The following is a 56,258-nucleotide window of genomic DNA, read 5'->3' as shown; positions in this document are numbered from 1 at the left end:
CGCACCGTCTTGCTGATCATCTGACGGCGGTTGCTGATCTGGCTGCCCGTTTCGCGGAAACCTTTGGTGCCGACTCGGCAAGGCTGGCGGGCCAGTGGCACGACTTGGGCAAATACCGCCCCCGTTTCCAACGTTACATCCGTCAGGCCAGCGGCTTCGAAGCCGATGCCCACATCAAGGGCGAGGCGGGCAAGGCACCGCATTCGACGGCAGGCGCAGTGCTCGCGACGGATCGCTTCGGCCCGGCGGGGCGGGTGCTGGCCTATCTCATCGCCGGGCATCATGCCGGGCTGGCGGATTGGTTCGGTGGATTGGAAGTGCGTCTCGCAAGTGCCGACAGCCGTGCGGAGCTGTCGGAGTCTTTGGCTGCGAACCCGCCGGCCGAATTGCTCGACGCAGGCGACTTCAAGCCTGATTTGCGGACGATTCCCGGGGGCAAGAACGGCTTTGCGCTGTGGGTGCGCATGCTGTTCTCGGCGCTGGTCGATGCGGATTTCCTCGATACCGAGCGCTACATGGACCCGGACAAGTTCACGCGGCGCAACCAGTGGCCCGCGCTGTCCGAACTCACTCACCTGTTCGATGCCTACATGGCCAAGCTGGCCGCCGCCGTGCCGCCCACTCCCGTCAACGCCCTGCGCGCCGACATCCTGCGCCAGTGCTGGGAAAAGGCCGCTGCCGCCCCCGGGCTGTTTTCACTCACGGTACCCACCGGCGGCGGCAAGACGCTCTCGGGCATGGCCTTCGCGCTGGAGCACGCCCGCGCGCACGGCAAGCACCGGGTGATCCATGTCATCCCCTACACCAGCATCATCGAGCAGACCGCCGACATTTTTCGCAGCATTTTTGGTGAAGCGGTCATCGAGCACCACAGCAACGCCGAGTCTGACCCCGAGCGGGAAAACCACGCCTCGCGCCTGGCCTGCGAAAACTGGGACGCACCCATTGTCGTCACCACCAATGTGCAGTTCTTCGAGTCGCTGTTCGCCGCGCGCACCTCGCGCTGCCGCAAGCTGCACAACTTGGTGGACAGCGTCATCATCGTCGACGAAGCGCAATTGCTGCCGCCGGAATTCCTGCAGCCCATGCTCGACGTGCTCAATCTGCTGACGCAGCACTACGGCGTGAGCGTGGTGCTGGCCACCGCCACCCAACCCGCCTTGAGCACCCGCGAATACTTCGACGCCCGCCAGAACCTGCGCGGCCTGGACAACGTGCGCGAAATCATCAACGACCCCGATGCGATCTACCGCGCGCTGGAACGCGTGCACGTGCGCCTGCCAGTGGATTGGCAAGCGCCCACCGATTGGCCACAACTGGCGCAGGAACTCGCCCGGCACGACTCGGCACTCGCCATCGTCAACCGCCGCCAAGACGCGCGCGAACTCTGGGAGAAAATGCCCGAGGGCACGCTGCATCTTTCTGCGTTGATGTGCGGCGCGCATCGCTCGCAGATCATCGGGGACATCAAAGCGCGGCTGAAAGCCGGCGTGCCAACGCGCGTGGTCAGCACCCAACTGGTCGAAGCCGGCGTAGACGTCGATTTCCCTGTGGTGTTTCGAGCGCTCGCCGGGCTCGACTCCATCGCCCAGGCGGCAGGGCGCTGCAACCGCGAAGGCCGTCTGGCCGCCAAGGGCGAGGTCGTGGTCTTTGTTCCGCCAAAACCCGCACCGCCGGGGCTTCTGCGTCGCGGCGAGGACGCTTGTCGCGATGTCCTGTACGGCATCACCGAGCAGCCGCTCGCGCGCGAACGCTTCGCCAGCTATTTCGAACGCCTGTACCACGCCTGCGAACTCGACAAAAAGGGCATCTGCGACGACTTGTGCATGGCCGGCAACACCCTCGACGGTTTTGAGCTGGCCGTTAACTTCCGCACCGCAGCCGAGAATTTCAAGCTGATCGAGGACGAGGACAACTCGCCCATCATCGTGCTCTACCGGGGTGTGGACGGACGGGACGGCAGCATTGACGATTTACTGGGAATGCTGCGCAAGGATGGCCCGCAGCGCTGGCTGATGCGTAAGCTGCAGCGCTACACGGTCAACCTGCATAGCCGCGATGTGGCGAAGTTATTGGCTTATGGGGACATCGCGGAAATCATTCCCGGTCTTTTCGTCCAAGTCAGCGACTTTCTCTACCACCCTACACTCGGGCTCAATCCTGACGGACCGCCCCATGGGCCAACCAGTCTGATTGTGTGACGAGAGAACCATGAAACCCTATTGCCTGGAACTGTCCGGCCCCTGGGCCTGCTTCACACGCCCAGAAATGAAGGTCGAACGGGTGAGCTATGACGTGATGACTCCATCCGCCGCGCGTGCCTGCTTCGAGGCGATTCTTTGGAAGCCGGCGATCCGGTGGCATGTGCGCCGCATCGAGGTGCTCAAACCCATCCGCTGGATCAATCTGCGGCGCAATGAGGTGGCGAGCGTGATATCCACCCGCAACGTCGAAACCGCGATGAAGAATGGCCAAGGTGACCTCGCCCTCTACGTCGAGGACGACCGTCAGCAACGCGCTGGCCTGTTCCTGCGCGACGTGGCCTACCGCGTGCACGCCGATCTGGAATTCCTGCCCGCGCGCGATCCCGAAGCACGCGTGCCGAAGTATCACGAGATGTTCGAGCGCCGGGCATCCAAGGGCCAATGCGTCAATCAGCCCTACCTCGGCACACGCGAGTTCGCGGCGCATTTCCGGCTGATTGCCGACACTGCCACCGAGCCGCGGCCGATCGATGAAACCCGCGACCTGGGTTTCATGCTGCACGATCTGGACTTCTCCAATACAGCCGACCCGCAGCCGCGCTTTTTCCGTGCGCTCATGGAGCAAGGCGTGGTGCAGGTTCCCGCCTGGAATAGCGTGGAGGTGCGGGGATGATTCTGCAAGCGCTCGATGTCTACTACCGCCGCAAGCAGATCGACCCCGACCCCGCAAACCGCTTGCCGAGCTTTGGTTTGGAAGACAAGGAAATTCCCTTCGTGCTGGACATCGACGCTGCCGGGAGACTGCTCAATATCGCCGACACCCGCAGCGGCGATGGCAAGAAGAAAGCCGGCCAGCGCTTTCTGGTGCCGCAGGGCGTCAAGAAAACCTCGGGCGTGGCGGCGAATCTGCTGTGGGACAACGCCGAGTATGTGCTAGGCATGCCCGACGCCAAGAAGCGCGAGGAGAGCCGAAAGAAAGACAAGGAGGCGGATTACCTCGCTCGTCTAGCCGAAATGCACCAGGCATTTCGCGCCAGGCTCGAAGCCTTGCCCGAGTCAGCTCGCGAGGACGCTGGCATCCAAGCCGTACTGGCATTTCTCGACTCTCTCACTCCGGAGTCTCTCGCGAGCTTTTCCGCATTTGCGGATATCGAAGCAGCCAACCCCGTCCTGAGTTTTCGTCTACACGGGAACCTGGAACTGGTTTGCCAACGCCCCGCCGTGGTCGTGGCCACTGCCAACCAAACCGAAGAAACGCCCGATGGCGTGTGTCTGGTCAGTGGTGCGCCTGCCGCCATCGAACGCCTGCACCCTGCGATCAAGGGCGTGTGGGGTGCGCAGACTTCGGGCGCAAACATCGTGTCGTTCAATCTCGACGCATTCAATTCATACGGCAAGGCGCAGGGTGCGAACGCGCCACTGGGCAAGTCCGCAGTGTTCGCCTACACCACGGCCTTAAATCATCTGCTGGCGAGGGATTCGCGCCAGCGCATCCAGGTCGGTAATTCCTCCACCGTTTTCTGGGCCGAGGGCCCGCACACGCTGGAAACCGCCATGCTCGACCTGTTCGGCGAACCGCCCAAGGACAACCCGGACAGGAACACTGATGCGATCAAGGTGCTGTACGCGTCCGTAGCGTCGGGGCAGTTCAGCGTCGGCGGGCCCGACACGCGCTTCCATGTGTTGGGCCTGGCACCCAACGCAGCCCGCATCAGCATTCGCTTCTGGGAAACCGCTACAGCCGCCGAGTTGGCGCGGCGCATCAGGCAGCATTTCGAGGATGTGGCCGTCGTCCATGCCGCCTACGAACCGGAACACCTGTCACTGTTTCGCCTGCTCACCGGACTGGCCTTGCTGAACAAGGCCGACAACATCCCGCCCAACCTCGGCGGCGAAGTCATGCGCGCCATTCTCGAAGGACTGCCTTATCCGGCCACGCTGCTCAATTTGGCCGTGGCGCGCTGCCGCGCCGAGCAAAAACCCACCTATGCCCGCGCCGCTGTCATCAAGGCCTGCCTCAACCGCTGGATTCGTTCCCGCAACACCCCAGAGAAGGAGTTCACGCCCATGCTCGATCCGACCAACACCAACCCGGCTTATCGGCTGGGGCGGCTGTTCGCCACGCTGGAAAAAATCCAGGAGGACGCCAGCCCCGGCATCAACGCCACCATCCGCGACCGCTATTACGGTGCGGCATCGAGTACTCCGGCCGCGGTATTTCCGACCCTGCTGCGCCTGAGCAAGCACCACCTCGGCAAGATGACCGCGGGCCTCGCCATCACCCGCGAGAGGCTCATCGGTGAGATCATGGATGGCTTCGACGCCGCCACCTTCCCGCCGCGCATCCTGCCCTTGCCCGACCAGGCGCGGTTCGCTCTCGGCTACTACCAGCAACGCCGAGCTTTCTTCACCAAATCCACCACGGAGCAAATTCAATGAGCCTGACCAACCGCTACGACTTCGTGCTGCTGTTTGACGTGAAAGACGGCAATCCCAACGGCGACCCGGACGCCGGCAATCTGCCGCGCCTGGATGCCGAAACCGGGCATGGGCTGGTGACCGACGTGGCCTTGAAGCGCAAGGTGCGCAACTTCGTCGCGATGACCAAAGAGCAAGATGTACGCGACCCCCAGCCGGGTGAGAAGCGCTTCGAGATTTACGTGCGCGAGAAAGCCGTCCTCAACCAGCAGAACCAGCGCGCCTACTCCGCGCTCAAGCTGGATGCTGAAAGCCTCGAGTCCGCTCCAGACGAAGCCTCCGAGAAAAAAACCGCCAAGGAGAAAAAGCGCAAAGGCAGTGGCGATGACGTGAACAAGGCCCGCGACTGGATGTGCCAGAATTTCTTCGACGTGCGCACCTTCGGCGCGGTCATGTCCACCGGCATCAACTGTGGCCAGGTGCGCGGACCGGTGCAGTTCACCTTCGCGCGTTCGGTCGATCCCGTCATCGCACAGGAACACTCGATCACCCGCATGGCGGTGGCGACCGAGGCCGAAGCCGAAAAGCAGGGCGGTGACAATCGCACCATGGGCCGCAAGCACACCGTGCCTTACGGCCTCTACGCCGCGCATGGTTTCGTCTCGAGCTTCCTCGCCAGGCAGACTGGCTTTGGTGAAGACGATTTGGCACTGCTTTGGCAATCACTCGCGCAGATGTTCGAGCATGACCGCTCCGCAGCCCGGGGCGAAATGTCCACTCGCGGGCTGTATGTGTTCAGGCACGATTCGGAGCTGGGCAACGCTCCGGCGCATGCGCTGTTTGATCGGCTGAAAATCGCGCGCGCCGAAAGCGTGGACGTGCCGCGCACTTTCGACGATTACACGGTACTCTTCGACGGAAACCCCATCGGCGCGGGGAGCGAACAGTCGCTTGGCAACGGCGTCACGCTGCGGCGCCTGGCCTGACATTCAGCGGGAGTCCACATGTCCGAAATCCATTTCATCGTCGAACAAGCGCCTGAGGGCGGCTATATCGCGCGCGCCGTCGGCGTGGACATCTTGACCGAGGCCGACGACCTCGAATCCCTGCACGCGCAAGTGCGCGACGCAGTGCATTGCCATTTCGACGATGACAAGCGTCCCAGCATTATCCGTCTGCACATCACCCGCGAAGAGATGCTGGCAGTATGAGGCTGCCGCGTGATCTGTCCGGATCGGATCTGGTCAAGCGCCTGGACCGGCTTGGCTACCGCGTCACACGGCAGACCGGTAGCCACATGCGGCTGACCAGCACCGCGCGCGGAGAGCATCACATCACCGTGCCCCGGCATGATCCGCTGCGCATCGGCACGCTGGCCGCTGTGCTCGATGCCGTGGCAGTGCATCACGGCCTCAGTCGCGATGCCTTGCTCGAGCGCCTGTTCAACTGAATGCTCCGGGATGTGAACGCCACCGACGACCCTGTGCCCCTGTCCGCCCTGCAGCACTGGGTGTACTGTCCGCGGCAATGCGGGCTGATCCACCTGGAGCAAGCGTTCGAGGACAACATTCACACCGCGCGCGGACAGGCCGTGCATCGTCTCGTGGACGCGCCGGGCTACGAGATCAAGGCCGGCGTGAAAGTCGAGCGCAGCCTGCCCTTGTGGTCGGATCGTCTGGGACTGATCGGCAAGGCCGACCTCGTCGAGTTCCATGCCGATGGCACGGTGTTCCCCGTGGAGTTCAAGCATGGCCGCAAGCGCCAGAAAACCCATGACGACATCCAGCTCGCCGCCCAGGCCATGTGCCTGGAAGACATGCTGGGCCGCCCCGTGCCGCTTGGCGCCATCTACCACGCCAGCAGCCACCGCCGGCGCGAAGTCGCCATCACGCCCGCGTTGCGCGAACTGGTGATTGATACGGCCGAGGCCATCCGCGCCATGCTGAGGGCCGGGGTCCTGCCGCTCCCCGTGTTCGATGCGCGCTGCCGGGAATGTTCGCTCAAGGACATCTGCCAGCCCGAGGCGCTGACCGCCGTGCGCGTGCAGCGCGAACTACGTGCGCACCTGTTTGAGGTGGAGGACTGATGCAGACCCTGCAAAACACCCTGTATGTGATGACCCCGCAGGCCTATGTCCACATCGACAACGCCACCCTGCGCGTGGACGTGGAACGCGAGAAGAAACTCCAGGTGCCGTTGCACCATGTCGGTGGCTTGGTGTGCTTTGGCAACGTCATGGTGTCGCCAGCGCTGATGCACCGCCTGGCCGATGAGGGCAAGTCCCTCGTCCTGCTGGATGATTCCGGCCGCTTCAAGGCGCGGCTCGAAGGCCCGGTATCGGGCAATATCCTGCTTCGCCAGGCCCAGCACCATGCCGCGGACGATGCCACCATCACCTTCGGACTGGCGCGTGAGTGCATCGCCGGAAAGATCAAGAACAGCCGCAGCGTCGTGCAACGCGGGGCACGCGAAAGCGCCGATGCCGGCGAATCCGCCCATCTCGCCCGGTGTGCCGACAACCTTGCCGCATCGTTGCGCGCCGCCGCCGAGGCCCAGACCCTTGACGTCCTGCGCGGCGTCGAGGGTGAGGCTGCGCGCGGCTATTTCGAGGCCCTGAATCGCATCGTCAAGCCGTCCATGCGTGAAGACTTCCGCCTAGACGGCCGCACCCGCCGGCCTCCGCTCGACCGGTTCAACGCCCTGCTGTCTTTTCTCTACGCCATGCTGATGAACGATTGCCGCTCGGCGCTGGAAGCCGTCGGGCTCGATCCCCAGCTCGGTTTCCTGCACGCCGTGCGGCCCGGCCGCGCCGCACTTGCACTCGACCTGCAAGAGGAATTCCGCTCGGTACTCGCAGACCGGCTGGCGCTGACACTCATCAACCGCGGCCAGATCAGCGCTGACGACTTCGACCAGCACGAGGGCGGCGCCGTGCTGCTGTCCGACAAAGGCCGGCGCAAGGTCGTCGCCGCCTGGCAGGAGCGCAAGCAGGAAGAGGTCACCCACCCTCTGCTGGAGACCAAAATGCCGATCGGCCTGCTGCCTTTCGTCCAGGCTCGCCTGCTCGCGCGGACCATCCGCGGCGAGATGGACGGTTACCTGCCCTATCTGGCCCGGTAATCGACCACAAGACACCATGCTCATCATCGTGACCTATGACGTCTCGACCGAAACAGCTGCAGGCCGCAAACGTCTGCGGCGCGTAGCCAAGGCCTGTGAAAGGGTGGGACAACGCGTGCAGAAATCCGTGTTCGAATGTCAGGTCGATGCCATGGAATACGAAGCCCTTGAACGCGAACTGCTCGCCGAAATCAAGCTGGACGAAGATAATCTGCGCTTCTACCGCATCACCGAACCGACCGAACTGCGCGTCAAGCAATATGGCACCTTCCGTTCCATCGACTTCAACGGCCCGCTTGTCGTGTAGCCCGCGAACCCCGAGCAAAGCCGAAATCCCGGCCGGTTCGCGCATCACGCAAATCCTTGATCTTTCACAATTTGATGAATTTTCCTTGCCTGCGAATCCGGGTCTGCCTGAACGGAGAACCCAGTTCGCGGGAATGCAGAACAACTCCGTTGCGCAGCAACACGTTGCGCGAGTGGAGTCTCGCTCGGGTTAAAACCCGGGCGTGGATTGAAACACCCGTGGCGTGAACGGTTGGCACCCTCACATTCACGTCTCGCTCGGGTTAAAACCCGGGCGTGGATTGAAACCTTCCAAGCCTTGATTTTTCGGGGGTTCTATGTCAGTCTCGCTCGGGTTAAAACCCGGGCGTGGATTGAAACATGTCAAAGCACAAGCACGGCAAGCACGAAGAAAAGTCTCGCTCGGGTTAAAACCCGGGCGTGGATTGAAACGAGCAGAGGCGATTGAGTGTCCATGGCGGTGTTCTGTCTCGCTCGGGTTAAAACCCGGGCGTGGATTGAAACCTCATGCTGCCGGATACCCCGGATTCTCTGCAGGTCGTCTCGCTCGGGTTAAAACCCGGGCGTGGATTGAAACATCGCAGGAACCCAAAAGCGAAGCCGAGCAAAGCAAGTCTCGCTCGGGTTAAAACCCGGGCGTGGATTGAAACGGGAGGGTGATGCCCTTTGGCAGCCAGAGCAAGACGTCTCGCTCGGGTTAAAACCCGGGCGTGGATTGAAACCACCCATGCGTTGAGCGAGTTCGCTCCCGCTGACGTCGTCTCGCTCGGGTTAAAACCCGGGCGTGGATTGAAACATCGCTCTCCTCAATGGCGGCAATCAACGCCGATCGTCTCGCTCGGGTTAAAACCCGGGCGTGGATTGAAACTCGATGCCAGCGACGGCATCCCCTGCAACCCCCCGTCTCGCTCGGGTTAAAACCCGGGCGTGGATTGAAACGATCACGGAAGTGACGAATAGTACGACGAACACCAGGTCTCGCTCGGGTTAAAACCCGGGCGTGGATTGAAACTCAACAAAGACGCCCTGCGGGCGACTTGTTGTAAGTCTCGCTCGGGTTAAAACCCGGGCGTGGATTGAAACGATGCGATCGTGCATGGAGCATCACCCAGCGCAAAGTCTCGCTCGGGTTAAAACCCGGGCGTGGATTGAAACCATTTTTGGAAGCGCGAACGAGCCTGGAGCTCGGCGTCTCGCTCGGGTTAAAACCCGGGCGTGGATTGAAACCATTTTTGGAAGCGCGAACGAGCCTGGAGCCCGGCGTCTCGCTCGGGTTAAAACCCGGGCGTGGATTGAAACATGGGTTGAAGGGATCAAAACATGGGTGCAGCATGTCTCGCTCGGGTTAAAACCCGGGCGTGGATTGAAACGCGCTCATGCGTGTCGAAACCGACCGTAAGGCCGGTCTCGCTCGGGTTAAAACCCGGGCGTGGATTGAAACCCTTCGCGGTCGTGCCTGAGGGATACCGCATCGAAGTCTCGCTCGGGTTAAAACCCGGGCGTGGATTGAAACGTCAAGGGCAGCTTGCATGCGGTGGTGGTGTTCCGTCTCGCTCGGGTTAAAACCCGGGCGTGGATTGAAACTCTATAGACCCATCACATTCGCACTTTCACCCGCGTCTCGCTCGGGTTAAAACCCGGGCGTGGATTGAAACACGCCAGGCTGCATCACCCTCGCGCACATGCCCTGGTCTCGCTCGGGTTAAAACCCGGGCGTGGATTGAAACGTACTGTGACGCCTAGCTTGGTTTGCTTCGCGCCGTCTCGCTCGGGTTAAAACCCGGGCGTGGATTGAAACGTCAGCCTGTTTTGGCTCCTGCGGGACCTGTTATTGTCTCGCTCGGGTTAAAACCCGGGCGTGGATTGAAACACCAATGACGTGGTGAAGCTCTGCGATGCGCCGTGGTCTCGCTCGGGTTAAAACCCGGGCGTGGATTGAAACAACTCTGTGAACGACTTTCCCAAGGCCGTGGCGCGCGTCTCGCTCGGGTTAAAACCCGGGCGTGGATTGAAACCATATCAGGCTCGACGATGATCGTGTACCCATCCGGGTCTCGCTCGGGTTAAAACCCGGGCGTGGATTGAAACTCATCGCCGACGAGCTGCGCGCGCATGGCCTGGCGTCTCGCTCGGGTTAAAACCCGGGCGTGGATTGAAACTACGACTTCGTGAGCTGGCCTGGCGGCAGCAAAGCGTCTCGCTCGGGTTAAAACCCGGGCGTGGATTGAAACATTCAGGGCATGTGCGCCCGTGTCATGCAGCCTGGCGTCTCGCTCGGGTTAAAACCCGGGCGTGGATTGAAACATCGCTCTCCTCAATGGCGGCGATCAACGCCGATCGTCTCGCTCGGGTTAAAACCCGGGCGTGGATTGAAACCTCGTGGATACCATGCTGGCAGCGGCGAAGGATCGTCTCGCTCGGGTTAAAACCCGGGCGTGGATTGAAACCGATTGGTTGGACGAACGGTTGGAATCTGGGACTGAGTCTCGCTCGGGTTAAAACCCGGGCGTGGATTGAAACCTGGACAAGGCGGTGGCCAAGCTCGGAGCCCCCAAGCGTCTCGCTCGGGTTAAAACCCGGGCGTGGATTGAAACGGCATAGAGGCCCGGGGTCTGCGGGTTGTCGCCGAGTCTCGCTCGGGTTAAAACCCGGGCGTGGATTGAAACATGGTGACGCCGGCGATGTGCTGGCCGCCCTCGGCGTCTCGCTCGGGTTAAAACCCGGGCGTGGATTGAAACAACACCAGTCTGAGCGTCGAGCAGGCCACGGCGTTGTCTCGCTCGGGTTAAAACCCGGGCGTGGATTGAAACGCATTCGGCGCTGATCTTGCCGCCGATGCTCTGCTGTCTCGCTCGGGTTAAAACCCGGGCGTGGATTGAAACAACGTCACCGTGGCCGCAGGCTCAGGCAACTACAGTCTCGCTCGGGTTAAAACCCGGGCGTGGATTGAAACCCTTCGCGGTCGTGCCTGAGGGATACCGCATCGAACGTCTCGCTCGGGTTAAAACCCGGGCGTGGATTGAAACGTGACAGACGCGCGGCGTGGCCAGGTCGTGGATCGTCTCGCTCGGGTTAAAACCCGGGCGTGGATTGAAACGTGCTGCTCCACCACGACACACGCTGGCTGGTCGACGTCTCGCTCGGGTTAAAACCCGGGCGTGGATTGAAACACCGTTGGCACCGTGCTGGGCCATCGAGACCCGCGGTCTCGCTCGGGTTAAAACCCGGGCGTGGATTGAAACATAATGAAACTCGTTGAATCCCGTGGCTCTCTGGGTCTCGCTCGGGTTAAAACCCGGGCGTGGATTGAAACGAAATCTCCGGTTGTTTTGGCGCGTGCGACTTTTTGTCTCGCTCGGGTTAAAACCCGGGCGTGGATTGAAACCATTGATGGTGATGCCGCCACGCTTGACGATGTACGTCTCGCTCGGGTTAAAACCCGGGCGTGGATTGAAACTGCTCGAAGGGAACTTCAGGGCGTTCGCCCTTGCGTCTCGCTCGGGTTAAAACCCGGGCGTGGATTGAAACAATGAATGCGGCGTCCTAGCTGCTGTCTATACGTCGTCTCGCTCGGGTTAAAACCCGGGCGTGGATTGAAACTCGCTGAACTTGCGCAGGCCATCGGCCATGCGCTGGTCTCGCTCGGGTTAAAACCCGGGCGTGGATTGAAACTGAATGAAAAGCGGCATTGACAACGGAGGCTATGGGTCTCGCTCGGGTTAAAACCCGGGCGTGGATTGAAACATCGATGCCGATCTGCACCACGTTCGAGGTCTTTGGTCTCGCTCGGGTTAAAACCCGGGCGTGGATTGAAACGTTGTGGTTGCGTTCATGGTGCTCTCCTGTTGGTAGTCTCGCTCGGGTTAAAACCCGGGCGTGGATTGAAACTGAATGGAAAGCGGCATTGACAACGGAGGCTATGGGTCTCGCTCGGGTTAAAACCCGGGCGTGGATTGAAACAACTCACCGACGCAGGATTGATGAGCCGAGAAACGTCTCGCTCGGGTTAAAACCCGGGCGTGGATTGAAACCATCGTGCCGTCGGCCAGCGCGCACTGCATGGTGGTCTCGCTCGGGTTAAAACCCGGGCGTGGATTGAAACACCTGAAACCAGAGCGCCTGCTGCAATACGCGGAGTCTCGCTCGGGTTAAAACCCGGGCGTGGATTGAAACCAGGATTGTTGTTGCGTGTGCTGCGCGGCAGTGGGCGTCTCGCTCGGGTTAAAACCCGGGCGTGGATTGAAACCAGCAGTTCGAGACCTCATTGTCGGACCTCGATACGGTCTCGCTCGGGTTAAAACCCGGGCGTGGATTGAAACCAAAATCAAATGGCACTTGGCCGATCCAGAATGTGGTCTCGCTCGGGTTAAAACCCGGGCGTGGATTGAAACATCCAGCGCTGTGCGTTGCCGCAAGACATCACGGCGTCTCGCTCGGGTTAAAACCCGGGCGTGGATTGAAACTGCAAACCCACTTGCACCGCACCTGCAATATCAGGGTCTCGCTCGGGTTAAAACCCGGGCGTGGATTGAAACATGCCGATGAAGAACGGTGCAACCTCAGATGCAAGGTCTCGCTCGGGTTAAAACCCGGGCGTGGATTGAAACGCCATGAACCAGCCTGACACCGAGACCAGAAACGGTGGTCTCGCTCGGGTTAAAACCCGGGCGTGGATTGAAACGGATTAACCGAAGAACATCGCCTTGCCCCACTTGGTCTCGCTCGGGTTAAAACCCGGGCGTGGATTGAAACGCGTCGGTCGTGACCTCAACCCAGGTGGGATTTCCGTCTCGCTCGGGTTAAAACCCGGGCGTGGATTGAAACCGCGATCCAGCTACGCCGCGCCCATCCTGCCGCACGTCTCGCTCGGGTTAAAACCCGGGCGTGGATTGAAACAACCCATGCCCGATGGTTGCCGATCCGTCCACCGGTCTCGCTCGGGTTAAAACCCGGGCGTGGATTGAAACGAACTTGCGGCTTGAGCATCCGCTCGCTCATGCTGTCTCGCTCGGGTTAAAACCCGGGCGTGGATTGAAACAGCGTGTGCACGCATGCGCCAGCCGTCGTCGAAGTCTCGCTCGGGTTAAAACCCGGGCGTGGATTGAAACACACGTCGCCGGAATCTGGCGACAAGGTCACACGGTCTCGCTCGGGTTAAAACCCGGGCGTGGATTGAAACCCCTGGATCATGCGGCAGTACCTGGCGCTGGAAGGTCTCGCTCGGGTTAAAACCCGGGCGTGGATTGAAACGCCTCCGGGCGGTTTTTTTATTGACGAATCCAAAGTCTCGCTCGGGTTAAAACCCGGGCGTGGATTGAAACTCACTGAGCGTGCCGACGGATTGCGCCAGGATGCGTCTCGCTCGGGTTAAAACCCGGGCGTGGATTGAAACGAGTCAGCGCTGGAAGGCGCGTATTACGGCCAGTGTCTCGCTCGGGTTAAAACCCGGGCGTGGATTGAAACGAGTATTACGCCCAGGCACAGCAGCCGTGGGCACTGTCTCGCTCGGGTTAAAACCCGGGCGTGGATTGAAACACGGTGGTCAACGCCGTTACGCCAGCCCTGTCCAAGGTCTCGCTCGGGTTAAAACCCGGGCGTGGATTGAAACGACCCGCTCGGCTTGTAAAGCACTTCAGCGCCAAGGTCTCGCTCGGGTTAAAACCCGGGCGTGGATTGAAACCCGCAAGCTGATGCAAATATCTCAATTGCAAATTACCTAAATCCGTGAGCTCGGGCATGCGGAATTTTCATAAGTTGTTGATGCATAATGGTTTATTCGATAAAATGACCCCTTTGTCTTCTCACCCAGCGGGTGAACGTTCCGGGGTATGGCATGGGGTTTGGATTTCGCGTCAAGCAACTCGACTATGACCTGACGCCGGTGGCCGGTCTGGCCCTTGTCGGTCATCACCTCAAGCGCCTCGATCCTCTGTTCAAACGCCTGGATGCCCAGTGGCCTTGCCGCGGCGGACTGCCGCCCAGCACACTGATGCGCAGCTATGTTGGCTTGCTCGCGCAGAGCAAGAGCGACTTCGATGCCATCGAAGGCTTTCGAGGCGATCGTTTCTTCCAGGAGGCGCTGGGTCTGGTGGGTGTGCCGTCCTCGCCCACCCTGCGCCAGCGCCTGGATGCGCAGGCCGCCCTGTGGTTTGACTTCACCTCCCAGGCGATTGAAGCGCTGCTGCGCAAGAGCCAACCGGACTATGGTCTTTTGCCTTGCGGTCATGTGCCGCTGGACATCGACACCTTCGCGATGGACAACTCGGGCACAGCCAAGGATGGGGTGAGCCGCACCTACGCGGGGGTCGATGGCTACTGCCCGCTGGCGGCCTACCTGGGCACGCATGGGTTTTGCCTGGAGTTCGCCCTACGTCCGGGCGCGCAGCACTCGGCTTCGGAGACGACCTACAACCTCGAGACGGCCGTGCCCATGGCGCAGCGCCTGTCGACCGCAGGCCCCAAGGCGCCGATTCTCGTGCGCATGGATGCGGGGTTTTGCTCGGCCGCCTTGATGGCCGACATGCAGCGCTGCAACAGGCCAGGACTGCCCCGGGTCGATGTTCTGATCAAGTGGAATCCCCGCAAGACCGATCCTCTGGAGGTCTTGCGACGGCAGGAACTGGAAGGGGGTTTGTTGTGGCAGCATCCGCGCGCAGGCAAGCGCGTGGCGGTTTGGGAGGTGGCCGTGCAGGTCGAAGGCATCGCCCATCGCCTGCGCCGCATTGTGCGCATCACGGAGCGCACCGTCGATGCCCGTGGCCAGCAGTTTTTGGTCCCCGAGATCATCTTGGAGGGCTGGACGACAAGCTTGCCCAAGGCCATCAGCGCCGAGGCGATCATCGACCTGTACGCCGGGCACGCTACGCACGAGCAGTTCCATGCGGAATTCAAAACCGACATGGATCTGGAGCGACTGCCCTCGGGGAAGTTCGACACGAACGATCTTGTCTGCCAGCTTGCGGCCCTGACGATGAACGTGCTGCGCCTCATGGGGCAGCAAGGGCTGCTGGGGCCGCATGCACCGGTGCGCCATGCGGCCAGGCGACGGCGTCTGAAGACTGTGATCCAGGAACTTGTCATCCGCGCAGCACGCGTGATCAACCATGGCGGGCGGCTGTGGTTGGGACTGGGCGCCAACGACAAGGCAGCCCGTGCCTTTTGCGATCTGCATGCGCAGTTCGCCGCCAGCGGCTGAAGACGCAGTCCAAGCTTTCCCAGCACCCCAAGACGCTGGCCACAAGGGCTCAGCGGGGGAACGGCTGCGCGCAACCCACCCGAAATGACCGATCAAGGGGGCCGATCGTTCGCGCACAGCCCCACAGCCCCCTTCGACACGGCGCTCGAACCGTGAACCTGCGGGAAATCGGGAAAATCGGGCCGTCACAATCAGCTTTCAAGTCGATGGATTATCGGAAGTCACGGATTCAGGACGACTATCAACAAGCATTGGTCAAGTGGGCGCTACGTCTCGCTCGGGTTAAAACCCGGGCGTGGATTGAAACTGTTTACACGGGCTCGTCTTCCACCACAGGGAACGTCTCGCTCGGGTTAAAACCCGGGCGTGGATTGAAACAGATGCAGTGGCAGAAAGCCCACGGTGGCGTAATTGTCTCGCTCGGGTTAAAACCCGGGCGTGGATTGAAACACGTGGAATATTTGATTCACGTCAAAAGGGCGCGATACACAGGCGCCTATCGTGTCCCCATCGCATGAAAACATCACGGGGCACAAAATGAACACCTCCGAGAACCTAACCGCTGGGACAGCAGACCGGCGCGGTTTTCTTCGCAGGGCTCTGGGCACGACAGCCGCCACGGTGGCAACTGCGGCCGCAGTTGCCATGGATTGGCCAGCAACTGTCGCGGCGCAAGAGGTCAAGCAGCCGGGGGATGATGCCTTCGGCAATCTTCCCGCATCGCTCACTCCGTCGGGCACCGACTATGAATTGGGGCATGACCGCTCGGCCTATGCCTACACCGCCAAAGACGGCAACCTCGCCAAGGAAGGGTTCGAGGGCAAGCGCTGGGGCATGCTGATCGATCTGCGCAAGTGCGTCGGCTGCCAGGCTTGCACGGCTGCGTGCAAGTTCGAGAACAACATCCCTACCGGCGTGTTCCGCACCTGGGTGCCGGACGTGGAACTGGGCACCTATCCCGACACCAAACGCGCCTTCCTGCCACGGCTGTGCAACCACTGCGAGCGGCCGTCCTGCATTGAGGTTTGTCCGGCCGGCGCCACTTGGCAGCGCAAGGATGGCATCGTCGAAATCGACTACGACCTGTGCTGGGGCTGCGGCGCCTGTGTCAATGCGTGTCCCTACGACGCGCGCTTCATCAATCCCATCACCAAGACCGCCGACAAGTGCACCTTCTGCTCACAGCGGGTCGATCAGGGCCTACTCCCTGCGTGTGTCGAAACCTGCGTGGGCGGCGCGCGCCAGTTCGGCGATCTGAACGACCGCAACGATCCAATGACCAAACAGGTGTTGAGCGAAGTCATTCAACAGCTCAAGCCGGGAACCGGCAACGAGCCCCGCGTGTTCTATATCGGCTTGACCACCGAGTTGCAGAACAACCCGCCAGGCATTCCGACGCAGTGGTCGGTCGAACAGCAGGACATGGGCCACAACGATCACGATTGGGACATCAACATCAGCAAGGAGGCCAATCATGTCTAACCCGCTGACCACACCGCAATTCGTCCCGCCGCTGCGGCAGTTGAACGAGTTGTACAACGTCGTTCACGACCGTCCGTTTTCCATCCTGTTCGCCAACTACTCCTGGGCGTTGGGTGTGGCGGGTGGACTGGCGCTGATCTGGGCGATCAACGCCTGGCGCGGCCGCACCGACGCAGTGGAAAACCGATTCACCATGCCCTTGGTGGTGGCGCTGATCCTGGCCGGTTTCGTCAACGTGCTGGCTGAAGTGAAACAACCGGGGCGGCTCATTTTTGGCTACTTCCTTGGCTGGTCCAACTGGGATACGGCCATCATCAAATACGGCATCATCCTGCTACCGATTTTTCTGGTGGTGGCTTGGTGGCTGAGTTTCCAGTGCATCCCGCGCGCGAGGCTTGGCGCCGAGATCGAGAAGCTTTCAGGCATCTGGCGCAAGCTGGCCGACATTTTTAGCCTGTGGAGCCGGCATTACAGCGTGTTTGAATCGAAGTGGCTCAAACCGGTGCTGGTCACCACCGTCTTTCTCGGATTGTTCGCCCCGCTGTATTCCGCAGTGTTCCTGATGAACGAACATGGCATACCGGTGTGGAACTCACCTATCGCGGCCATCCTGTTCCTCGCTAGTGCCATCGCGGTGGCGGCGCTGGCCGAGATGGTGGTGATCCCGGTGCTGGCCTGGGCCGTGACGGCCACGCGCCCCACGGCACAAACCGGCCATCGGCAAACGGCGACTGTGGCGCTGGGGGTGTGCCTGGTGACTTGGTACGGCTGGATGTGGTGGCTCGGGCGCTTCGGCACCATCGAGGAGCTGCGCGCGGCCAACTTGTTCATGGGCACTTACGCCGCGCCAATCACCTTGAACTTGACCATCATCGGCCTGCTCATTCCGCTTGCCTTGCTGCTTCTGCCCACCGGGCGCAGTTATTGGGCTCAGTTGCTGGCTTTCCTCGGCGCGACCTGGGGCTCGTATGCCATGCGCATCGGCATCGTCATCGGCGGCGAGGCCATCAACCGGAGCGGGGCCGGTTACTACACCTTCCATTTGAATTTCGGGGAGCTTTGGTACACCGGGGTCAGCGTGCTGCTGTTCCTGGGCGTCCTGGCTGCGCTGCTGGCGGCCATGCCGCGCGACGCGCAATCGGCCTCCTTCTCCACTACGAAAAAGGTTTGACATCATGGACATCTCACGACGTGGTCTTCTGACTCTCGGGGCCGTCGCCGGACTGGGCGCGGGCACACTCGGGTTTTCCAAGCGCCTGATCGATCTGGTGCCGCTGACCAACCGTGGGCGAAAAGCCCTTCATCCCATTTACGGCAACTCCAACACCCCGGAATGGCTGCGCGATGCAGCCACTGGCAAGCTCGTGCCCAACCCGCAATGGACCCTGCGCCACACGGTGGACCTGCAGTGCCACAGCGAATGCGGGTTGCGCGTGAAAATCGACCGTAAGACTGGGCGAGTCCAGCGCATCATCGGCAATCCCTACCATCCCAACACCCTGAGCGAATACACCGCCGTCAACACGCCGCTGATCGACACCGCGCGCCAGCCCGGCACCGTGTGCGCGCGTGGCAACACCGGCATTCAGACGGCTTACGATCCTTACCGGGTTCTGGTGCCACTCAAACGTGTCGGACCGCGCGGGAGTGGTCAGTGGAAACCCATCACGTGGGATACGCTGATCACCGAGGTTACCGAGGGCGGCAGGATTTTCGCTGACACCAGCGACCCGGCCAGCAAAGACCAGAACATCCTCGGTTTTCGCGGCCTGTACGCCAAGCGCAACGAACCGATGGATCCGAACGCGCCAGAAATGGGCTCGCGCACCAACGGCTTCGTGCTGCAAGGTGGCCGCCTGGTGGGCACGCGCATGACGTTTGCACAGCGCTTCGGCAACACCTTCGGCAGTGTCAACGTGTTCGATCACGTCAACGAGTGCGAACTCAGTCACCATATCGCCCACCAGCATGTGTTCTCCGGCATCAACATGACCCAGCCTGACGTGCGCGAGGCCAAGTTCATCATCTACTGGGGCACGCAGCCGGGAGACGCCAACTTTCCGATGCAGACACAGGGCAAGTATGCGGCCGAAGCGCGCTCCAAGCCTGACGGCTTGAAATACGTGGTGGTCGACCCCAAGCTCAGCCGTGGCGGCGTGGTGGGCGACCGTGCGAGCTGGCTGCCCATCAAACCCAGCACCGATGGCGCCCTGGCACTGGCGATGATGCGCTGGATCATCGACAACCAGCGCTACAACGCGCCCTACCTGTCCTATCCGACGCTGGCCGCAGCGCAGACAGCGGGCGAGCTCTCACATACCGATGCGACGCATCTGGTCGTCGTCGACCCTCAACATCCACAGTCTGGGCAGTTTCTTACGGCCGAAGTCGCCGGGTTGGGCAAGCCGCAAGCCCAGGGCGAAGACGATCGTGTGGTGATCGACGTCGCCAGCGGCAAGCCCTCGCAGGCGGTGAGCGTGAAGACCGCGCAGCTCGACTTTGCCGGGGAGGTCAACGGTGTGGCCGTGAAAACGGCGTTTCGTCTGCTCAAGGAGGCAGCCGAGGAACACACCATCGAGCAATACGCGCAGATTTGCGGAATCGAGCCAGCGCGCATTGTCGAGGTGGCGCGGGAGTTCACCAGCCATGGCCGCAAGGTTGCCAGCACCATGTACCGTGGCGTGGTCAAACACCCCAACGGCTATTACAACGGCGTGGCAGTGCTGATGCTCAACCTGCTGGTGGGCAATATGAACTGGACTGGTGGGCTGACCGCTGGCGGTGGCGGTTATCCGGTCAACAAGGGCCGCTACGACATCGTCAGCGTTCCTGAGGCTGCAGGTCTTGCCAAGGGTGTCATCATCAACCGCGAGAAGTTCCACTACGAGGACACCAGCGAATACAAGGCCAAGGTTGCCGCGGGCAAGAACCCCTATCCGCCCAAGCGGCCATGGTTCCCGCTCAGTTTCGCGATGTATACCGAAACTCTGCCCTCGGCCATCCAGCGCTATCCCTATGGCGTGGACATCCTGATGTGGCAGAAAGCCACACCGTTGTATAGCGTACCCGGCCAAGGCAACCCGGAGTTCCTCGAAGCGATCAAGAACCCGAAGAATATCCCTTTGATCATCGCCTCGGAAATCGTGGTTGGCGACTCCAGCATGTATGCCGACTACATCGTGCCCGATGTGTCGTATCTGGAAAGTTATGACCTGGTCGACACCTTCCCCACCACGCTGACCAAGGGAACCGGCGTGCGCTGGCCGGCGGTCAGCCTGACATCCAAAACATCCGACGGTCGGCGTGTGTGCATGGAGGAATTCCTGATCGACGTGGCCAAACGCATCGGCATGCCCGGCTATGGCGCCAGGGGTATTCCCGACGCGGATGGTAAGTACTGGCCGTTCAACCGCCGCGAGGATTTCTATCTCAAGGCCGTCGCCAATCTGGTCGCTGCCAAGGGTGTGGATGGCGATGCGGTACCGAAAGCCTCGGCGCAGGAAATTGCCATCACGGCACTGGACGACTACCACAAACAATTCGCCGTCGCGCTCAAACCCGAAGAATGGCCCGTGGTGATGGGCTGCCTCGTGCGCGGCGGTCGCTTCCAGCCGCATACGGGCTCGCGCAAGGGTGAACAACTGGCTTACCAGTACACCAAACGCCTGCATTTCTATGCCGAAAAAACCGGGACCACGCGTAACAGCATGAACGGCCAGTTTTTCCACGGCACCACGCGCTGGGTGGAGCCCACCACAGCGCTGGGCAAGCATCTGGACCAGCTCGATGATCCGAAGGACTGGCCGATGACCATCATCACCATGAAAGGTGCGCTGCAATCGCACTCCCGCCTGGTGTCGAACTACACGCTGCGCGAGATCAACCCGAGTAACGGCGTGCACATGGCGGCCGGCGACGCCAAGCGCCTGGGCATAGCCAATGGAGACTGGATCTGGGTGGTCACCCCCGAAGGTAAACGCCGTGGCCGTGCGGTGGTGCTCGAAGGCATCCGGCCGGGCGTCATCCTGTTCGAGGTCGGCTACGGCCACTGGGGCTATGGCGCCAGCAACTACCAGGTGGGCGGCAAACGCGTGATGGGCGATGCGGTGCGCCGCGCCGGCATTCACCTCAACCCCATCATGCGGCGTGACCCTGACGTCTGGCAGATGTCGCTCATGGATCTCACCGGCGGCAGCGTGGTGTTCTACAACACCAAGGCTCGCCTGGAAAGGGAGCTCACCCATGCCTGACTCCGCCGAACTGGCACGCTTGGCCAGCGCCGCCTCGTATCTGCTACTCAATCCCCCGGATACGCAGACCCTGACGGTGCTGCTGACCCCTTCGGGGGAACCGCTGGATCCGGAGCGCGCCCGCCAGGACTTTTATGACTATTTGTGCATCCCGCAATCGGGCTGTTTCCTGCCCCCCTTCGCCCATGTCCTGAGCCAGGCGCAGGAGACCGCCGAGTACTGGCACTTTCCCACGCCGAAGTACAACGGCGGCGATGCTTTGTTGCCTTGGTATGACGCCGGCCAGTTCGACCCGACCGTGCTCCCAGCCGACGCCATTCTGGCTGCGGCCAACCGCCCGCTGGACCATGTGGGTGTATTGCTCGCGTTTCTTGCGCTGTTGCTCGACGCAGCACAGGACCACGAAACCGATCGCGTCGTGTTGGGCGAGTTCCTCGGCGAACACATCCAACCTTGGGCGGACAGCTTCGTGAATTTGATGGCCCAGGCTGAGAGCCCTTACATCGCCTTGCTCGGTACGATCTTGCGGGATCTGTTCGATGCCGTGCGCGAGGCCTACCCACCCATGACGCCTCGACAGTTCCCCATTGCGCCGAAACACATCTCCATTGTGGCCGCATGATCCGCACACGAAGCTGTGCTGTGCTCATCCCGTGGCCAACCGCCGTTTTTTTTGGGCGGTCTATCGAGCGCTTGGGCCCCTGAGCCTGTCGACTCGGGATCGCTGAGAGCTTCACTTGGCTTTGGTATGAGCATTTTTTCTATACTTCTACTATCATTGAACTATGGAAACAAACCGTGCCCTTTCCGCCCTCGCCGCGCTGGCCCAAAACTCGCGTCTGCGCGTGTTTCGCACTCTGGTTCAGGCCGGACCCGCCGGCATGGCCGCGGGGCAAATCAGCGAGGCCACCAGCATCGTGCCGTCCTCGCTGTCCTTCCATCTCAAGGAACTCAACCATGCCGGCTTGGTGTCGGCCCGACAGGCCGGGCGCTTCGTCATCTACGTGGCGCAGTTCGACACCATGAACGCCCTGCTGGCATTTCTCACCGAGAACTGTTGCGGCGGCAACCCCTGCAGCCCCGTAGGCGAGACGCCCTGCGCGACCCATTCCCCGATCATCAAGATCAAGGACCACACATCATGAAACGCTTTCACGTGCACATCAGCGTCCCCGCGCTGGATGAGGCCGTTCATTTTTATTCCGGTCTGTTCGCCGCCGAGCCCACGGTGCACAAACCCGACTACGCCAAATGGATGCTCGACGACCCTCGGGTGAATTTCGCCATCTCGCAGCGAGGTGCCGTGCCCGGTCTGAACCATCTGGGCGTGCAGGTGGAGTCGGACGTGGAACTTCACGAGATGCAGCAGCGCCTGGACGGCATGGCTGCGGGCTATGTCGCCGAACCCGGCACCGCCTGCTGCTATGCCCGCTCCGACAAATACTGGGCCAACGATCCGGTGGGCATCGCCTGGGAAACCTATCACACGCTTGACACCATCCCCATGTTCAACGACGCGGCCGATGACCACGCCTGTTGTGTACCCCCGACCGGCGATACGGCGGCTACGACCGCGACCACACCCACTGCGCCTGCTGCGAACGCTTGCTGTGACAAGACAGCAACCGGCAAGGCGTCCACCGGTTGCTGCTGACCGATGTCCCCACCCTCCCTGAAAGGCCGCATATGGACAAGATTTACAACGTGCTGGTGCTGTGCACCGGCAACTCGGCACGCTCCATCCTGGGCGAGGCGCTGATCAACACCCTGGGCAAAGGTCGCTTCCACGCCTTCAGCGCGGGCAGCCATCCGGGTGGCGTGGTCAGCCCCTACGCCATCGAGCAACTGCAAGCCATCGGCTACCCGACTGAGCGCCTGCGCAGCAAAAGCTGGGATGAGTTCGCCGCCCCTGGCGCGCCGGAGATGGACTTCGTCTTCACTGTCTGCGACAAGGCCGCCGGGGAAATGTGTCCGATCTGGCCCGGGCATCCCATGACGGCGCATTGGGGCTTTGAAGACCCCGCCGCGGTGCAGGGCAGCGACGCCGAGAAGCGCCGCGCCTTCGCGCAAGTGTTTCGCCAGATCCGCAACCGGGTGCAGAGTTTCGTCGCATTGCCGCTGGATAAGCTCGACGCGGTCGCCATCAAACACGAGATCATGCAGATTGGCCAGACACCGGTCGACCAGCAGGTGCACAGTCAGCCAGCCACGACATGACTGTGGCACAGCGTGCCGTTGCATGGCAGCGGCAGGTACCGGCCTGAGCAAGGCCAACGCGATGATCACGCCGGAAAAGTCGAAGCTGGCGCCCTCGATCCTTCTTTCCACGCTGCGTCACGCGCGCAGCGCCACCCGACTTCTGCTGCATGCTCCCTGCTCTCCTGATTTTCATCGCCACCCTGATCCTGGTCGTCTGGCAGCCGCGCGGCCTGGGCATTGGCTGGAGCGCGCTGGGCGGGGCGGCGCTGGCGCTGGCCATGGGGGTGATCCAACTGAGCGACATTCCCGTGGTGTGGCACATCGTCTGGGACGCCACCTTCACCTTCGTCGGCCTCATCATCATCTCGCTCATCCTCGACGAGGCCGGCTTCTTCCACTGGGCGGCGCTGCATGTGGCGCGCTGGGGCGGCGGGCGCGGACGGCTGCTGTTTCCGCTCATCGTGTTGCTGGGCGCGGTCATCGCCGCCTTGTTCGCCAACGACGGCGCGGCGCTCATCCTCACCCCCATCGTGCTGGCCATGCTGCTGGCGCTGGGGTTTTCTCCCCAGGCGGCGCTGGCTTTCGTCATGGCCACGGGCTTCGTCGCCGACACCACCTCGCTGCCGCTGGTGATCTCCAATCTGGTGAACATCGTCAGCGCGGGCTATTTCCAGATTCCCTTCGACCGCTACGCGAGCGTCATGGTGCCTGTGGACATCGTCTCGCTCGCGGCAACCTTGCTCGTGCTGGTCGCGTATTTCCGGCGCGATATTCCGCTGCGGTACGACGTGGCCAAACTCGATGCGCCTGCCAGCGCCATCCGCGATCCGCTGCTGTTCCGCTGGGCGTTTCCGGTGATGGTGGTCCTGCTCACCGCCTATTTCGTCACCGCCGCCTACGACGTGCCGGTGTCCTTCGTCACGGGCATCGCGGCCCTGTTCATGCTGGCGCTGGCCGGGCGTTGGTGGCGCGGCGGGCGTGGCGCGCACATCGACGTGCGTGGCGTGATCAAGCACGCGCCCTGGCAGATCGTGCTGTTCTCGCTCGGCATGTATCTGGTGGTCTATGGCCTGCGCAACGCGGGGTTGACGACGTATCTGGCGCAGGTGCTCGAAGCCTTGGGGCAGCATGGCGTGTTCGCCGCCGCGCTGGGCACCGGCTTCATCAGCGCGGGGCTGTCGGCGGTGATGAACAACATGCCCACGGTGCTCATCGGCGCTCTGGGCATCCACCACGCGCTGGGTTTGAGCGCCCCGGTGCGCGAAGCGATGATTTACGCCAACGTCATCGGCTGCGACCTGGGGCCGAAGTTCACGCCCATCGGCAGCCTGGCCACGCTGCTGTGGCTGCATGTGCTGGCGCGCAAGGGAACCACCATCACTTGGGGCTACTACTTCCGCGTCGGCTTGCTGCTCACCACCCCCGTCTTACTCATCACCCTGGCCGCGCTGGGGCTGCGCCTGAGCCTGGGTTGAGCTCCTCATTCCACTGCACTCTGCAAGCACCATGACTCGCATCTACCACAACCCCGCCTGCGGCACCTCGCGCAACGCTCTGGCGCTGATTCGCCATGTCGGCATCGAGCCCGAAATCGTCGAATATCTTGAAACTCCGCCCGATCGGGCCACCTTGCTCACGCTACTGCAAGCCATGAACATGGAGCCGCGCCAGTTGCTGCGGCGCAAGGGCACGCCTTATGAGGAACTCGGGCTCGACGACCCAGCCTTATCGGATGCAGCCTTGATGGATGCGATGCTTGCCCACCCCATCCTGATCGAGCGGCCCATCGTCGTGACATCCTTGGGCACACGGCTATGCCGGCCGTCCGAAACCGTGCTCGACATCCTGCCCCAGTCGCCCCATGCGCCGTTCAGCAAGGAAGACGGCGAAGCGCGGTGATCGACCAAGCGGGTCGCCGCATCCGTTGACGGTTTCGATGGGCGGCTGAACATGCTGGCCCGGTTTGTCGTACAAACTGCTCACGTCATTTTTGGTTCTGCTTGGAAGCGATGTCCAGTTCCGGTAGAAGTCGCTTGCTGGCGGCCTGGATACTCCATCTGTCCATCGCGGCGACGTCCGCTTCATGCGCGTCGACCCACTGCATACCCTGAGACGTCGTTTCTTTTTTCCAGAACGGTGCCTGGGTCTTGATGTGATCCATCAGGAATGCGCAGGCCTCAAAGGCCGCATGCCGATGCGCAGATGCCACCGCCACGAACACGATGAGATCACCCGGCTGCAGCACACCGATGCGATGGATGACGGTTGCCGCCTGCAAGGGCCACCGCTGCTGCGCCTCAACCACCAGACGCAGAATGCTCTGCTCGGTCATGCCGGGGTAGTGCTCCAGCTCCATGGCCTCCACGCTGTGCTTTCCCTGCTGCAGCGTTGCAGTGTTGTGATCACGGCAGATACCCTCAAAGCTGGCGACAGCGCCGATGTCGGTGCGTCTTGCACGCAGATTATGCAATTCCTTGCCAGCGTCAAAGGCTTTATGCTGGATGCGTATCGTGGGCTCGAAGGGCAGCATGGGGGCAAGTCCAAGATGCAGGCCAGATCTTCAGCCGCCAGTGACCGGCGGGAAGAAAGCTACCTCGCAACCGGGCACGATGAGAGCGTCGACCTCGGCCATGACATGATCGCAGGCCATACGCAGAGTCTTGTCGCCCGTCAGCGCGATAGCGTGCCGCGCGCTGCGCTGAGTGAGCCAAGCACGCACATCACCCAGCGTGCGCAGATGCTCGGGCAGGTCGAGCGTTTCGCTACCCCGCCCGATGTCTTCACGCACACTGGCGAAATAGCGGATGGTGGTTTGCATAGGTTGACCTCAGCAGGTTGAACAGTGAAAACCAGCGCCGCCAGGCGGGTCCATGATGGCCTCGGGGATTCAAAACCAAGTTGGCACTTGTCAAAGCGTGGTCACGAACGCCTCTGGAGCCGGTCGAATCCGTGCGGCCTTGGCTGATTTGACCGTGCCGACAACCACGAAGCAAACAGCNTTACCTGAATCCGTGAGCTCGGGCATGCGGAATTTTCATAAGTTGTTGATGCATAATGGTTTATTCGATAAAATGACCCCTTTGTCTTCTCACCCAGCGGGTGAACGTTCCGGGGTATGGCATGGGGTTTGGATTTCGCGTCAAGCAACTCGACTATGACCTGACGCCGGTGGCCGGTCTGGCCCTTGTCGGTCATCACCTCAAGCGCCTCGATCCTCTGTTCAAACGCCTGGATGCCCAGTGGCCTTGCCGCGGCGGACTGCCGCCCAGCACACTGATGCGCAGCTATGTTGGCTTGCTCGCGCAGAGCAAGAGCGACTTCGATGCCATCGAAGGCTTTCGAGGCGATCGTTTCTTCCAGGAGGCGCTGGGTCTGGTGGGTGTGCCGTCCTCGCCCACCCTGCGCCAGCGCCTGGATGCGCAGGCCGCCCTGTGGTTTGACTTCACCTCCCAGGCGATTGAAGCGCTGCTGCGCAAGAGCCAACCGGACTATGGTCTTTTGCCTTGCGGTCATGTGCCGCTGGACATCGACACCTTCGCGATGGACAACTCGGGCACAGCCAAGGATGGGGTGAGCCGCACCTACGCGGGGGTCGATGGCTACTGCCCGCTGGCGGCCTACCTGGGCACGCATGGGTTTTGCCTGGAGTTCGCCCTACGTCCGGGCGCGCAGCACTCGGCTTCGGAGACGACCTACAACCTCGAGACGGCCGTGCCCATGGCGCAGCGCCTGTCGACCGCAGGCCCCAAGGCGCCGATTCTCGTGCGCATGGATGCGGGGTTTTGCTCGGCCGCCTTGATGGCCGACATGCAGCGCTGCAACAGGCCAGGACTGCCCCGGGTCGATGTTCTGATCAAGTGGAATCCCCGCAAGACCGATCCTCTGGAGGTCTTGCGACGGCAGGAACTGGAAGGGGGTTTGTTGTGGCAGCATCCGCGCGCAGGCAAGCGCGTGGCGGTTTGGGAGGTGGCCGTGCAGGTCGAAGGCATCGCCCATCGCCTGCGCCGCATTGTGCGCATCACGGAGCGCACCGTCGATGCCCGTGGCCAGCAGTTTTTGGTCCCCGAGATCATCTTGGAGGGCTGGACGACAAGCTTGCCCAAGGCCATCAGCGCCGAGGCGATCATCGACCTGTACGCCGGGCACGCTACGCACGAGCAGTTCCATGCGGAATTCAAAACCGACATGGATCTGGAGCGACTGCCCTCGGGGAAGTTCGACACGAACGATCTTGTCTGCCAGCTTGCGGCCCTGACGATGAACGTGCTGCGCCTCATGGGGCAGCAAGGGCTGCTGGGGCCGCATGCACCGGTGCGCCATGCGGCCAGGCGACGGCGTCTGAAGACTGTGATCCAGGAACTTGTCATCCGCGCAGCACGCGTGATCAACCATGGCGGGCGGCTGTGGTTGGGACTGGGCGCCAACGACAAGGCAGCCCGTGCCTTTTGCGATCTGCATGCGCAGTTCGCCGCCAGCGGCTGAAGACGCAGTCCAAGCTTTCCCAGCACCCCAAGACGCTGGCCACAAGGGCTCGGCGGGGGAACGGCTGCGCGCAACCCACCCGAAATGACCGATCAAGGGGGCCGATCGTTCGCGCACAGCCCCACAGCCCCCTTCGACACGGCGCTCGAACCGTGAACCTGCGGGAAATCGGGAAAATCGGGCCGTCACAATCAGCTTTCAAGTCGATGGATTATCGGAAGTCACGGATTCAGGTTCATATCATTTATGTCGCTTGTTCCTGATGAGATCCAATCATGACTGAGCCGTATAGACGTCGTCGCAGGATGCCCTCGCTGATGGCGCTTCGCGCCTTCGATGTGGCCAGTCGCACCAACAGCTTCGTCAAGGCAGCCGAAGAGCTGCTGCTGACGCAAAGCGCGGTCAGCCGGCATATCCGCAATCTTGAGGAAGAACTTGGCATGCGCCTGTTCCGTCGGGTCAGCCGGGGTGTCGCGCTCAGCCCTGAGGGGGAGCGGCTCAAGACCATCGTCACCGATGCGTTCGACCGGCTCGACATCGGCATCAACAGCTTGCGCGCCAGCCAGCGCGCATCGGCCCTGCTGACCGTTAGCATGCTGCCCAGCTTCGCCGCAAAATGGCTCGCCCCGCGCATCGGTGCGTTCAGCGCGGCCTTTCCCGACATCGAACTGCGTTTGAGCTGCACACGCGCGCTCACCGATTTCGACGATGTCGATGCAGCGATCCGCTACGGTCGCGGCAACTGGCCGGGCTGCACATCGATCCAGCTAGCCGATGAACTGGTTTTTCCGGTGATGAGCCCGTGCCTGCGGGACCGGTTCGGCCCCCTGGATGACCCAGAGGTTCTGTCGAAAATGCCGCTCCTGCAGGGTGACATCGTCGAAAGCTGGCAGGATTGGTTCAACGCCGCCGGGCTGGTGCCGCCCTCGCTGATCCGGGGCATCGGCTTTTCGGATGACACGGCGCTCATTCAGGCCGCCATCGACGGGCATGGCGTGGCACTCGGACGCTCGATCCTCGTCGCCCGCGACATTGCCGAAGGACGGCTGATTGCGCCCTTCGACGCCCGGATCAAGGCCGACTATGCCTATTGGTTCGTGGTTCCGAACGACCGCACTGAAAGCAGGTCGCTCTCCTCTTTCCTCGGCTGGCTTAAAGACGAGTTCTATGAGCTTGGCAGCATCCTCTGACGCCCGACGTCAGCCCTGAACTGCCATCCCGGCTACCACCGGGCCGGGCCGCCTTGCCCTACTGTGGGCCTCCACCCTCCCCGAACCTCGTCCGCCCGCTCCGTGCCGCGTGGCATATGCCTTTAGACATCATGGTCGCCTCCAAAAGAGTGGCAGCAGGGTCTTTCACAATAGGTTCACGATGTGACAATCCCGTGATTGTTTGCTCCTGTTAACGTAACTACATGTAATTAATTTGTCTGTATGTAGAAATGGCATGGTGCATGAATCCAATCATTGTTGTATATTTGAAGAATGGAAAAGATCACAGCAACTTCAATCTTCGAATCGCTCTCGTCAGGTGTGCGGTTGGACGTGTATCGGCTGCTTGTCAAGAAGGGGCCTGAGGGCATGGTGGCCGGCGAGATCGCGATCACCCTTGACGTGCCGCCGACCAACCTCTCCTTCCATTTGAAGGCCCTGACCCAGGCCCGCCTTCTCACTGTGGAACAGGAGGGGCGCTACCTGCGCTATCGGGCGAACATTCCATTGATGCTGGATCTGATCGCCTATCTGACCGAGGAGTGCTGTTCCGGGCACCCGGGGCAATGTACGGGCTTGCGCGGCGCTTCAACCTACTGCGACACGGCACTGCCGACTGTTTCGCCAACTCCAGTCGAAACCTGAGCCATGAACATCCTCTTTCTCTGCACAGGCAACTCCTGCCGCTCGATTCTGGCCGAAGCCACGTTCAACCACCTGGCTCCCGCCGGCTGGATGGCGATGAGCGCGGGCAGCCATCCAACCGGGCAGGTGCATCCCCGCTCGCTTGCCTTGCTGGAGCGGGAAGGCATCCCGACCGTTGGACTCTCCAGCAAGTCCTGGGACGATTTGCCCGAAACACCGGACATCGTGATCACCGTCTGCTCCAGCGCAGCCAGCGAAACCTGCCCGGCCTATCTCGGCCCGGTCCTGCGCGCGCATTGGGGTGTCGAAGACCCTGCGCATGCTACCGGGGGCGACGGGGCAATCAACGCTGCCTTCATGACAGCCTATCGCATCCTGCGCACCCGCATCGAGACCTTCCTCACCCTGCCGCTGACGGAGTTAAAGAACGATCCCGCATGCTTGAAGGAGGATCTGGATCGGATCGGGAAGCTTTTTTCATGACCATAATTTCAATTATCGATGAGGAATCAAAATGAAAGCCATTCAAATCTATGACCCGGCACTGTGCTGCAGCACCGGCGTGTGCGGTGTGGAGGTCGATCAGAGCCTGGTCAGCTTTTCGGCTGACACCGATTGGGCCAAGCAAAACGGTGCGCAGATCGAGCGTTTCAATCTGGCCCGACAGCCGCTGGCATTCGCCGAAAACCCGACGGTCAAATCGTTCCTGGAACGCTCCGGCCAGGAAGCCCTGCCCCTGGTTCTGGTGGATGGTGCAGTGGCATTGGCGGGCCGCTACCCCAACCGCATGGAGCTGGCTCGCTGGGCAGGCATTCCACAACCGACAGCAGTGTCGAAAGCAGCACAGGGCTGCTGCGCCGGCAGCCACTGCTGCTGAACGCAGAGGAAGTATCACCATGAAATTTCTCGAACTGCCGCCGCGCTTTTTCTTTTTCACCGGCAAAGGCGGCGTGGGCAAAACGTCGCTGTCCTGCGCCACGGCAATCCACCTTGCCGAGCACGGCAAGAAAGTCCTGCTGGTCAGCACCGACCCCGCATCCAACGTCGGCCAAGTCTTCGGCCAGGCCATCGGCAACACGATCACCCACATCAATGGTGTGCCCGGTCTGTCGGCTCTGGAAATCGACCCGCAGCAAGCGGCACAGCAGTACCGGGAGCGCATCGTCGGCCCGGTGCGCGGGACGCTGCCGGACGACATCGTCAACGGCATCGAGGAACAGCTCTCCGGCGCCTGCACCACCGAAATCGCCGCCTTTGACGAATTCACCGCGTTGCTCACCGACTCGGCCCTGACCGCTGACTACGACCACATCATTTTCGATACAGCCCCGACCGGTCACACCATCCGGCTGTTGCAATTGCCCGGCGCGTGGAGTGATTTCCTTGAAGCGGACAAGGGCGATGCGTCCTGCCTCGGCCCATTGGCCGGACTGGACAAGCAGCGCGCCCAATACAAGGCGGCAGTGGAGGCTTTGGCCGATGCCCAGCGCACCCGCTTGATTCTGGTGGCCCGCGCCCAGCAAGCCACCTTGCGGGAGGTTGCACGCACCCATGAGGAACTCGCCGGCATTGGCCTGTCGCAGCAGTATCTGGTGATCAACGGCGTCCTGCCACCGGAAGAAGCGGCGCACGACCCCTTGGCCGCAGCCATCTGCGCGCACGAACGGGCCGCATTGGACGCAATCCCTGATGTGCTCAAGACGCTGCCCCGCGATCAGGTCGCGCTCAAGCCCTTCAACCTGGTCGGTCTGGATGCCTTGCGCCAGCTACTGGTCACGACGGCCACGCAAGCGCCCAGCACCCATGTGGCTCCGGTCGTACTTGATGCACCCAGTCTGTCCGTGTTGGTCGATGGCATCGCCGAAGACGGCCACGGTCTTGTGATGCTGATGGGCAAGGGCGGTGTGGGCAAGACCACCCTGGCCGCTGCCATCGCGGCAGAACTGGCCCATCGCGGCCTGCCGGTCCACCTCACCACGTCCGACCCGGCCGCGCATCTGACTGAAACACTGAGCGGCGCGCTGGACAACCTCATGGTCAGCCGGATCGACCCGCACATTGAAACCGAGCGTTACAGGCAGCACGTATTGGCCACCAAGGGCGCGCGGCTCGATGCGGAAGGCCGGGCGCTGCTGGAAGAGGACCTGCGCTCGCCCTGCACCGAGGAAATCGCGGTGTTCCAGGCCTTCTCGCACATCATTCGCGAGGCCGGCAAGAAGTTCGTGGTGATGGACACGGCACCGACCGGCCACACCTTGCTGCTGCTCGACGCGACTGGCGCCTATCACCGTGAAATCACCCGCCAGATGGCCGGGACCGGGCTGCACTACACCACCCCGATGATGCAGTTGCAGGACGCCAGGCAGACCAAGGTGCTGATCGTGACGTTGGCCGAAACCACACCGGTACTGGAAGCGGCAAACCTGCAAGCTGACCTGCGCCGCGCCGGGATCGAGCCCTGGGCCTGGATCATCAACAACAGCATCGCGGCTGCCACGCCGAACTCGCCCTTGCTGCGTCAGCGTGCCTGCCATGAACTGCGAGAAATCGACGCCGTCGCTACCCGCCATGCCCAGCGCTACGCGGTCGTTCCGCTGCTAAGAGAAGAGCCCGTCGGCGTCGATCGCCTGCTGGAACTGGCTGCCCGCCCCAGTCTCATCACCGAAAGAGCGTGACATGGCCCCAAAGAGATCTACAACGCGCTGTTCATCTGCACCGGCAATTCCGCGCGCAGCATCATGGCGGAAGTCATCTTGAACCATCTCGGTCGAGATCGGTTCAAGGCGTACAGCGCGGGCAGTCATCCTCGCGACGAAGTGCATCCGCTCACGCTCGAAGTGCTCACCGGTCAGCACTATGACATTCGTGGCTTGCGCAGCAAGAGCTGGACGGAGTTTGCGGCGCCGGATGCGCCATCGATGGATTTCATTTTCACAGTCTGCGATCAGGCGGCTGGCGAGGCCTGTCCCGCATGGCCAGGTCAACCCATCACCGCCCACTGGGGTTTCGCTGATCCAGCCGCGGTCGGCGGGGATCGTGAGCGTCAACTCAAGGCCTTCGCCAACGCGCACTTCCAAATTGCCGCTCGCATCCGCCTGCTCCTCGCCCTGTCCATCGACAAGATCGACCGCATGTCGCTGCAAACCCAGTTGCGTGATCTGGACCAACAGCGCGCCGAATAACAATGAAGGGAACAGCATGACGCGCCTCCTCATCATCGGCGGCAGCGACGCGGGCATCAGCGCGGCGCTGCGGGCATCAGCGCGGCGCTGCGGGCTCACGAGATCGATCCCCGAGCCGAGGTATCCGTCCTGTTGGCCGACGAGTACCCGAACTACAGCATCTGCGGCCTGCCCTTCTACCTCAGCGGCGAGACGCCGGATCACCGGCAGCTCGCCCATCGCACCGCATTCGACGGCATCGAAGTCCTGACGAACCATCGGGCCGTCGTCATTCATCCCGCGGGAAAGAGGGTCGATGTCGTGCGCGGGCCGAACGGCCGTGCGGAGACCTTGCGCTACGACCACCTGGTGATCGCGACCGGTGCCGTCCCGCTTCGTCCCCAAGGATTGCCCGGCCTCGACCTCCCCGGCGTTTATGGCCTGCACACCATGGCGGACGGCTTCGCGGTCCATCGCCATCTCACGACGGGCGAAGCGCGTTCGGCTCTTATTGTCGGTGCGGGCTATATCGGCGTCGAGATGGCCGACGCGCTGAGGCATCGGGGGGTCGATGTCACGCTCGTAAGTCAGACCGATCCCGTGTTCCCAAGCGTCGATCCGGCGTTCGGCAGGCTGATCGGGGAGGAATTGTCACGCCATGGCGTACGCGTCGTGGCTGGCTGCGCCGTCGAGCGCATCGAGACCGTCGGCGACCGGGGCGGTCTCACGGTGTCGGGTTCGGGCGGGTTTGCCGCGTCGGCCGATCTGGTGCTGGTCGCCACTGGCGCGCGACCCGACTCCACCCTTGCCGCCGCTGCGGGGATTGCGCTGGGGCCCTCGGGCGCCATCCGCGTCACGCAACGCATGGAGACTGCGATCCCTGGCATTGGGGCCGCCGGCGACTGCGCCGAGACCTGGCATCGGATACTCCAGCGGCCAGCGTACCTGCCGCTCGGGACGACCGCGCACAAGCAGGGCCGTGTGGCCGGCGAGAACGCTGTAGGCGGAGAGCGCTCTTTCGCGGGCTCGGTCGGCACCCAGACCATGAAGATGTTCGAACTCGCGATCGCGCGGACAGGCTTGCGCGAAGCCGAGGCGCGCATGGCCGGCTTTGATCCCGTCACCAGCGAGATCGAAACCTGGGATCACAAGGCCTATTACCCAGGCGCGCATAAGCTCCGCATCCGGGTGGCCGGCGATCGCCGCACTGGTCGTCTCCTGGGCGCGCAGATCCTCGGCCACTGGCGTTCGGAGGTGTCGAAACGCATCGACGTGTTCGCAGCAGCCCTGTTCCACGGCATGGGCGTCGAAGACTTGAACGATCTCGATCTCAGCTACACACCTCCGTTCAGCAGCCCCTGGGACCCGGTGCAGATGGGGGCGCAGGCCTGGATGAGCGCGGTGAAAACCGGTGCTGACAAGTCGTTCACCGCCGATCGACCCACAAATCTTGAGAAAGGAACACAGCATGAAAGTCCGTGACCTGATGACCCCGAACCCGATCCGGATCGCACCGGAGACGCCCGTGGCGGAGATCGCCCGCATCTTGATCGAGCACCGCATCAACGGCGTTCCGGTGACCGATGCCGAGGGACACCTGCTCGGCCTCGTGACCGAGGGCGACCTGGTGCATCGTGCGGCCGACGAGCGGTTGGAGCCGCGCGAATCGGTCTGGAAGGAGAACTTCTACCGCTCCGTGTTTCGCCGGCGTACGCCGGAGCCGGACAAGGCCGAGGGCCGCACGGCCGCGCAGGTCATGACGCGGGAAGTCCTCACCGTGGCACCCGAAGACCATGTCACCGTGGCCGCGCGTCTGCTGGTGGATCACAGCATCAAGTCCCTGCCGGTGATCGAGCACGAACGGCTGGTCGGCATGATCTCGCGCTTCGATCTGGTCAAGCGCCTGGCCAACAGCGGCCCGGATGCCTTCAACCCCATGCGCAAGAACTGAGCCGATGCTGATCGCACTGCTGATCTTCATCGCCACGCTCGTCTTGGTGATCTGGCAACCGCGCGGGCTGGGCATCGGCTGGAGCGCGACTTTCGGCGCCATTGCCGCCCTTCTGACCGGCGTGATTCATCTCGCCGATATTCCGGCGGTTTGGCACATCGTTTGGAACGCCACCATTACTTTCGTCGCCACCATCATCATCAGCCTGTTGCTCGATGAAGCCGGCTTTTTCGAGTGGGCGGCGCTGCGTGTGGCACGTTGGGGGCGCGGCAACGGGCGCGGACTCTTCGCCTTCCTGGTCCTGCTGGGCGCAGCCGTGGCGGCCTTGTTCGCCAATGACGGCGCAGCGCTGATTTTGACGCCGATCGTGATGGCGATGCTGCTGGCGCTCGGCTTCAGTCCGGCGGCAACACTGGCTTTCGTCATGGCCGCCGGCTTCATCGCCGATACGTCCAGCCTGCCATTGATGGTGTCCAACCTGGTCAATATCGTCTCGGCCAATTTCTTCAACATCGGCTTCAACGCATACGCCGCGATCATGGTCCCGGTGGATATCGCCGCGATCGCCGCCAGCTTGGCAGCGCTCTTGCTCTATTTTCGCCCCAGTATCCCGATACGCTACGACATGGCTTTGCTCAAACATCCCAACGCAGCAATCCTCGACCCTGCCACGTTCCGCATCGGGTGGGTGGTGCTGGCGCTCCTGCTGCTCGGGTACTTTGGTCTTGAACCGCTGGGTGTGCCGGTCAGCGCCGTCGCGGTCTTCGGTGCGCTGCTGCTCCTCGGCGTGGCTGCGCGCGGCCATGTCATCAGCACCCGGAAGGTGTTGCGCGAAGCGCCCTGGCAGATCGTCATTTTCTCGCTGGGGATGTATCTGGTGGTGTATGGCCTGCGCAACGCCGGAATCACTGGGTATCTGGCGGACCTGCTGAATGTTTTCGCCAACTATGGTGTCTGGGGCGCGGCGTTTGGCACGGGCGTGCTGACGGCATTCCTCTCCTCGGTGATGAACAACATGCCAACGGTCCTTGTGGGTGCGCTCTCCGTTGCGACGACGAACGCCACTGGCACGGTGCGCGAGGCCATGATCTATGCCAATGTCATCGGCTGTGATCTGGGGCCGAAGTTCACGCCCATCGGCAGTCTGGCCACCTTGCTCTGGCTGCACGTGCTCGCGCGCAAGGGCATGACCATCGGTTGGGGGTATTACTTCAAGGTGGGTGTCGTTCTGACACTACCCGTCTTGCTGATCACGCTGACCGCGCTCGCCCTGCGTCTGAAACTTGCTTGAAGCGTGGACATTGCCACGAGCGAAGCCTATTCCACGAAAGCTCGAGGATCGGGCAGTTCGGGTTGCGTTTGTGCGAGCTTTGCAGCCACTGCCGCTGCCTCATCCGCGGACAGGCAGGCGAATTCCTCGACCAGACGCATCCACACTCCAATCTGCGGTGGCAACGGGCCTCCATGCAGCAGCCAAGGGCCCCGCTGCACGACGATGGTGGGGAAGTTCTCCACCTCGTAGTCGCCCAGCGCTCCAAGCTCATCCTCCACATCCACCCACAGCATCTTGGCTCGGGGGATGCGCTCCGCCAGTGCCTGGAAATTAGCCTGCCACAGGTTGCACGCGACACACCACTGCGCACACAAGCAGGCCACGATCAAGGGTTCAGGGGTTGGCTCGCGGTCTGCGGCGGATGTCGCCTGCGCGTTCATGACTGCATGACGCCCCAGTAGAGGATGAACACGGCCACCAGCGTGGAGATGGCCCAGGCCCAGGGCGGCATCATGAACCACAGGCGCTCGACCATGCTGCCCGGGGCCTGGCCGGCCGCCTCGCCGCGCACATTGCGTTCGAAGCGGTTAAAAAAATCCTCGATCAGGCCCTTGACCGCCTGGTCCACCGCGCCTTGCCCCATCTGCGCAATGGCGCCGCCCACCTCTGCACTCGCCTGATAGTTCATCTGCGTGCCGCCGTCGGTCGGCTGCAGCGCGATGAGCGCGCGGCCGATGCCGAAGCCGGCATTGCCGCCGTTGCCCTCGAAGCGCAGCACATAGCTATGCGGCGGGTCCACATCCTCCAGCGTCAAGGTGCTGGAAAACCGCGTCTTGTAGCCGGCGATGTCGAGCACCTGCACGACCTCGAACTGCCCATCTCCGGTTTGCGTCACCGACTCGCAGCCGGGAATGCAAGCCTTGAGCATCTGGGTGGCATTGAGCGCCTCCCAGGTTTGCGCCGGGGTGAGTGGAATGTTGCGTTTGCCTTGGACGTCCATGGGGATGCCTCGAAACGATCGGATCCCCAGGCAACAAACGGTCCACGCGATGGATCACCGTCACGCCAAGCAAGGACCAGCGGCTTTGCGCCTCGGTCACCATCGCTGCGATGGATTTTTCGGTCATTCCTGGATAGTGCTCGAGTTCCGTCGCCTGCACGTCGGCCGACGCTGCGCCCTGTTCCGGATGGCTGTCGCGGCACACGCCCTCGAAGCAGACCACCGCGCCGATGTCGCGCCGGGTCTCGCGCAGTGCGCGCAACTCGGCGCCGGTGTCGAAGACTTCAGACTGGATGCGAATGGTGCTCACGACCTCACCCCCCGGTGACCGGCGGAAAAAATGCCACTTCGCATCCGGCCTGCAGCTCGGTTTGGGCGTCCCCCACCGTCTGGTTGCAGGCCATGCGCAAGGACCGCGCGGCATCCAACACCTGCGCATGGCGCTCACTTTGCGTCGTCAGCCAGACGCGCATCGCCCCCAGGGTGCGAATCTGCTCCGGCAGTTCATGGTCTTCCCGGCCAGTGCCGAGGCTCTCGCGCACATGGGCGAAATAACGAACCGTGATTTTCATGGGGATCTCCAGGGCGAAGTGTCAGGGGAGATGTCGGACCTGCGCGGGTGCATGCCCCATGCCGACAAATTGACCGCCAGATCGGCGGTGACGGACGGTGGATGGGGATGACGCCTGCGTGACCGTGGCAGCGCCACTTTCATGCTGCAGCCTCTTGGCGTCAGGCGCAACACCCGCGCCACGCTCCCGGGCCGAAACCGGTTTTCGGGCATGCACATAAGCATCAAGCGCGTCGCGTTCGATGGCGTAGCGGCCGAGCCCCAGACGTACGAGCCAACCCCGTTGCCTGAGTTGAGACAACGCTCTGCTGGCCGACTCCATTGCCACGCCGAGCAGGGCGGCTAGATCGTCCAGCTTGGGCAGCAACAGCGTATCGCTCCACGGCGGATCCGTCAGCGCCAACAGCAACTGCGCCATCCGGGGAGCAACGGGGCGTTGCCCCCCGTAGAGGCAGGACCAGTCGTCCGCCTGCCGCAGGGCGCGATGCCAACGTTCCATCATGTCCAGATCCAAATCGCACCGCCTTGTGTGCTCGTTCTGGAGCAGTGTGATGGGTATGCGGCAGACCCGCACGGTTTTGACCGGCGAAGCCCGATGAAGGAAGGGCTGGGCGACCAGACACTCCAATCCGATCACGTCCCCGCGTTTGGCGACCCGGGAAATCCGGCGCTGGCCGTCCGGTTCGATGCGATCCAGCGTGACGAGATTGGTGCGGATCACGAAAACATCGTCGCCATGTTTCCCAGGCTCATAGAGCGATTGCCTGGGGACATACTGCACGTCGTCAATTTCAGCGGAAACAGCGTCCAACTCCTCCAGGAGCCAATGCTTGAAGATGCACAGCGCGCGAATCGCGCATTGGTGGCATTTCGCGCGGTCCTTGCGAACGCCTTCGCCCTCGTGCTGTCGGGTCATCAAGTTTGCGCTCCTGGTTGGCTTGCGGCGCAGGGCGATGCCTTGGTGCTTCCCGCTGGAACTCATGGGAGCGTGCATTCTCACAGCATGGCATGCCCCGAGCAAGATCCTGCAGCGTGATCGCTTGTAAAAACTCCAGACTGCAGCGATTCAAGGCAGTCTCGAGTGCCCGCAATGCGGTGGCCTCCATGCTGGCCCTGTTCCGCGCTCCGATCAGCCGCCCATGGCCGGCCCCACCGGGCCCTTGTTGGCTCGCCAGGACGATATCCGCCGCGGTGATCGAACGCGGCGCGCGTGCCAGCCCATAACAATCGTCAGGGGCGGACTCGCAGCGCAGCAGTCCTGCGTCCATCAAGCGCTCGAACAAGGTTTTCAGGGTGGACGGGGCCATCTGCAGCGCCGCTCCGAGATCCTGCACGCTGGCGGACCCACTGCGCGCCCTGGCCAGAGCCAACATCACATCGAGTGCAAGCTGTTCCTGGCGGGTCGGTTTCATGCGTCGCCTCCGAATGTTTGCCCCAGGACCCGCTCGACGCGCGATCTTGTCCGCGGGAAACCCTCTTGCCTCGCCCACAGCCAAACAGACACCGATTCCACGAGAAGCTGGCCACGACGCGTTTGCAAGATTCGCATCACACCAGCCCTTCGAAGGGCAGGAAGTCCACCAGGTCGCCCGCCTGCACGCTGTCTTGTTCGTGGTGCAGCACGATGAAGCCGTCGGCCCGGCTCATGGAGCGCAGGATGCCGGAGCCCTGGTCGCCGGTGGTGCGTGCGCCCAGCCGGCCGTCGGGCCGGCGTTCGAGCACGGCGCGCTGGTATTCGGTGCGGCCGGGCCGCTTGCGCAGCGCGGTTTGCGCCACCACCGGCAACAGCGGCAGAGGCTGCATCGGCGCGCCCATCATGTGTAGCAGGGCCTCGCGCACGAAGTGGTAGAAGGTCACCATCACGGCCACCGGATTGCCGGGCAGGCCGAACAGCATGGCGCTGTGCGCGCCGCTCTCGATGCGGCCGAAGGCCATGGGTCGGCCCGGGCGCATGGCGATGCGCCAGAACACCACGTCGCCCAGCGTGGCCATAACCCTACGCAGGTGGTCGGCCTCGCTCACGCTCACGCCGCCCGAGGTGATGACGGCGTCGGCGTTCTCGCAGGCCTGGCGCAAGGCGGTTTCGAGCGCGGCGGGATCGTCGCGCACCACGCCCAGGTCCAGCACCTCGCAGCCGAGACGCTGCAGCATGGCCCACAGGGTGTAGCGGTTGCTGTCGTACACGCAGCCTTCGTCCAGCGTTTGACCAATGGAACGCAGCTCGTCGCCGCTGGACAGGAAGGCCACGCGCAGTTTGCGCCACACCATCACCTCGGCCGCTCCGAGCGATGCGGCCAGGCCGATGTCGGCCGGACGCAGCAGCTTGCCGGCTTGCAGCGCCGCCTCGCCGGCAAGCAGGTCTTCGCCGCGCGGACGGCAGTTGTCGCCCTGCCTGAGGACGCCGGCCGGGATGCGCACCCGATCGCCCTCGACCCGGCAGAACTCCTGCGGCACCACGGTGTCGCAACTCGCCGGCATGGCCGCTCCGGTCATGATGCGCAGGCAGCAGCCGGCCGGCACATCGCCTTCGAACCCATGCCCCGCAAGCCCGGTGCCCACCGTGCGCAGCACGGCCGAGCCATCGGCTGCCAGGTCGGCGCCGCGCAGGGCGTAGCCGTCCATGCCGGAGTTGTCGTGTCCCGGCACGTCCTGCGGGACGATCACGTCCTCGGCCAGCACGCGCCCGAGCGCGGCACGCAGGTCCACCCGCTCGGCCACGCGCACCGGCTGCACGAAGCGGCGGATGACCTCCTGCACCCGGCCCACCGGCAGGGCGTTGGGGTCGTAGCCGCTGACGCAACTGACCACCTGGGCCAAGTCGGGGGGTGCTAAGGGCTGGTCCATGGCGAGAGATCTCCGACTTGACCGTTATGCGCCATGCCTGAAGAAACCTGATCAGGTCCGGATTCGGCACGGCGCAAATCGTCCAGCGTGTTGAGATTCCAGATCGCTGCGTCACCCTCGAAATCCACCACGGCCGTCTTCAAACCATCGGCCCAGCCCAGTACCGAGCGACCGCCCGCGTGCAAGAACGCCTGCAGCGAATCTTGCAGTCGGACATGCATCAGGCTCATCACAGGATTGGTCCGGCCGGCCATGCGCGCCATCACGAAGTCGGCCTGGCTGGCTTCGAGGCAACGTGCCATGCTTGGGGCAAAGTTCTCCGGCAACCGGGGGCTGTCGCAGGGAACGACCAACACGTAGCGGGTCTTGCAGTGCTGCAATCCCGCCAGAATTCCAGCCAGAGGGCCATCGAACGCGGCGGGATCGGCATCGGTCAGGACCGGGACGCCGAAGCGCCTGTAGGCAGTGAGGTTGCGGTTGGCGCTGATGAGGACCTGCCCCACTTGGGGTTTGAGGTTCTCCAGGACGTGCTGGATCAAGGGAGTGCTACGGAATGGCTGCAAACCTTTGTCGAGCCCTCCCATGCGCGAGGCGCGGCCACCGGCGAGAATCAGGCCGGTCAGGACCTCGGCCGGGATCCCGCTTGCAAGAAGCGTGGACGCGCCGGTTAATGGCGATGTCATGGGCGTGGTCGTCGACCCATGTTTCTGCTGCGCATCCATGTCGGCGTGCACGCTGCTTAGCCTCCGATGTAAGACATCTCGACCTTGCGCTCCGAAGGCAATGCGCCGGAGGCCTGAAAGGCGCGAAGCTCGGAGTAGCGGTCGACGCGGCGACTCCAGATCTGCGCGAGCGCGGCGCGTAACTGCGCATCGCTGACAGGATCGCGGCCAGCCTGGGGGCTGTCGCGCAAAAGGGCTCGCAGGTCGTGGCCGTGGCTGGCAAACAGGCACAGATACAGCTTGCCCTCCATCGACAGACGGGCGCGGCTGCAGGTTCCACAGAATGCACGGCTCACGCTGGAGATCACGCCGATCTCTCCGCCGCCGTCGTCAAAGGCCCAACGCTGGGCCGTTTCTCCGGGGCGATGAGCTTCGAGCGGATGCAGGGGATGGTGCCGATGAATCTGATCCACCACCTCTTGCGACGGCAGCACTTCGTTCATGCACCAGCCGTTGGAGTTGCCCGCATCCATGTATTCGATGAAGCGCAGCACGATGCCGGTGCCCCGGAAGCGCTCGACCATGGGCAGGATTTGCGCATCGTTCGTTCCGCGCTTGACCACCATATTCACTTTCACCGGCCCCAACCCAACGGCCTGGGCAGTCTCGATTCCGCGCAGCACCTCGGCCACCGGGAAATCGACATCGTTCATGCGACGAAACACCGTGTCGTCGAGCGCGTCCAGGCTGACGGTCACGCGATCCAGCCCCGCGTCTTTGAGGGTCTGTGCCTTGCGCGCCAGGATCGAGCCGTTGGTGGTCATGGTCAACTCAGGTGGATGTCCATCCGGGGTGCGCAAGGTGTGCAACATCGCCACCAGGCGTTCCTGGCTTTTGCGCAACAGGGGCTCGCCGCCCGTCAATCGGATCTTGCGCACCCCAAGATCCATGAAGGCACGCGCGGCACGGGTGATTTCCTCGAAACTCAACAAATCGCGATGCGCCAGGAATGCATGCTCCTTGCCGAAGACCTCCTTGGGCATGCAGTAGGTGCAGCGGAAGTTGCAACGGTCGGTGACCGAAATGCGGAGATCATGCAAGGGACGACCCATCCGATCGGCCACCAGCCGCGCGGGCTTCGACACTTGCTTGGGAACGCTGGGCACGATACTGGCGTGGCGATGGTCGACGATGGGAATCGGCTGGCGCACCGGGGGATGTGCGACCGGCTCAGTATCGTTCACAGATCGCACAGGAGGCTGATCGATGGAGTGACTTGGGGGTCGCGCTTCAATGGGATCGGCCGTTCGTAAAACATCACGCCCTGTGCTTGCCAAGCAAGATTTTTTTGTCATTGATGAAGGCATAATCGGGTACGACCATGTTTGCCGGGGCTGGCATGTTTTTGAAGACTCTGGCAGCCAAGTCATAACGTGAGCCATGGCATGGGCACAAAAATCCGCCTGGCCAGTTATCTGGCAATCCTGGTTGCGCCCCAGGTGTGGCCCGAAGATTCGGGGCGCAACCCAAATGGGTGCAAATGTCGATGAATACAAAATATTCGGGTTTGATGGATCGCCATTGGTTCTGCGCCCATGGTGGTGTGGAATACTGCGTATTTTTTGAAAACGGATCGGCAACAAGATTCTGGGTCATCTTCAGGGAAGCGAGCATCTGCGGGGTTCGGCGCAAAACCCAAACGGGCTGGCCACGCCACAACACAATGAGTTTTTGGCCTGGTTGTATTGGACTGATGTCCAGTTCGATCGGTTCGCCATTGACTCTGGCCACATCGGACGGTTCCATCGATTCAACGAAGGGAACCGCTGTGGCAGCGGTTCCCACGCAAGCCGAGACGCCCGTGGCAATCAGCCAGATTCTACGTTTTGGATCCATGAAAATACCTCCATCGGGAAGGCCACGCGCAATGTTTTGATGTTCATTCGAGAATACTGTGTTTCAGGTTTGCGCCACGCCGATCCGTCCATTTCTCACCAATCTCGGAGCTGTGGTAATGAATCAGGTGGATATGATCCGATGCAGACTGATTGATGGTCACTCGATAAACCGCAACACCATAATCCGGATGCCGATCCCGCTCGGCCCGCGCCAAGCGATCCACCACGTCGAGCGAGCCCACGGCGATGACGTAACTCCGGTGCTCGGGTTCGCCGTGGTGGAAGGCCTGCGCGAAATAAAGGAAGTCTTTCGCGGGATACGTCTGTGACGTCATGATTCAACTCCCTGGGGGTTTCTAAAGTGTGCGGACAAACACGTCCGGGGATGGCCGATTCCGGCTAGCCTTGGCGGTTTTGACGGTTCCAGTGGCGATGAAACACACAGCCTGCTCATGCGCCTCAAGCCCAAACAGCGTGCGCAACGCGAGGGACTGCATGGCTTGGCCGCTGACCAGACCGGCACCGAATCCTTGAGCGTGGGCCATGAGCAGCATGTTTTGGAGCGCGCAGCCCAACGAAACGAAGCGCTCGGCCACGGGAATGTCTGGATTTTTTCCTTGCATTTCGACGATCGCCAGGGCGAGGAACGGTGCGCGTTGCGCCTTGTCCCGCGCATTCTGAAGTTGCTGCGCGGTCGCTTGCGGGTCACGCTCGAGCAAGGCCGCAGCAAAGGCTTCACCCAGTTGTCCACGTGCTGCCTCGGAAACCCGGACGAATCGCCAGGGCAGGATCAGGCCATGATCCGGAGCCTGTGCCGCGGCTTCGAACAGGGTTTGGACTTGCTCGGACGTCGGCCCCGGAGCCACGAGACGCTTGGGGGAGGTTTGCTGACGCTTGCGGATCAGTTCAAGTGTCCCATCGGCGGTGTCGAAATCATCCATGTATTCAGGGGCGTTAGGACAGATCGAGAGTGTTGAGATGCGGATCGAAGCTTGGCCGGAAAGCAGCAGCCCATCGTTCAGCCCGGTCCCACACGAAATCGATGGCGGCGGCCAGCACCAGGGCCGTGATGCGCCGCTGCAACCGGGTGCCGAGGTCACGAGGCCTCGTGCGTCGAGCCGCATGGCCTTGCGGCACTCACACCGGCGCTGCTGGGTTGTGCGCGCTTGGGTGATCACTTCGCCCCTGTCCAAGACCGCCTTGCGGATAACGGATGCCATGGCTGCTCACCTCGCCTTGTTCAGGCCCAGAATCCAGGTCACCAGATCCTTGGCCTGGGTCGGGGTCACATCGGTGTTGGCCGGCATCGGCACCGGGCCCCAGGTGCCGACATGGCCGTGCAGCACCGCATTGACCAGCATCTGCTCGGCACCGGGTTTGCCCGCGTATTTCTCGGCCACGGCCTCGTACGCGGGGCCGACGACCTTGTGATCGGCGGCATGACAGGTCAGGCAGTTCTTCCGCCGGGCCAGGGTCAGCATGGCCGAAGCGCTGGTGCCGCCCACAGGCGCGTGGGCGGTGGCCGGTGTCTTGGCCTGGGCGTTCGGTGTCGGCGCTGCCGCGGAGAGCGAGGCGGCGTTCCACTTTTCGGCCATTCGAGGGCCGGATGCGACCACGAGTTGTGCCACTGGTGCAATGCGCCGAGCGATGGCGCGGGTGGACATCGGCGACGAATCCGGGTTTGGTCCCACTGTGTTGGACAGGTAGGAAGCGATCAGAAGCAGGACGATCACGGGCAGCGCGAAGCTCGCCGGGATGATCAGGAGCAGCTTGCGCAGGGTCGCCCCGAACGGCAGTTCGTGCGTGGGTGTGGGTTTGGAGCGCGAGGCTGGTGGGGTATGCATGGCGGTGAGGTCTGATCAAGTGCTGTTGCACGCGCCCTCAATGGCCTGGGCAAACGATCTTGCACAGATCGGCCACGAAGGTGTTGCGGATGCGGTACGTCACCGACTGACCGCTCCTCGACCGATCCACAATGCCGATCTGGTGCAGTTGGCGCAAATGCAGGGACGTGTTGGGCTGGCTGCTGCCGATCCGGTTGGCAATCTGCTGCACGTTCATGTCCTGCTCGCGCAGGTGGCAAACGATGCTCAATCGCATCGGGGATGACAGGGCGGCGAACAATTCGGCAGCGGCCTCGAAGACCGCAGTGACGTCATCCTCCCGCGTGCCGAGAGGCCTGCGCAAGATTTGTCCGCGCAAACCCGTGTTGCTGCCCATGTCGCGGGCAAAAGGAAGTTGGTAGCGCATGCTTGGCGGTGTGGAAAGACGGGAACTCCCTGAGAGATTGTGGGCGGTTACGCCAGCCGATGCCTCTTTCAATGAGGCCTCGGCTGCTCCGCCTTCTGGCCTACGGGCTTACTTCAGACTCAAAATCCACTCGACCAACTGCTTGGCCTGCGCCGGGGTGACATCGGTGTTGGCCGGCATCGGCACCTGACCCCAGGTGCCGACATGGCCATGCAACACGGCATTGACCAGCATTTGCTCGGCACCGGGCTTGCCAGCGTATTTCTCGGCCACGGCCTTGTAGGCGGGGCCAACGATCTTGGCGTCCAGCGCATGGCAGCCCAGGCAGTTCTTCTGCTTGGCCAAAGCCAACATGTCAGGGGCGGCCCAGGCTTGGGCTGCGAACAAGGCCAGGGATGTGCACAAAAGAAGTTTGTTCATCGTGTTCCTCAGTTTTGATGGCTTGACATGGAATGCACTGACTCCCGCATTCAAAAAATGGGCTCCAGGGTAGGAGCCCAAGGAACTGCCGCCCGAGGAGGAGGACAGCGGTTCCCCCAGGCCATCTCGGCCTGGGAGAATGGGGGCGATTCAAACCCCGTACATGCGGCTCTTGGTCGAGACCGTACGTTTCCAGTCGGGCATCGGGCCGACCCGACGAATGTCGGCCCAGGTTCCCTTGTGGTACTCGAGGAAATGCACATCCGTTGCGGTGGTCACCACGGAACCCACGACCCCTTTGGGCGCGCCGAAAACGACGAAGGACTGGTTGAGCTTGATGGTCGGCTCCGGGTAGGCCATTGCCATCGTGGTGCCGTAGTCGTTGTAGATTTCAACCACATCGGTCGGCTTGACGCCGAGGGTCGCCATATCCGCAGGATTCATCTGGATCACCGCCATCGGGTAACGGTCCATGATGAAGGGGTCGTATTGGTTGTTGTACCAAGACTGCCAGACTTCGTTGAACCGGCCGTTGTTGATCCAGAATTTGTACTTGGCCTTGACCTCGGCTGCCTGTTTGAGCCAACCATCCCACTTCGCTGGAAAGACCTGGATCTTGCCATTGGGCGTGTCGAACTTGTCGTCGGGATAAAGCGTCGGCGAACCCAGCAGCTTGTCTCCATCAACCTGCTTGATCGGCATCTGCACGCCGTTGTTGCCAGCTTTGCGCAGCAGTGCGTACGTGGCCATGTAGCCCGTGGCGTAACCTTCACTGTCGATTTTGGGTGCGCCCGGTCGACCGACCTGGCGGAATCCATCGTTGAAGGCATCTTCCGGGGTTGTCCACTCGAAACCTTCGAAGCGCTTGGCCATCTTGGCATTGCCTTCGGCCTCGTACATCACGCGAATGGTGTTGGCGATTCGCGCTGCGGTCAGACAGTCGGGCAAGGCTTCGCCTGGGGGATCGATGAACTTCTCGGACATGCGCAGGCGGCGCTCACCGTTCATCGAGGTGTGGTTCATTTCTCCCGGCAGAGCGCCCGGAAACATCACATGGGCCGCCTCGGCAATCATGGTGGGATAGATATCCATCATTCCAACAAACAACCCGCCCTTTTGCGTTGCCTTGTAGATCACGTCCACCATCTCCTTGGGCGTGGCGCCACGTGCCTGGCCCATGGCCTGTTTGACGATCTGACTGCGGCGAATGACGGCTTCGCGCAGAGCCTGGGCATTGTTGGTGGTCTGGAAGGTGTTGCACGCCCAGAACGTCATCATCTTGCCCTTGCCATTGATGAGGTAGGTATCAACCTCGATCAACTTGTCATGGCGCGGAATGGGAAAGTCGGCGGCCGGATAGCGGGACTTGGGTTCCGGATATGGGGGCCGTGTGTAACCTTCCTGGTGACCGCCCATGCGCACCCAGCCTGTCCCACGTCGGCTGCCCACATTGTGCGTGGCCACGACAACGGCACCAATGGCTTGTTCGGTGACGTAGTTGTTGTTGCCCCAGATGATGCCTTTCTCGAAGGCATGCATGGTGCGTGGCTGCTTACCCGGAGCCTTGGGTTTGTAGCTCCACTCCGCAGCCTGCTTGATCTGCGCCACCGAAACGCCGGTGATGCGACTGCACTCGTCCAACGACATGGCGTTGGCCTTGACAGCCGCCTCGAAACCTTCCGTGTGGTTGGCAATGAAGTCCTTGTTGATCCAGCCTTGATCGACGATGTAGGTCAACAAGCCATTGAACAGGGCGCCATCGCTCCCGGGATTGATCGCCAAGTGCAGAACCTGATCCTTGGCCAGATCCTCACAAATCGAAATCGACGGATTGCGGCGCGGATCGACGAAGATGAATTTGCCAGGACCGACCGGTTCGCCGGGGAACATTTTCTTCTTCTTGTCCACGGTGCCGCCCTGCAGATTGGGCAGCCAGTGCACGAGGAAGTAATTCGTCTGGTTTTCATAAGGATTGTTGCCGATGGACCAGATGACGTCAGCCAATTCGGCATCCTCGTAGCTGTTATTCAACTCGAAAATGCCCATGTCACGGTTGCCGAAGCATTCGGAGTTGTACGCCGGACGGTTGTGGATGCGCACCGTCGGGGTCTGGATACCGGTGAAGATCAGCTTGCCGGTGCCCCACGTGTTCTCGAAACCTCCGCCGGCGCCCCCATGGTCAAACATGGCCACAGCGATCTCATCCGGACCATCTTCGTCCAGAATTTTTTTGACCATGCCACCATAAACTTGGGAGGCGTAGTCCCAGGAAGTGTCCATCCACTGGTCACCATAGTAGACACGGGGATGAAGCAGACGCTCTTTGGTGAGGCCATCGGCGTTGTAGAAGTAGGAAGCCATTTTGCCCCCCCGGGTTGAGCTCAGCCCCTGGTTGACGACGCAGGCCTTGTCCGGCACGATCATGACGGCTTTACGCTTGCCATTCTTGTCGGTCAGCACATTGGTCATCGCCGGGGTCATGATGGTGGCGAAGGGTGGAAGTTGCTTGCGAAAATCGAGCCCCAGCGCGTTCTGGTTGGGCGCACGTCCGCCCTCGCGGTCAGCATCCCAGGTGTAGGCGTGGTAGCCACAGCCCACGATGCAGAAATGGCAGGTCAAATTGGTTTTTTGCGCATCTGCCGGCGGCAGCGCGACACGATCCTTGAATTGCGACATGGTGTTCGTCTCCTGACGGTGATGGGCTTACAGCACGTTGGCCTGGCGGCCGTAGATCAGGCCGGTGACGGCCACGGCGCGAACACTGTCGGAGGCCGGGTCGTACTCGAGTTGGATTTGCGGCAGATCTTCGGTCGCCTGGCCGCAGATCATCTGACCCGACTTCTCGGGATCGAACATGCTGTAGTGACAGGGGCACTTGAAACGCTGCGTGGCCGGGTCGTACATCAAGGGGCAGCCCATGTGGGTGCAAAGGTTGCTGTACGCCACGATGTCACCGTCGGGGCCAACGCCGCCTGCGACACGCTGCCCCATCTTGATGGCCACGCAAGGCGAGTCGCCATCCGGATAGCTGAACGACACGGGTGTGTTGGCCTGCATGCTTTGGGCCTTGCCGACGGAGATCTTGGGATACGGCAGTACTGCGGCGCCGGCGGCGGCCTGGATAGCGGCTTGGTTATTCCCCGCCGCCACGGCGGAGCCGACCGGGCTGACGGCCGCTCCGACCCCTGCTACGCTCGTGCCGGCAACTTTCAGGAAAATCCGGCGTGATACTTTTTCAGTCATGATGCCTCCTCGAAGTGGTAAATCACAGAACAGCCGATTTACCATTGCAAGACACATGCCTGCCCTGCCTCAATCATGGCCGAGCATAAAAATCAACAACTTGCGGATTTTCTGTTGGCTGGAAGATGGGAATGTTGCCGACCGAGCGTTACTGTATTGAAACCCTGATTTGAAGTATCGTTTCGTTTCCGTAACATTGGACGTCAATCATGGATCGCAGGGCTACCCTCAAAATACTTGGCGCAACATGGGCAAATCCTGCGCTAGCTCAACACAGCCAAATTCCAAGATCAAAACCATTCCGGTTCGGCGTCACCGACGTTTTTTTGCACGATGTCGCCATTCCAAAATGGCAAGATTTCCTGCAAACTGAACTTCGCATGCCTGTTCAGATGATCCAAAAAGCTACCTATCAGGAAGCGCTCGAAGCGTTGCGTTCCGATGAGATGGAGGCCGCTTGGATTTGTGGCTTTCCCTATGTCGTGGCGCGGGGATTCGTCCGCCTGTGCGCGCAGCCTGGCTGGCATGGTCAACCCTGGTATCAGAGTTATCTCATCACGTCGGCCAAACGCACGGCACCGCATAGCCTTCCCGGTTTGAAAGGCGATGTTTTCGCATTCGACGATCCTTTATCGAATTCAGGATACCTAGTACCAGTTGTCGCTTTACGTTCCCTGAACCAAACGCCACAGAATTTTTTCAGAGCGACGTTTTTTACCTATTCACTCCATAAAGTTGTCGAGGCGGTCGCCAGCGGTTTGGCAGACTCTGGTACCGTCGATGGATATATTTGGGAAGTCCTCCTGAAAAATGGCTCGTCTTCAGCCTTGAAAACTCGCATCGTCGCCAAGTCCAGGCACTACGGATTCCCTCCCATCGTGACGCGTAAAAACCTGGATATGGGCTTACATCTGCGCCTACAAAATGCATTATTGAAGGCACAAACCACCCAACAAGGCCGGGCACTTCTGCAAAGTCTCGATTTGGAGAGTTTTCTTTTGCCTCAGGAGGCGTGGTTCTTGGGTATTCAGGAACTCACGGAAATTTTGAATGGCACCCATCCCCCCATTCCGCTGAGTGAGATTTACGAATCGGCATGAATCTTGTGCGCTTGGCATTACCACAATCCCTGTTATTTCGCCTGCCGCTGGTCGCTGCAACGTTGGTCGTGTTGACCGCTTTGTTGGTGGCCTCCGGCCTCGGATGGCTAACCCAGCGCTACTTGATCGAGGATGTGGATGCGGGCGCTTTTCAAGCCATGGCTGCCTGGAACAAGAGCCTGCCTTCTTTGATTCAACAAGACAACGTCTGGGGCATGTACGAGGCGCTGACCTCGGTCACCTCGGCTGAAACCGGTCGAGGCAGTGTGCAAAGCCTGGCTGTCGTGCTAACCCCGGGCGGAAGCGTGTTCGCCAGTTCGAATCCTCACTTGTTCCCGACTGCCAGGCCACCCGACTGGGCTCCGCTCTGGGCACCGGGCACGTTGAAACTCTCATCGCTGGACAATCTGGAGGGGCGTCACCGACCTGGGCTTTCACCTCCCATTCAGAGCGGCCACTGGCGCATTTACGTCAGCGCATTGCGCGGTGGTTCAGGCCCAAGCGCAGGCACCTTGGTCTATGCGGTGAGCGATGCGCTGTACCGCTCCCGGCTGCTATCCATGCTGTGGTGGATCGGAAGCATCACGGCGTTTGCCGTTGCGCTCTTCGTGCCCATTATCTGGATGCTCAATCGGCGCATGCTCAGCCCTCTGGCGAGGTTGCGGCAGTCGATGGCACTGGACAACGGCCAGGCGCAGCAGGTGGGTTCGGCGCTTGCGGGCCGCGCGGACGAGGTCGGTGCATTGGCGCGTGCCTTTACTCAATTGCTGGAACAGGTCGAGCAATCCCGGCGTGCCGACAAACTCGCCGCAGTCGGAGCCCTGGCTGCGGCCACGGCTCATGAAATCAACAACCCACTGGGAGGCATGATCAATGCCGTGCGTACCGCGAAGCGCTTCGGAAGCTTCGACGACACCACACAGCAAACCCTGAATCTACTCGACCGCGGCCTCGAACAATTGCGCACCATTGCTCAAGCGTTGCTGGCTCAGACACGCCCCGCCGAGCGTGATCTCCTGCAGCAGGATCTATGCGATCTGGCGGAACTTGTCGGACCCTGCCGCCACGAGCGCCAGATTGCCTTGCAAACCGGGTTCGACGTGCCCGAGAGCATCCCTCTGGCCGCCGGCCCCGTGCGGCAGGCCACGCTCAATATTCTGCTCAATGCCTGTCACGCCGCGCTGGTGGGCTCCACGCTGGTTTTCGCGGCTGAGCTTTCAGCCGCTGCTGGGACTTTGCGGATCACGGTGCGCAATCAAGGGGCCGCACCGCCTATGACGGCCATGGGCGGCGATAACCCATCCGGGCTTCCCTCCACGTCCGGCTTCGGACTGTGGGAAAGTCGCAGGTTGCTGTCGGACATCGGTGGCAGTCTGACCCTGTCGCACGCAGCGGGCACGACGACAGCCATGATCGAAATCCCGCTACGCCACTCGGGCTGATTCACATTACATTTGATGAATGCGACCGCAAGAGCCGCATGACCAAAACCCCGAGGAGACACGCCGTGCAAGATCACACCGTTTTGTTGGTGGAAGACGACCCGATCATGGGCGAATCTCTGCTCCAGCGCCTGCAACTCGAGCACTACCAGGTCGAATGGGCGCACAACCTGGCCGAGGCGCGCGAAGCCCTGCAGGAAAGGCTGTACCCGCTGGTGCTAAGTGACATACGCCTCCCCGACGGTGACGGAGAAAGCCTGCTTGCCACCATGGTCCGGCGCTATGGTGGCTGCTGCCCGCCCGCGATTTTCATGACCGGGTTCGGTTCGGTCGACCAGGCCGTGCATCTGGTTCGCCAAGGAGCCTGGGATTACATCCAAAAGCCATTCGACGTCGACGCCCTGATGCGGCGCCTGCACGACTGGCTGCCGACCCCCTGCGCTTCTCCCGATGCGTGGTTCGGCGCCTCCCCAGTCTCACAAGCGCTCGAGAGCCTCATTGCACGCATCGCCACGATGGACCTTCCGGTGCTGCTCCAAGGAGAAACTGGCACGGGCAAGGAAGTGGTCGCGCAACGCATCCACACCCTGATGCTGGAGCAGCAAGGCAAGACGATTCCTTTCGTCGCCATCAATTGCGCCGCGATCAGCGAAAACCTGCTCGAATCCGAACTGTTCGGCCACGAGGCCGGTGCATTCACGGGGGCCGGCAAGCGCCATAGCGGTGTGTTCGAGCAGGCCGATGGTGGCGCGCTCTTTCTCGACGAGGTCGGCGACATGCCACCCAACGTCCAGGTCAAGCTGCTGCGTGTCCTGCAGGATGGGCAGATCCGGCGTGTTGGCAGCGAGCGGGCGATTCAGGTCAAGGTGCGCGTGATCTGCGCGACTCACAAGCCTCTCGACAAGCTCGTCGATACCGGGGCATTCAGGCAGGATCTCTATTTCCGGCTCAGCGGCATACCGATTCATTTGCCCCCCTTGCGCGAACGCGTCGAAGACATCGGATGGCTGGCTCACCGCCATGTGGATGTCCTCAATGCACGCCTGAACCAAACCAAGCGACTCGATCCGCAATTCGTCACCTGGGCCAAGCTGCAGACTTGGGAGGGCAATATACGGGAACTCTTCGCCACCCTGGAGCGTGCTTATCACTTTTCAGCCGATTGCTGGGTACGGTGGGAACGAGCCGGTCTTCCCTGTTCGAACCGTGCTTTGGGGCAAGACCCGCAAGCGCTGCCCAATCCCGAGCCCCTGGACCACTATCTGGCGCGCATTGAACGCGACTACCTGCAACATTGTGTGTCTCAGAATCACGGCCAGATGATGAAGACTGCCAACAGCCTGGGCATCAGTCGCAAAACGTTGTGGGAAAAACTCAAGCGCTACAAGATGGAGGGGCAGAACACAAGCAACGTATCTTGAATCCAAAGCGAATTTCATCGCTTTGGCAGGCCAGTTCCCACGACCGTCATTTTCCTGTGCATTGCAAGGCTCGCGGCGGTGGGCAATCCAGCAGCCTCAAGCCAGCGTCTGAAAGCTCCCAAGCGATAGCCGAGAAATTCCGCGACGGAACGCATCCATGCCATGTAAGTGATTGATTTACTCAGCAGTCGATAAATAAGTCGACAAAAAGGAAACAACAAGTTGTGATAAGTGTGTTCCCCGCGCTGGCGGGGATGAACCGAGTTCAATCGATGTTTAGGTTACAGTCCCGACGTGTTCCCCGCGCTGGCGGGGATGAACCATAGGCGTGACGACTCAAGGGCGAGCATACGCCGTGTTCCCCGCGCTGGCGGGGATGAACCGTAGCGGCCTTCGTCGCCGATCCTGTACGACGACACCCCAATCCACTGTTTTCGTGAACGATTGGATCGAGTACGCACCCGCCCTGGATTCAACGGGTTAGCGTTCTCGATAGCGTTGCTCGATTGATGGTCACCACCTGGCGTAACGCCAGTTGAGTTTCGAGAACGTCAAAGAAACACGGCGGGCGACACCGAAAACCTGTTTGCCAGTGCGCGAGCCTGGCGTGCGTTGATCTCGCGCTTGCCATGCAGGATGTCGCTCACCGCCGACTGCCCGCCGATCTCCTCGGCCAGGTCAGCCTGCTTGAGCGCATGTTGCTCCATGAAAAAGCGCAGCACCTCGTGTGGAGGCGCATCGGGGACGGCGTGACGGGTGTTTTCATAGTCCTCGACCAACTGACCAACTAGGTCCAGAAACTCAGCCAGTTCGTGCCCTTCATGGTCGCCTACAACATCGAGCAGACCATTCATCAAGGCCACGGCTTGCTCATACTGCGCTTCGCTGCGGATGGGGCCGATGTGCACCGGCAAACTGGCCTGAAACGCGCGCCAGGCCGGGGCAATGGCCGCGACATCGAGGGTGACTGCGTTCATGGTTTCTTGCTCCTGTTGGTCTGGCTCCAGCGGTCGTAGTCCGCATGGGTGAAGACATGGCGGATGTACAGTTTTTGCCGGTTGTAGTGGATGACGGCGATCACGCGAAAGTTGTTGCCGCCCACGTCGAACACCGTGAACGGCGGCACATAGTCAGCTGCATTGAAGGTCTGTTTGATGGCTGCGAAGTGCTCGAATCCGGTCAAACTCACCACGCGGTACCACGCCTCCAGCGGCGCCTTGGCCTGCGGATGCTTGACCCAGAACATCTGGAGCGCCTTCTTCGAGATGACGTGCATGGCGCCATGTTATCGCGTTTTGCGATATTGCGTCGTGTATTCAGGAGCATCAAAATGGCTGACAGGCATGGTGCAACGGCAAGAGCCATTGCCTCTGGACCGGTTTGCCCATGGGCCACGTCCCCATGGCTGGAGCATCACCGCCCGTGTCCACCCCGCCCATGCCCCCTGCTGCTTCTCGGCTGGCTGCGCCGAGGCACCCCGGGCTCCTGACCATGCTCGCTGTCTTGCTGGGGCAATGGGCTCAGATCCAGCATGGGCAGGAAGGGCACAGATTTCACAGGCTCGGCTTGCTTTGGCGCCTGGTCCTGCGCTTGCGGCATCGCCGTTTTTGACGTATCAGCAGCCGGTGGCGGAGCTGCTGCAGGACTGGGCCGGGATCGCCGCCTCTCCTCCGTCAGCTTCTGCAAGACCTTGCGCTCTTGCGCAAGCCGGTCCTGCTGGCGAGCGTAGGCCGCCTGCCCCAATGGCGTGAGTTGGCCTTGCGCATTCACCAAATCCGGCTGCTCGCCGTTGCACAACAAGGCCTGCTGCCCAGGAGCCAGGGCTTGGCCCTGGCCAGCCAGTTCAAGAGCATCCCAGCCTTGGGATGAAAGATGCGCCAGAATGGACTCTCCTGCCAGGTCCGCGCTGTCGATGGGGTCGCGGCTCTGGCTGGGTGCTTGCCCCGGGCCAGGTTGCCAAGCATTGGACGCGGTCCGCTGTCCAGCTTCGGCGATGAACGTCGCCACCCGCTCGCGCACCCCGGCCATCAAGGCCTCGTCCTGCGCTGGAGCGGGCTGCGCGAGGTTCTGGCGCCGTGGCGTATCGCACTGCTGCATCACGCTCTGCGCTTGTCGCGGGACAAGCCAGGTTCCGCGCGTTTGTTGGACCTTGGCCTGCTCATCGGCCACCACCGCCGCAAGATCAGCATTCGCGACCTCGATTCCCAGCCGCACCGCCTGCCGTGCCGCCCGTTCCCTGAACTCCGAGCTGCCGGTGATGTCCACTTTTCCACCAAACTTCTGCGCCGCAATCCGCAAAGCGGCCTCCAGGCTGTCGGCCGACTTGTCGTGCATCACAAGGCGTGGTCCGATGTCGGTGAACTTCTCTCGCCCATCCAGGCCCCGGTAGATCACGCATTGCCGACGATGATCAATCTCGGCCTGCAGCGCGGCCACGGTGAGCCTGCGCAAGGGGTCGAGCTCTTCCCCCTCGATGCCATCCTGAGATTTGTTCTTGCCGCGCTGTTCGCGATACCGAATGCCGCGCAGCGCAGTTCGCGCCGCCTCATCGCCGGCTTGCGCCTGCTGCTCCAGCCAGGTGTGCCAGACCTGAGTGCGCGGGATTTTCTGGGTCAGCTCGTGCCGTTCGGCAGCTTGGCGCTTTTGCAGCGCCTCGCGCCGCTTGGCCGCCTCATAAGCCCACTGGGAGATGGCGTTCTGCGGCCCCAGCCCCAAGGCTTTGTTCTCGGCGATTCCAGCTGCCCGCTCGTGTCGCAGCTCGATGCTGAGCTGCTGACGCTCGGCCCGGTGCCGCGCGGCCAGCGACTGGCGCAGGGCTGGGCGCTGAGCACGCAACGCGTCCTGCTCCCGCTTGTACCGCTCAGCCAGCGCCTGGCGTGCTCTGGCACGCTCGTCCCGACGCGCTGCGCGCTGCGGGTCACTGCCCCTGTCGCTGCCCTTCAACTTCGGGCCTTGATCCCGGACCCGCTCGGCGTCCAGGTGCCGCTGATAGCTCCCCTCCGGTGCCAGGCCGCGCTGCGCGTTCAGGTGCGCCCCTGGTGCCCGGTAGGGTCCGAGCTGACGTTCCAGGGCAGACTTGCTGCCAGCGTCCCATCTGCGACGCCTTGGCGGCCAGCACCCGGCCATCGGCCAGCGTTGTCGTGACCACCATCCCGGAGCCCTTGGGAGCCATCGTCAGCCCCAAGTCCGCCAGGATGAAATGCACATCGTCCCAGGTTGCGCCGGGGCGGTTCACGATATGGCGCAGCAGGCGCGCAGGTTTGCCCGCCACCCAGGTCTGGAATGCCTCGGCGCCGATGTTCTGCTCGGCGCGGACGGCTGCGGCGCTGATGGCAGGTCCATCCTTGAGCAAGCCCCGCGCAAGCCGTTGGGCTCGGCTCATCCGGACGATCTGTTCCCTCCCGCTCTCGACCTTGAGCGCCACCCAAGGCCCGTGGTCGTGCCGCCAGCCCTGGACGCCTTCAATCTCGCGCATGGCCCGGTCGATGCTGAACCAGTCCCGCTTCTGGA

General features: G+C 62.0%; 53 protein-coding genes, 2 pseudogenes and 2 CRISPR repeat arrays (2 of these 57 running past the window's edge). Of the genes and pseudogenes, 32 read left to right on the top strand and 23 right to left on the bottom strand.

The window, feature by feature from the left end; genetic code table 11:
- The 19 genes and pseudogenes from cas3 to arsC all read left to right on the top strand — a co-directional run.
- A protein-coding gene (gene cas3 / locus THIX_RS16655) for a CRISPR-associated helicase Cas3' (protein WP_233224762.1) crosses the window boundary here: on the top strand, positions 1 to 2,201 show its 3' portion. 43 nt of this gene lie to the left of the window's left edge; only the last 2,201 of its 2,244 coding nucleotides appear in the window; its start codon lies beyond the left edge, outside the window; it ends in the stop codon at positions 2,199 to 2,201.
- A gap of 10 nt (positions 2,202 to 2,211) precedes the next feature.
- The gene (cas5c, locus tag THIX_RS16650; protein ID WP_112487068.1) at positions 2,212 to 2,877 is read left to right on the top strand and encodes a type I-C CRISPR-associated protein Cas5c; all 666 of its coding nucleotides are present in this window, start codon (positions 2,212 to 2,214) and stop codon (positions 2,875 to 2,877) included.
- On the top strand, positions 2,874 to 4,643 hold the full coding sequence (cas8c, locus tag THIX_RS16645) for a type I-C CRISPR-associated protein Cas8c/Csd1 (protein ID WP_112487067.1): 1,770 nt from the start codon (positions 2,874 to 2,876) through the stop codon (positions 4,641 to 4,643). The genes cas5c and cas8c overlap by 4 nt, the downstream gene beginning before the upstream one ends.
- Entirely contained in the window at positions 4,640 to 5,608 is a 969-nt protein-coding gene (gene cas7c, locus THIX_RS16640; RefSeq protein WP_112487066.1) for a type I-C CRISPR-associated protein Cas7/Csd2, read from the top strand. Before cas8c ends, cas7c begins: the two co-directional genes overlap by 4 nt.
- Before the next feature lie 18 nt (positions 5,609 to 5,626).
- A complete protein-coding gene (locus THIX_RS16635; protein WP_112487065.1) occupies positions 5,627 to 5,833 on the top strand; it encodes a 2-oxoisovalerate dehydrogenase in 207 nt (68 codons plus the stop codon).
- Positions 5,830 to 6,072: a type II toxin-antitoxin system HicA family toxin gene (locus THIX_RS16630; RefSeq protein WP_112487064.1), complete on the top strand. Its 243-nt coding sequence runs from the start codon at positions 5,830 to 5,832 to the stop codon at positions 6,070 to 6,072. Before THIX_RS16635 ends, THIX_RS16630 begins: the two co-directional genes overlap by 4 nt.
- Before the next feature lie 12 nt (positions 6,073 to 6,084).
- A complete protein-coding gene (cas4, locus tag THIX_RS16625) occupies positions 6,085 to 6,708 on the top strand; it encodes a CRISPR-associated protein Cas4 (RefSeq protein WP_233224604.1) in 624 nt (207 codons plus the stop codon).
- The gene (cas1c, locus tag THIX_RS16620) at positions 6,708 to 7,742 is read left to right on the top strand and encodes a type I-C CRISPR-associated endonuclease Cas1c (RefSeq protein WP_112487062.1); all 1,035 of its coding nucleotides are present in this window, start codon (positions 6,708 to 6,710) and stop codon (positions 7,740 to 7,742) included. Before cas4 ends, cas1c begins: the two co-directional genes overlap by 1 nt.
- Positions 7,743 to 7,758: 16 nt before the next feature.
- On the top strand, positions 7,759 to 8,049 hold the full coding sequence (gene cas2, locus THIX_RS16615; RefSeq protein ID WP_112487061.1) for a CRISPR-associated endonuclease Cas2: 291 nt from the start codon (positions 7,759 to 7,761) through the stop codon (positions 8,047 to 8,049).
- A 177-nt stretch (positions 8,050 to 8,226) separates the two neighbouring features.
- Positions 8,227 to 13,728: a CRISPR direct-repeat array (repeat unit 37 nt; unit sequence GTCTCGCTCGGGTTAAAACCCGGGCGTGGATTGAAAC).
- 153 nt (positions 13,729 to 13,881) lie between these two features.
- Positions 13,882 to 15,243, top strand: a complete 1,362-nt coding sequence (locus THIX_RS16610; protein WP_086558171.1) for an IS1380-like element ISCARN34 family transposase — start codon at positions 13,882 to 13,884, stop codon at positions 15,241 to 15,243.
- Positions 15,244 to 15,513: 270 nt separating this feature from the next.
- Positions 15,514 to 15,694: a CRISPR direct-repeat array (repeat unit 37 nt; unit sequence GTCTCGCTCGGGTTAAAACCCGGGCGTGGATTGAAAC).
- Positions 15,695 to 15,888: 194 nt separating this feature from the next.
- Entirely contained in the window at positions 15,889 to 16,725 is an 837-nt protein-coding gene (locus THIX_RS16605; RefSeq protein WP_112487060.1) for a 4Fe-4S dicluster domain-containing protein, read from the top strand.
- Positions 16,718 to 17,896: a hypothetical protein gene (locus THIX_RS16600; protein WP_112487059.1), complete on the top strand. Its 1,179-nt coding sequence runs from the start codon at positions 16,718 to 16,720 to the stop codon at positions 17,894 to 17,896. The genes THIX_RS16605 and THIX_RS16600 overlap by 8 nt, the downstream gene beginning before the upstream one ends.
- A gap of 4 nt (positions 17,897 to 17,900) precedes the next feature.
- Entirely contained in the window at positions 17,901 to 20,975 is a 3,075-nt protein-coding gene (locus tag THIX_RS16595) for a molybdopterin-dependent oxidoreductase (protein ID WP_112487058.1), read from the top strand.
- Positions 20,968 to 21,597 carry a molecular chaperone TorD family protein gene (locus THIX_RS16590; RefSeq protein WP_112487057.1) on the top strand — a complete coding sequence of 210 codons (630 nt, stop codon included), beginning with the start codon at positions 20,968 to 20,970 and terminating at the stop codon, positions 21,595 to 21,597. Before THIX_RS16595 ends, THIX_RS16590 begins: the two co-directional genes overlap by 8 nt.
- Positions 21,598 to 21,760: 163 nt before the next feature.
- Positions 21,761 to 22,120, top strand: coding sequence for a helix-turn-helix transcriptional regulator (locus tag THIX_RS16585; protein WP_112487056.1), 360 nt, complete (start codon positions 21,761 to 21,763; stop codon positions 22,118 to 22,120).
- The gene (locus THIX_RS16580; RefSeq protein WP_112487055.1) at positions 22,117 to 22,629 is read left to right on the top strand and encodes an ArsI/CadI family heavy metal resistance metalloenzyme; all 513 of its coding nucleotides are present in this window, start codon (positions 22,117 to 22,119) and stop codon (positions 22,627 to 22,629) included. Before THIX_RS16585 ends, THIX_RS16580 begins: the two co-directional genes overlap by 4 nt.
- A 32-nt stretch (positions 22,630 to 22,661) precedes the next feature.
- Positions 22,662 to 23,192 carry an arsenate reductase ArsC gene (locus THIX_RS16575; RefSeq protein WP_112487054.1) on the top strand — a complete coding sequence of 177 codons (531 nt, stop codon included), beginning with the start codon at positions 22,662 to 22,664 and terminating at the stop codon, positions 23,190 to 23,192.
- Positions 23,193 to 23,341: 149 nt separating this feature from the next.
- Positions 23,342 to 24,649: an arsenic transporter gene (locus tag THIX_RS16570; protein WP_112487053.1), complete on the top strand. Its 1,308-nt coding sequence runs from the start codon at positions 23,342 to 23,344 to the stop codon at positions 24,647 to 24,649.
- Positions 24,650 to 24,680: 31 nt separating this feature from the next.
- Positions 24,681 to 25,102, top strand: a pseudogene (gene arsC, locus THIX_RS16565) (arsenate reductase (glutaredoxin)).
- Positions 25,103 to 25,158: 56 nt separating this feature from the next.
- On the opposite strand, the gene THIX_RS16560 reads toward arsC, so the two are convergent.
- Together THIX_RS16560 and moaD (THIX_RS16555) are read right to left on the bottom strand one after the other, a co-directional pair.
- Positions 25,159 to 25,704: a molybdenum cofactor biosynthesis protein MoaE gene (locus THIX_RS16560; RefSeq protein ID WP_112487051.1), complete on the bottom strand. Its 546-nt coding sequence runs from the start codon at positions 25,702 to 25,704 to the stop codon at positions 25,159 to 25,161.
- 30 nt (positions 25,705 to 25,734) lie between these two features.
- Positions 25,735 to 25,992: a molybdopterin converting factor subunit 1 gene (gene moaD, locus THIX_RS16555; protein ID WP_112487050.1), complete on the bottom strand. Its 258-nt coding sequence runs from the start codon at positions 25,990 to 25,992 to the stop codon at positions 25,735 to 25,737.
- A gap of 302 nt (positions 25,993 to 26,294) precedes the next feature.
- Between moaD (THIX_RS16555) and THIX_RS16550 the strand changes: the two genes are divergently transcribed.
- From THIX_RS16550 to THIX_RS16505, 10 genes are all read left to right on the top strand, one after another.
- Positions 26,295 to 27,656, top strand: coding sequence for an IS1380-like element ISCARN34 family transposase (locus THIX_RS16550; RefSeq protein WP_086558171.1), 1,362 nt, complete (start codon positions 26,295 to 26,297; stop codon positions 27,654 to 27,656).
- Between the two features lie 275 nt (positions 27,657 to 27,931).
- A complete protein-coding gene (gene gcvA, locus THIX_RS16545) occupies positions 27,932 to 28,846 on the top strand; it encodes a transcriptional regulator GcvA (protein ID WP_112487049.1) in 915 nt (304 codons plus the stop codon).
- A 294-nt stretch (positions 28,847 to 29,140) separates the two neighbouring features.
- A complete protein-coding gene (locus tag THIX_RS16540; RefSeq protein WP_112487048.1) occupies positions 29,141 to 29,512 on the top strand; it encodes a helix-turn-helix transcriptional regulator in 372 nt (123 codons plus the stop codon).
- Positions 29,513 to 29,515: 3 nt separating this feature from the next.
- Positions 29,516 to 29,995 (top strand): arsenate reductase ArsC, encoded by a 480-nt coding sequence (locus THIX_RS16535; protein WP_112487047.1) that lies wholly within the window; start codon positions 29,516 to 29,518, stop codon positions 29,993 to 29,995.
- A gap of 31 nt (positions 29,996 to 30,026) precedes the next feature.
- Entirely contained in the window at positions 30,027 to 30,389 is a 363-nt protein-coding gene (gene arsD / locus THIX_RS16530) for an arsenite efflux transporter metallochaperone ArsD (protein WP_112487046.1), read from the top strand.
- Between the two features lie 19 nt (positions 30,390 to 30,408).
- Positions 30,409 to 32,187 (top strand): arsenical pump-driving ATPase, encoded by a 1,779-nt coding sequence (gene arsA / locus THIX_RS16525; RefSeq protein ID WP_112486187.1) that lies wholly within the window; start codon positions 30,409 to 30,411, stop codon positions 32,185 to 32,187.
- Between the two features lie 63 nt (positions 32,188 to 32,250).
- Entirely contained in the window at positions 32,251 to 32,694 is a 444-nt protein-coding gene (locus THIX_RS16520) for an arsenate reductase ArsC (protein WP_233224509.1), read from the top strand.
- 75 nt (positions 32,695 to 32,769) lie between these two features.
- Positions 32,770 to 34,155: an FAD-dependent oxidoreductase gene (locus THIX_RS16515; RefSeq protein WP_371412998.1), complete on the top strand. Its 1,386-nt coding sequence runs from the start codon at positions 32,770 to 32,772 to the stop codon at positions 34,153 to 34,155.
- The gene (locus THIX_RS16510; protein WP_031406964.1) at positions 34,142 to 34,624 is read left to right on the top strand and encodes a CBS domain-containing protein; all 483 of its coding nucleotides are present in this window, start codon (positions 34,142 to 34,144) and stop codon (positions 34,622 to 34,624) included. The genes THIX_RS16515 and THIX_RS16510 overlap by 14 nt, the downstream gene beginning before the upstream one ends.
- 4 nt (positions 34,625 to 34,628) lie before the next feature.
- A complete protein-coding gene (locus tag THIX_RS16505) occupies positions 34,629 to 35,915 on the top strand; it encodes an arsenic transporter (RefSeq protein WP_112487045.1) in 1,287 nt (428 codons plus the stop codon).
- A 26-nt stretch (positions 35,916 to 35,941) separates the two neighbouring features.
- Here THIX_RS16505 and THIX_RS16500 read toward each other — a convergent pair whose 3' ends face one another.
- From THIX_RS16500 to THIX_RS16420, 17 genes and pseudogenes are all read right to left on the bottom strand, one after another.
- Complete coding sequence (locus THIX_RS16500) at positions 35,942 to 36,337, bottom strand: thioredoxin family protein (RefSeq protein WP_112487044.1); 396 nt, start codon at positions 36,335 to 36,337, stop codon at positions 35,942 to 35,944.
- Entirely contained in the window at positions 36,334 to 36,897 is a 564-nt protein-coding gene (locus THIX_RS16495; RefSeq protein WP_112487043.1) for a CoxG family protein, read from the bottom strand. Before THIX_RS16495 ends, THIX_RS16500 begins: the two co-directional genes overlap by 4 nt.
- A 73-nt stretch (positions 36,898 to 36,970) precedes the next feature.
- Positions 36,971 to 37,321, bottom strand: a pseudogene (locus tag THIX_RS16490) (molybdenum cofactor biosynthesis protein MoaE); the annotation flags it as partial.
- Positions 37,212 to 37,469: a molybdopterin converting factor subunit 1 gene (gene moaD / locus THIX_RS16485; RefSeq protein ID WP_112487042.1), complete on the bottom strand. Its 258-nt coding sequence runs from the start codon at positions 37,467 to 37,469 to the stop codon at positions 37,212 to 37,214. The pseudogene THIX_RS16490 and the gene moaD (THIX_RS16485), both read right to left, overlap by 110 nt.
- 21 nt (positions 37,470 to 37,490) lie before the next feature.
- Positions 37,491 to 38,279 carry a Crp/Fnr family transcriptional regulator gene (locus THIX_RS16480; RefSeq protein ID WP_158540930.1) on the bottom strand — a complete coding sequence of 263 codons (789 nt, stop codon included), beginning with the start codon at positions 38,277 to 38,279 and terminating at the stop codon, positions 37,491 to 37,493.
- Entirely contained in the window at positions 38,260 to 38,880 is a 621-nt protein-coding gene (locus tag THIX_RS24965; RefSeq protein ID WP_112487040.1) for an Rrf2 family transcriptional regulator, read from the bottom strand. Before THIX_RS24965 ends, THIX_RS16480 begins: the two co-directional genes overlap by 20 nt.
- A gap of 136 nt (positions 38,881 to 39,016) precedes the next feature.
- Positions 39,017 to 40,312: a gephyrin-like molybdotransferase Glp gene (gene glp, locus THIX_RS16470; protein WP_112487039.1), complete on the bottom strand. Its 1,296-nt coding sequence runs from the start codon at positions 40,310 to 40,312 to the stop codon at positions 39,017 to 39,019.
- Positions 40,297 to 40,995: a molybdenum cofactor guanylyltransferase MobA gene (mobA, locus tag THIX_RS16465; RefSeq protein WP_112488427.1), complete on the bottom strand. Its 699-nt coding sequence runs from the start codon at positions 40,993 to 40,995 to the stop codon at positions 40,297 to 40,299. The genes glp and mobA overlap by 16 nt, the downstream gene beginning before the upstream one ends.
- Before the next feature lie 56 nt (positions 40,996 to 41,051).
- Positions 41,052 to 42,218, bottom strand: a complete 1,167-nt coding sequence (moaA, locus tag THIX_RS16460; RefSeq protein WP_305798540.1) for a GTP 3',8-cyclase MoaA — start codon at positions 42,216 to 42,218, stop codon at positions 41,052 to 41,054.
- Positions 42,219 to 42,291: 73 nt separating this feature from the next.
- Complete coding sequence (gene petA, locus THIX_RS16455) at positions 42,292 to 42,870, bottom strand: ubiquinol-cytochrome c reductase iron-sulfur subunit (protein WP_112487037.1); 579 nt, start codon at positions 42,868 to 42,870, stop codon at positions 42,292 to 42,294.
- Between the two features lie 43 nt (positions 42,871 to 42,913).
- Entirely contained in the window at positions 42,914 to 43,207 is a 294-nt protein-coding gene (locus THIX_RS16450) for a hypothetical protein (protein WP_112487036.1), read from the bottom strand.
- Positions 43,208 to 43,228: 21 nt separating this feature from the next.
- Positions 43,229 to 43,996, bottom strand: a complete 768-nt coding sequence (locus THIX_RS16445; protein WP_233224603.1) for a nitroreductase — start codon at positions 43,994 to 43,996, stop codon at positions 43,229 to 43,231.
- Positions 43,997 to 44,098: 102 nt separating this feature from the next.
- Complete coding sequence (locus THIX_RS16440) at positions 44,099 to 44,353, bottom strand: c-type cytochrome (protein ID WP_233224760.1); 255 nt, start codon at positions 44,351 to 44,353, stop codon at positions 44,099 to 44,101.
- Positions 44,354 to 44,753: 400 nt separating this feature from the next.
- Positions 44,754 to 45,122, bottom strand: coding sequence for a metalloregulator ArsR/SmtB family transcription factor (locus tag THIX_RS16435; protein ID WP_233224507.1), 369 nt, complete (start codon positions 45,120 to 45,122; stop codon positions 44,754 to 44,756).
- Positions 45,123 to 45,230: 108 nt separating this feature from the next.
- On the bottom strand, positions 45,231 to 45,542 hold the full coding sequence (locus THIX_RS16430) for a c-type cytochrome (RefSeq protein WP_112486176.1): 312 nt from the start codon (positions 45,540 to 45,542) through the stop codon (positions 45,231 to 45,233).
- 150 nt (positions 45,543 to 45,692) lie between these two features.
- Positions 45,693 to 48,218, bottom strand: a complete 2,526-nt coding sequence (locus tag THIX_RS16425) for an arsenate reductase (azurin) large subunit (RefSeq protein ID WP_112486175.1) — start codon at positions 48,216 to 48,218, stop codon at positions 45,693 to 45,695.
- A gap of 27 nt (positions 48,219 to 48,245) precedes the next feature.
- Positions 48,246 to 48,785, bottom strand: coding sequence for an arsenate reductase (azurin) small subunit (locus THIX_RS16420; protein WP_112486174.1), 540 nt, complete (start codon positions 48,783 to 48,785; stop codon positions 48,246 to 48,248).
- A gap of 209 nt (positions 48,786 to 48,994) precedes the next feature.
- On the opposite strand from THIX_RS16420, the gene THIX_RS16415 reads away from it, so the two are divergent.
- The 3 genes from THIX_RS16415 (at position 48,995) to THIX_RS16405 (ending at position 52,748) form a co-directional block, all read left to right on the top strand.
- Positions 48,995 to 49,885, top strand: coding sequence for a PhnD/SsuA/transferrin family substrate-binding protein (locus THIX_RS16415; protein ID WP_112487034.1), 891 nt, complete (start codon positions 48,995 to 48,997; stop codon positions 49,883 to 49,885).
- Positions 49,886 to 49,896: 11 nt separating this feature from the next.
- Positions 49,897 to 51,327, top strand: coding sequence for a HAMP domain-containing sensor histidine kinase (locus tag THIX_RS16410; protein WP_233224602.1), 1,431 nt, complete (start codon positions 49,897 to 49,899; stop codon positions 51,325 to 51,327).
- A 65-nt stretch (positions 51,328 to 51,392) separates the two neighbouring features.
- A complete protein-coding gene (locus THIX_RS16405) occupies positions 51,393 to 52,748 on the top strand; it encodes a sigma-54 dependent transcriptional regulator (RefSeq protein ID WP_112488425.1) in 1,356 nt (451 codons plus the stop codon).
- Positions 52,749 to 53,299: 551 nt separating this feature from the next.
- On the opposite strand, the gene THIX_RS16400 is transcribed toward THIX_RS16405, so the two are convergent.
- The 4 genes from THIX_RS16400 to THIX_RS16385 form a co-directional block, all read right to left on the bottom strand.
- A complete protein-coding gene (locus THIX_RS16400; protein WP_112487032.1) occupies positions 53,300 to 53,725 on the bottom strand; it encodes a type II toxin-antitoxin system HigA family antitoxin in 426 nt (141 codons plus the stop codon).
- A complete protein-coding gene (locus THIX_RS16395; protein ID WP_112487031.1) occupies positions 53,722 to 54,024 on the bottom strand; it encodes a type II toxin-antitoxin system HigB family toxin in 303 nt (100 codons plus the stop codon). The genes THIX_RS16400 and THIX_RS16395 overlap by 4 nt, the downstream gene beginning before the upstream one ends.
- Positions 54,025 to 54,161: 137 nt before the next feature.
- The gene (locus THIX_RS16390) at positions 54,162 to 55,691 is read right to left on the bottom strand and encodes an LPD7 domain-containing protein (RefSeq protein ID WP_112487030.1); all 1,530 of its coding nucleotides are present in this window, start codon (positions 55,689 to 55,691) and stop codon (positions 54,162 to 54,164) included.
- Positions 55,666 to 56,258: the 3' portion of a relaxase/mobilization nuclease domain-containing protein gene (locus tag THIX_RS16385; protein WP_112487029.1), read on the bottom strand. It continues 442 nt past the right edge of the window; 593 of the gene's 1,035 nt are visible here — the last part of the coding sequence; the start codon falls outside the window, past its right edge; it ends in the stop codon at positions 55,666 to 55,668. Before THIX_RS16385 ends, THIX_RS16390 begins: the two co-directional genes overlap by 26 nt.

The sequence above is a fragment of the Thiomonas sp. X19 genome (genome assembly GCF_900089495.1).
In the GTDB taxonomy this organism is placed as follows: domain Bacteria; phylum Pseudomonadota; class Gammaproteobacteria; order Burkholderiales; family Burkholderiaceae_C; genus Thiomonas_A.
This window is presented reverse-complemented; position numbering and strand designations above follow the sequence as displayed.

What these genes read in the sequence shown, in the direction of transcription:
- cas5c (WP_112487068.1), top strand. Translation starts at nt 2,212, where the DNA reads ATGAAACCCTATTGCCTGGAACTGTCCGGCCCCTGGGCCTGCTTCACA.
- cas8c (WP_112487067.1), top strand. Translation starts at nt 2,874, where the DNA reads ATGATTCTGCAAGCGCTCGATGTCTACTACCGCCGCAAGCAGATCGAC.
- cas7c (WP_112487066.1), top strand. Translation starts at nt 4,640, where the DNA reads ATGAGCCTGACCAACCGCTACGACTTCGTGCTGCTGTTTGACGTGAAA.
- THIX_RS16635 (WP_112487065.1), top strand. Translation starts at nt 5,627, where the DNA reads ATGTCCGAAATCCATTTCATCGTCGAACAAGCGCCTGAGGGCGGCTAT.
- THIX_RS16630 (WP_112487064.1), top strand. Translation starts at nt 5,830, where the DNA reads ATGAGGCTGCCGCGTGATCTGTCCGGATCGGATCTGGTCAAGCGCCTG.
- cas1c (WP_112487062.1), top strand. Translation starts at nt 6,708, where the DNA reads ATGCAGACCCTGCAAAACACCCTGTATGTGATGACCCCGCAGGCCTAT.
- cas2 (WP_112487061.1), top strand. Translation starts at nt 7,759, where the DNA reads ATGCTCATCATCGTGACCTATGACGTCTCGACCGAAACAGCTGCAGGC.
- THIX_RS16610 (WP_086558171.1), top strand. Translation starts at nt 13,882, where the DNA reads ATGGGGTTTGGATTTCGCGTCAAGCAACTCGACTATGACCTGACGCCG.
- THIX_RS16605 (WP_112487060.1), top strand. Translation starts at nt 15,889, where the DNA reads ATGGATTGGCCAGCAACTGTCGCGGCGCAAGAGGTCAAGCAGCCGGGG.
- THIX_RS16600 (WP_112487059.1), top strand. Translation starts at nt 16,718, where the DNA reads ATGTCTAACCCGCTGACCACACCGCAATTCGTCCCGCCGCTGCGGCAG.
- THIX_RS16595 (WP_112487058.1), top strand. Translation starts at nt 17,901, where the DNA reads ATGGACATCTCACGACGTGGTCTTCTGACTCTCGGGGCCGTCGCCGGA.
- THIX_RS16590 (WP_112487057.1), top strand. Translation starts at nt 20,968, where the DNA reads ATGCCTGACTCCGCCGAACTGGCACGCTTGGCCAGCGCCGCCTCGTAT.
- THIX_RS16585 (WP_112487056.1), top strand. Translation starts at nt 21,761, where the DNA reads ATGGAAACAAACCGTGCCCTTTCCGCCCTCGCCGCGCTGGCCCAAAAC.
- THIX_RS16580 (WP_112487055.1), top strand. Translation starts at nt 22,117, where the DNA reads ATGAAACGCTTTCACGTGCACATCAGCGTCCCCGCGCTGGATGAGGCC.
- THIX_RS16575 (WP_112487054.1), top strand. Translation starts at nt 22,662, where the DNA reads ATGGACAAGATTTACAACGTGCTGGTGCTGTGCACCGGCAACTCGGCA.
- THIX_RS16570 (WP_112487053.1), top strand. Translation starts at nt 23,342, where the DNA reads ATGCTCCCTGCTCTCCTGATTTTCATCGCCACCCTGATCCTGGTCGTC.
- THIX_RS16560 (WP_112487051.1), bottom strand. Translation starts at nt 25,704, where the DNA reads ATGCTGCCCTTCGAGCCCACGATACGCATCCAGCATAAAGCCTTTGAC.
- moaD (WP_112487050.1), bottom strand. Translation starts at nt 25,992, where the DNA reads ATGCAAACCACCATCCGCTATTTCGCCAGTGTGCGTGAAGACATCGGG.
- THIX_RS16550 (WP_086558171.1), top strand. Translation starts at nt 26,295, where the DNA reads ATGGGGTTTGGATTTCGCGTCAAGCAACTCGACTATGACCTGACGCCG.
- gcvA (WP_112487049.1), top strand. Translation starts at nt 27,932, where the DNA reads ATGACTGAGCCGTATAGACGTCGTCGCAGGATGCCCTCGCTGATGGCG.
- THIX_RS16540 (WP_112487048.1), top strand. Translation starts at nt 29,141, where the DNA reads ATGGAAAAGATCACAGCAACTTCAATCTTCGAATCGCTCTCGTCAGGT.
- THIX_RS16535 (WP_112487047.1), top strand. Translation starts at nt 29,516, where the DNA reads ATGAACATCCTCTTTCTCTGCACAGGCAACTCCTGCCGCTCGATTCTG.
- arsD (WP_112487046.1), top strand. Translation starts at nt 30,027, where the DNA reads ATGAAAGCCATTCAAATCTATGACCCGGCACTGTGCTGCAGCACCGGC.
- arsA (WP_112486187.1), top strand. Translation starts at nt 30,409, where the DNA reads ATGAAATTTCTCGAACTGCCGCCGCGCTTTTTCTTTTTCACCGGCAAA.
- THIX_RS16520 (WP_233224509.1), top strand. Translation starts at nt 32,251, where the DNA reads ATGGCGGAAGTCATCTTGAACCATCTCGGTCGAGATCGGTTCAAGGCG.
- THIX_RS16510 (WP_031406964.1), top strand. Translation starts at nt 34,142, where the DNA reads ATGAAAGTCCGTGACCTGATGACCCCGAACCCGATCCGGATCGCACCG.
- THIX_RS16505 (WP_112487045.1), top strand. Translation starts at nt 34,629, where the DNA reads ATGCTGATCGCACTGCTGATCTTCATCGCCACGCTCGTCTTGGTGATC.
- THIX_RS16500 (WP_112487044.1), bottom strand. Translation starts at nt 36,337, where the DNA reads ATGAACGCGCAGGCGACATCCGCCGCAGACCGCGAGCCAACCCCTGAA.
- THIX_RS16495 (WP_112487043.1), bottom strand. Translation starts at nt 36,897, where the DNA reads ATGGACGTCCAAGGCAAACGCAACATTCCACTCACCCCGGCGCAAACC.
- moaD (WP_112487042.1), bottom strand. Translation starts at nt 37,469, where the DNA reads ATGAAAATCACGGTTCGTTATTTCGCCCATGTGCGCGAGAGCCTCGGC.
- THIX_RS24965 (WP_112487040.1), bottom strand. Translation starts at nt 38,880, where the DNA reads ATGAAACCGACCCGCCAGGAACAGCTTGCACTCGATGTGATGTTGGCT.
- glp (WP_112487039.1), bottom strand. Translation starts at nt 40,312, where the DNA reads ATGGACCAGCCCTTAGCACCCCCCGACTTGGCCCAGGTGGTCAGTTGC.
- mobA (WP_112488427.1), bottom strand. Translation starts at nt 40,995, where the DNA reads ATGACATCGCCATTAACCGGCGCGTCCACGCTTCTTGCAAGCGGGATC.
- petA (WP_112487037.1), bottom strand. Translation starts at nt 42,870, where the DNA reads ATGGATCCAAAACGTAGAATCTGGCTGATTGCCACGGGCGTCTCGGCT.
- THIX_RS16450 (WP_112487036.1), bottom strand. Translation starts at nt 43,207, where the DNA reads ATGACGTCACAGACGTATCCCGCGAAAGACTTCCTTTATTTCGCGCAG.
- THIX_RS16445 (WP_233224603.1), bottom strand. Translation starts at nt 43,996, where the DNA reads ATGCGGCTCGACGCACGAGGCCTCGTGACCTCGGCACCCGGTTGCAGC.
- THIX_RS16440 (WP_233224760.1), bottom strand. Translation starts at nt 44,353, where the DNA reads ATGCTGACCCTGGCCCGGCGGAAGAACTGCCTGACCTGTCATGCCGCC.
- THIX_RS16435 (WP_233224507.1), bottom strand. Translation starts at nt 45,122, where the DNA reads ATGCGCTACCAACTTCCTTTTGCCCGCGACATGGGCAGCAACACGGGT.
- THIX_RS16430 (WP_112486176.1), bottom strand. Translation starts at nt 45,542, where the DNA reads ATGAACAAACTTCTTTTGTGCACATCCCTGGCCTTGTTCGCAGCCCAA.
- THIX_RS16425 (WP_112486175.1), bottom strand. Translation starts at nt 48,218, where the DNA reads ATGTCGCAATTCAAGGATCGTGTCGCGCTGCCGCCGGCAGATGCGCAA.
- THIX_RS16420 (WP_112486174.1), bottom strand. Translation starts at nt 48,785, where the DNA reads ATGACTGAAAAAGTATCACGCCGGATTTTCCTGAAAGTTGCCGGCACG.
- THIX_RS16415 (WP_112487034.1), top strand. Translation starts at nt 48,995, where the DNA reads ATGGATCGCAGGGCTACCCTCAAAATACTTGGCGCAACATGGGCAAAT.
- THIX_RS16400 (WP_112487032.1), bottom strand. Translation starts at nt 53,725, where the DNA reads ATGAACGCAGTCACCCTCGATGTCGCGGCCATTGCCCCGGCCTGGCGC.
- THIX_RS16395 (WP_112487031.1), bottom strand. Translation starts at nt 54,024, where the DNA reads ATGCACGTCATCTCGAAGAAGGCGCTCCAGATGTTCTGGGTCAAGCAT.